General features: G+C 48.3%; 40 protein-coding genes and 2 rRNA genes (1 of these 42 cut by a window edge). 28 read left to right on the top strand and 14 right to left on the bottom strand.

What is annotated here, in order from left to right; all coding sequences use genetic code 11:
* The 4 genes from COV52_00845 to COV52_00830 all read left to right on the top strand — a co-directional run.
* A 23S ribosomal RNA gene (locus COV52_00845) occupies positions 1-96 on the top strand; its annotated part reaches 1,023 nt to the left of the window's first position; the annotation flags it as partial.
* Positions 97-210: 114 nt separating this feature from the next.
* A 5S ribosomal RNA gene (rrf, locus tag COV52_00840) occupies positions 211-326 on the top strand.
* A gap of 370 nt (positions 327-696) precedes the next feature.
* Positions 697-1,182 (top strand): hypothetical protein, encoded by a 486-nt coding sequence (locus COV52_00835; GenBank protein PIR12090.1) that lies wholly within the window; start codon positions 697-699, stop codon positions 1,180-1,182.
* A gap of 28 nt (positions 1,183-1,210) precedes the next feature.
* A complete protein-coding gene (locus COV52_00830; protein ID PIR12089.1) occupies positions 1,211-1,612 on the top strand; it encodes a hypothetical protein in 402 nt (133 codons plus the stop codon).
* Between the two features lie 64 nt (positions 1,613-1,676).
* Here COV52_00830 and COV52_00825 read toward each other — a convergent pair whose 3' ends face one another.
* On the bottom strand, positions 1,677-2,483 hold the full coding sequence (locus COV52_00825) for a phosphoenolpyruvate synthase regulatory protein (protein PIR12088.1): 807 nt from the start codon (positions 2,481-2,483) through the stop codon (positions 1,677-1,679).
* 131 nt (positions 2,484-2,614) lie between these two features.
* On the opposite strand from COV52_00825, the gene COV52_00820 reads away from it, so the two are divergent.
* The 4 genes from COV52_00820 (at position 2,615) to rocD (ending at position 9,372) form a co-directional block, all read left to right on the top strand.
* Positions 2,615-4,690: a hypothetical protein gene (locus tag COV52_00820; protein ID PIR12087.1), complete on the top strand. Its 2,076-nt coding sequence runs from the start codon at positions 2,615-2,617 to the stop codon at positions 4,688-4,690.
* A 66-nt stretch (positions 4,691-4,756) separates the two neighbouring features.
* Positions 4,757-7,120 (top strand): phosphoenolpyruvate synthase, encoded by a 2,364-nt coding sequence (locus COV52_00815; protein ID PIR12086.1) that lies wholly within the window; start codon positions 4,757-4,759, stop codon positions 7,118-7,120.
* A 3-nt stretch (positions 7,121-7,123) separates the two neighbouring features.
* The gene (locus tag COV52_00810; protein PIR12085.1) at positions 7,124-7,999 is read left to right on the top strand and encodes an arginase; all 876 of its coding nucleotides are present in this window, start codon (positions 7,124-7,126) and stop codon (positions 7,997-7,999) included.
* Positions 8,000-8,175: 176 nt separating this feature from the next.
* Positions 8,176-9,372, top strand: coding sequence for an ornithine--oxo-acid transaminase (rocD, locus tag COV52_00805; GenBank protein ID PIR12084.1), 1,197 nt, complete (start codon positions 8,176-8,178; stop codon positions 9,370-9,372).
* 50 nt (positions 9,373-9,422) lie between these two features.
* On the opposite strand, the gene COV52_00800 is transcribed toward rocD, so the two are convergent.
* The 3 genes from COV52_00800 to COV52_00790 all read right to left on the bottom strand — a co-directional run bounded on the left by COV52_00800 (position 9,423) and on the right by COV52_00790 (position 11,853).
* Entirely contained in the window at positions 9,423-9,893 is a 471-nt protein-coding gene (locus COV52_00800; protein ID PIR12083.1) for a hypothetical protein, read from the bottom strand.
* A gap of 173 nt (positions 9,894-10,066) precedes the next feature.
* Positions 10,067-10,918 (bottom strand): 2OG-Fe(II) oxygenase, encoded by an 852-nt coding sequence (locus COV52_00795; protein ID PIR12082.1) that lies wholly within the window; start codon positions 10,916-10,918, stop codon positions 10,067-10,069.
* A gap of 53 nt (positions 10,919-10,971) precedes the next feature.
* Positions 10,972-11,853, bottom strand: coding sequence for a 2OG-Fe(II) oxygenase (locus tag COV52_00790; GenBank protein PIR12081.1), 882 nt, complete (start codon positions 11,851-11,853; stop codon positions 10,972-10,974).
* Between the two features lie 350 nt (positions 11,854-12,203).
* Between COV52_00790 and COV52_00785 the strand changes: the two genes are divergently transcribed.
* Positions 12,204-14,795, top strand: a complete 2,592-nt coding sequence (locus COV52_00785; GenBank protein PIR12080.1) for a hypothetical protein — start codon at positions 12,204-12,206, stop codon at positions 14,793-14,795.
* On the opposite strand, the gene COV52_00780 is transcribed toward COV52_00785, so the two are convergent.
* The 3 genes from COV52_00780 to COV52_00770 are packed head-to-tail and all read right to left on the bottom strand — an operon-like array spanning position 14,738 to position 17,171.
* Positions 14,738-15,697, bottom strand: a complete 960-nt coding sequence (locus COV52_00780; protein PIR12079.1) for a tRNA dihydrouridine(20/20a) synthase DusA — start codon at positions 15,695-15,697, stop codon at positions 14,738-14,740. The genes COV52_00785 and COV52_00780 overlap by 58 nt on opposite strands.
* Positions 15,697-16,878 carry a lipopolysaccharide assembly protein LapB gene (locus COV52_00775; protein ID PIR12078.1) on the bottom strand — a complete coding sequence of 394 codons (1,182 nt, stop codon included), beginning with the start codon at positions 16,876-16,878 and terminating at the stop codon, positions 15,697-15,699. The genes COV52_00780 and COV52_00775 overlap by 1 nt, the downstream gene beginning before the upstream one ends.
* On the bottom strand, positions 16,878-17,171 hold the full coding sequence (locus COV52_00770; GenBank protein ID PIR12077.1) for a hypothetical protein: 294 nt from the start codon (positions 17,169-17,171) through the stop codon (positions 16,878-16,880). Before COV52_00770 ends, COV52_00775 begins: the two co-directional genes overlap by 1 nt.
* On the opposite strand from COV52_00770, the gene COV52_00765 reads away from it, so the two are divergent.
* The 4 genes from COV52_00765 (at position 17,170) to COV52_00750 (ending at position 19,257) form a co-directional block, all read left to right on the top strand.
* On the top strand, positions 17,170-17,478 hold the full coding sequence (locus COV52_00765) for a hypothetical protein (GenBank protein PIR12076.1): 309 nt from the start codon (positions 17,170-17,172) through the stop codon (positions 17,476-17,478). The genes COV52_00770 and COV52_00765 overlap by 2 nt on opposite strands.
* Positions 17,475-18,419 (top strand): adenosine deaminase, encoded by a 945-nt coding sequence (add, locus tag COV52_00760; GenBank protein PIR12075.1) that lies wholly within the window; start codon positions 17,475-17,477, stop codon positions 18,417-18,419. Before COV52_00765 ends, add begins: the two co-directional genes overlap by 4 nt.
* A gap of 251 nt (positions 18,420-18,670) precedes the next feature.
* Positions 18,671-18,925, top strand: a complete 255-nt coding sequence (locus tag COV52_00755) for a hypothetical protein (GenBank protein ID PIR12074.1) — start codon at positions 18,671-18,673, stop codon at positions 18,923-18,925.
* Positions 18,922-19,257: a toxin-antitoxin system HicB family antitoxin gene (locus COV52_00750; protein ID PIR12073.1), complete on the top strand. Its 336-nt coding sequence runs from the start codon at positions 18,922-18,924 to the stop codon at positions 19,255-19,257. The genes COV52_00755 and COV52_00750 overlap by 4 nt, the downstream gene beginning before the upstream one ends.
* A gap of 8 nt (positions 19,258-19,265) precedes the next feature.
* Here the strand turns inward: COV52_00750 and COV52_00745 are convergent, their stop codons facing one another.
* Both COV52_00745 and COV52_00740 read right to left on the bottom strand, forming a co-directional pair.
* Positions 19,266-20,636: an MFS transporter gene (locus COV52_00745; GenBank protein ID PIR12072.1), complete on the bottom strand. Its 1,371-nt coding sequence runs from the start codon at positions 20,634-20,636 to the stop codon at positions 19,266-19,268.
* Between the two features lie 15 nt (positions 20,637-20,651).
* Positions 20,652-21,287 (bottom strand): hypothetical protein, encoded by a 636-nt coding sequence (locus COV52_00740; protein PIR12071.1) that lies wholly within the window; start codon positions 21,285-21,287, stop codon positions 20,652-20,654.
* 429 nt (positions 21,288-21,716) lie between these two features.
* Between COV52_00740 and COV52_00735 the strand changes: the two genes are divergently transcribed.
* The 8 genes from COV52_00735 (at position 21,717) to COV52_00700 (ending at position 30,665) form a co-directional block, all read left to right on the top strand.
* The gene (locus COV52_00735; GenBank protein PIR12070.1) at positions 21,717-24,086 is read left to right on the top strand and encodes a peptidase; all 2,370 of its coding nucleotides are present in this window, start codon (positions 21,717-21,719) and stop codon (positions 24,084-24,086) included.
* A 326-nt stretch (positions 24,087-24,412) separates the two neighbouring features.
* Positions 24,413-25,201 (top strand): hypothetical protein, encoded by a 789-nt coding sequence (locus COV52_00730; GenBank protein PIR12069.1) that lies wholly within the window; start codon positions 24,413-24,415, stop codon positions 25,199-25,201.
* Between the two features lie 28 nt (positions 25,202-25,229).
* Positions 25,230-25,682, top strand: a complete 453-nt coding sequence (locus tag COV52_00725; protein ID PIR12068.1) for a hypothetical protein — start codon at positions 25,230-25,232, stop codon at positions 25,680-25,682.
* Entirely contained in the window at positions 25,648-26,895 is a 1,248-nt protein-coding gene (locus tag COV52_00720) for a hypothetical protein (protein ID PIR12067.1), read from the top strand. Before COV52_00725 ends, COV52_00720 begins: the two co-directional genes overlap by 35 nt.
* Positions 26,892-27,416 carry a shikimate kinase AroK gene (locus COV52_00715; GenBank protein ID PIR12066.1) on the top strand — a complete coding sequence of 175 codons (525 nt, stop codon included), beginning with the start codon at positions 26,892-26,894 and terminating at the stop codon, positions 27,414-27,416. Before COV52_00720 ends, COV52_00715 begins: the two co-directional genes overlap by 4 nt.
* 2 nt (positions 27,417-27,418) lie before the next feature.
* Positions 27,419-28,435, top strand: coding sequence for a uroporphyrinogen decarboxylase (locus COV52_00710; GenBank protein PIR12065.1), 1,017 nt, complete (start codon positions 27,419-27,421; stop codon positions 28,433-28,435).
* Positions 28,436-28,614: 179 nt separating this feature from the next.
* The gene (locus COV52_00705; protein PIR12064.1) at positions 28,615-29,298 is read left to right on the top strand and encodes a tRNA (guanosine(46)-N7)-methyltransferase TrmB; all 684 of its coding nucleotides are present in this window, start codon (positions 28,615-28,617) and stop codon (positions 29,296-29,298) included.
* Positions 29,299-29,588: 290 nt separating this feature from the next.
* Positions 29,589-30,665 carry a hypothetical protein gene (locus COV52_00700; GenBank protein PIR12063.1) on the top strand — a complete coding sequence of 359 codons (1,077 nt, stop codon included), beginning with the start codon at positions 29,589-29,591 and terminating at the stop codon, positions 30,663-30,665.
* Positions 30,666-30,771: 106 nt separating this feature from the next.
* On the opposite strand, the gene COV52_00695 is transcribed toward COV52_00700, so the two are convergent.
* On the bottom strand, positions 30,772-32,169 hold the full coding sequence (locus COV52_00695) for a flavohemoglobin expression-modulating QEGLA motif protein (GenBank protein ID PIR12062.1): 1,398 nt from the start codon (positions 32,167-32,169) through the stop codon (positions 30,772-30,774).
* A gap of 99 nt (positions 32,170-32,268) precedes the next feature.
* Here COV52_00695 and COV52_00690 point away from each other — a divergent pair, with 99 nt between their 5' ends.
* From COV52_00690 to COV52_00680, 3 genes are all read left to right on the top strand, one after another.
* Positions 32,269-33,681, top strand: coding sequence for a deoxyribodipyrimidine photolyase (locus COV52_00690; GenBank protein PIR12061.1), 1,413 nt, complete (start codon positions 32,269-32,271; stop codon positions 33,679-33,681).
* Between the two features lie 67 nt (positions 33,682-33,748).
* Entirely contained in the window at positions 33,749-34,855 is a 1,107-nt protein-coding gene (locus COV52_00685; GenBank protein PIR12060.1) for a hypothetical protein, read from the top strand.
* Between the two features lie 62 nt (positions 34,856-34,917).
* A complete protein-coding gene (locus COV52_00680) occupies positions 34,918-35,682 on the top strand; it encodes a hypothetical protein (protein PIR12059.1) in 765 nt (254 codons plus the stop codon).
* Here COV52_00680 and COV52_00675 read toward each other — a convergent pair.
* From COV52_00675 to COV52_00660, 4 genes are all read right to left on the bottom strand, one after another.
* Positions 35,668-36,903 (bottom strand): sodium:proton antiporter, encoded by a 1,236-nt coding sequence (locus tag COV52_00675; GenBank protein PIR12058.1) that lies wholly within the window; start codon positions 36,901-36,903, stop codon positions 35,668-35,670. The two genes, COV52_00680 and COV52_00675, sit on opposite strands and share 15 nt — an antisense overlap.
* Positions 36,903-38,186: a nitrate ABC transporter ATP-binding protein gene (locus COV52_00670; protein PIR12092.1), complete on the bottom strand. Its 1,284-nt coding sequence runs from the start codon at positions 38,184-38,186 to the stop codon at positions 36,903-36,905. The genes COV52_00675 and COV52_00670 overlap by 1 nt, the downstream gene beginning before the upstream one ends.
* Positions 38,187-38,253: 67 nt before the next feature.
* Positions 38,254-39,993 carry a sulfonate ABC transporter permease gene (locus tag COV52_00665; protein ID PIR12057.1) on the bottom strand — a complete coding sequence of 580 codons (1,740 nt, stop codon included), beginning with the start codon at positions 39,991-39,993 and terminating at the stop codon, positions 38,254-38,256.
* Positions 39,994-40,081: 88 nt separating this feature from the next.
* Positions 40,082-40,735, bottom strand: a complete 654-nt coding sequence (locus COV52_00660) for a carboxylesterase (GenBank protein ID PIR12056.1) — start codon at positions 40,733-40,735, stop codon at positions 40,082-40,084.
* A 256-nt stretch (positions 40,736-40,991) separates the two neighbouring features.
* On the opposite strand from COV52_00660, the gene COV52_00655 reads away from it, so the two are divergent.
* Genes COV52_00655 through COV52_00640 form a run of 4 tightly spaced genes read left to right on the top strand, consistent with a single transcriptional unit; the run spans position 40,992 to position 44,816 of the window.
* Complete coding sequence (locus COV52_00655) at positions 40,992-41,231, top strand: hypothetical protein (protein ID PIR12055.1); 240 nt, start codon at positions 40,992-40,994, stop codon at positions 41,229-41,231.
* Entirely contained in the window at positions 41,191-41,988 is a 798-nt protein-coding gene (dapF, locus tag COV52_00650; protein ID PIR12054.1) for a diaminopimelate epimerase, read from the top strand. The genes COV52_00655 and dapF overlap by 41 nt, the downstream gene beginning before the upstream one ends.
* Complete coding sequence (locus COV52_00645; GenBank protein PIR12053.1) at positions 41,985-43,358, top strand: Trk system potassium transporter TrkA; 1,374 nt, start codon at positions 41,985-41,987, stop codon at positions 43,356-43,358. The genes dapF and COV52_00645 overlap by 4 nt, the downstream gene beginning before the upstream one ends.
* A 6-nt stretch (positions 43,359-43,364) precedes the next feature.
* The gene (locus tag COV52_00640; GenBank protein ID PIR12052.1) at positions 43,365-44,816 is read left to right on the top strand and encodes a potassium transporter; all 1,452 of its coding nucleotides are present in this window, start codon (positions 43,365-43,367) and stop codon (positions 44,814-44,816) included.
* Positions 44,817-45,000 lie beyond the last annotated feature (184 nt).

Here is a 45,000-nt window from a genome sequence, read left to right as displayed (position 1 = left end):
ACGTTGATAGGCTGGGTGTGGAAGTGCAGCAATGCATGGAGCTAACCAGTACTAATTGACCGTGCGGCTTAACCATATATTACCCAAATATTTGGGCTAAGAGAAAATCGAGCTTTATAAGCTTGTGTTGTGAATACGCCAAAGATTTCTTTGGACATATTAAGTTTTGCTTCGGCAAAGCGTTTTAACAATGTGTCTAAAAACCGGTTTCCTGGTGACAATAGCGAACGGGTACCACCTGATCCCATCCCGAACTCAGAAGTGAAAACGTTTAGCGCCAATGGTAGTGTGGGGTCTCCCCATGTGAGAGTAGGACATCGCCAGGTTTTAAATTCTAAAAGCCCGATAGTGCAAACCGCTGTCGGGTTTTTTTTTTGCTCTCACATGGGCAGCCCCGGGCCCACTAAGCTCGGGCATCCGGCCCTCGCTAAGTGCGTCCAGGGTTTCACATCCGTGTGAAACCCGTTCGAGCGGATCAAAGCGTTGCTTTGATAGTGTCCGCTCTTACCCTCCTGTGAGAGTAGGACATCGCCAGGTTTTAAATTCAAAAAGCCCGACAGTGGAAATACTGTCGGGCTTTTTTTTTGTGGCTAGTGTTGCTGCTTTTCACTTCTAATCTCGACGAATTTGAAAGCTGGTGATAAACTGCTCAAGCCGTCACATGACGGTTAATTACAAAAAAAGGGGAAATATCCAATGAAACTATCTAACTGTTTGTTTGTATTGCCGCTGGCAGCGCTATTATCGACCACGACAATGGCGGCTACGAAAACTGTCGTCATACCCGCTTTATCTGGGGGAGAGTTTAAGTACCAGATTCCACTTGATGAATGGATCGGGTTTCATAGTCAAGCTATCGATTTTTTGGATAATAATCCTAATAATGTTTACGAGGTAAATTGTCGCAGTGAAGAGTATAAGCCCACCGACCCTAAAGTTGTTCTTGGATCGGTTAAAGTCATCTTTGGTGGGTCTAAACCGGGTGATGAGAATCATGATCGATACTATTGGGAATCGGCGAATATTATGCCGGGCCAAGCAAGCGGACCACTTAAAGTGTCTCCGCAGGATCATGTAAGCATCGCCGACACTGCGATGATATTGATGGTCAATTTTTCCAATCTTGATTTCAGTATATACCAGCAAGCACATATCGATTGCACGTTTAAGCAAGTCAGTTAATGCGTTTGTCTAACTTAGGAGATTTATCATGAGATTATTTAAAATGACAATAATGGGCTTGATGGCTTTCGGTGCGGTCGGAACCGTATTCGCTAACTCATCGCTTGTTAAAGCTGGGCAGTATATGAATATCCATCTTGCGTCGACGCAGCCTGAAGGCTTTAAATTTTCAACGGCTGCTGAGTCTGGTGAGCACTACAGCTTGACCTGCTCTAATACTAGCTACAGCTATCCTGTTGAGCTTTTCCATTCGGTTAAAGGCAGTGATGACATGGTTGAGCAAACTATCCAGCCTGGCGGCTATAAAACACAGGTTATGATTGATCCTTTTGAACCCAATACCAGTGGAGAGCTAGTCATGCACTTGAAGTTACCTTCAGATCTTCAGTCTGCGACTGCTACAGTTGAGTGCAGGCTTAAATGGTCCTAACACATTGTTTAAAGAGACTATGAAAAAGCCCGCGTAAAGCGGGCTTTTTTGTGCGTAGCGCTAATCAAAACCTTTTCTCAAGCTGCATCGCCGTGATGATGTTCGTCGCGATTTCTTCGATCGACAAGCTGGTGGTATCTAAATAGGGCACGCCGTCTTGCTCAAAATACTGGGCGACTTTGTGCAATTCTTTTCGGCATTGTTGAATGTTGGCATATTGGCTGCCCGGTAGGCGTTCTTGGCGAATTTCACTTAAGCGCTCCGGGTTGATCATCAGGCCAAAGAGTTTTTTACGATGCTTTGAAAGACAAGCTGGTAGGCCTTCGTGCTGTAAATCTTCTTCGGTCAGCGGATAGTTCGCGGCGCGAATACCGTACTGTATGGCTAAGTACAGCGAAGTGGGGGTTTTGCCGGCACGTGAAACGCCGGTGAGAATAACGTCGGCCTTTTCATAGTGCTCGGTTTTTAAGCCATCGTCATGTTGCACGGCAAAGTCAATCGCCTCGATACGGTGCATATAACGGTTAATGTCTTTCATACCGTGCACGCGGCCTGTTTCACGTAGCGCTGTTTGGCCAAAATGCGATTCAAGTCGTTTTAAAAACGTGGCAAACAAATCGATGTATTCAAATGGCTTGTTCAAAAATACTTCGCGCAAGTTAGGGTCCACGATGCTTGAAAACACGATGACTTTGTCTTCTTCGGATTCTTTGGCTAGTTTGTTGCTGAGCGTTTGGGCTTTTTTCAGAGAGTCCACAAACGGGATGGTCTCAAAGCGGTAGCGTAAATCCTTAAACTGGCTTAATAGCGTTTTGGCGAAAGATTCGCTGGTTAAGCCTGTGTGGTCTGAGATGCAGTAGATTTTGTACATGGGCTTAGGATAGCGCTTAAGCCGGAATTTCTCAATTTAATACTGTCTTAATGAAACAAAGCTAACATGGTGTTTGTGAATCACTCGAAAAGCAGTTATTGAGGGCTGTTTCAATACGTAGGAGAACCTTAGTGCCTCATCGTCCTCGTCAGCAGCAGCCTTCATTAGTCAAGGAAAGCCCTGTGCGCCTTGATCAACTAGTGACAATTCAGAACCTCGAAGAGCAGGCAACAAGACTTGGTGTAAATATTCGTGAGTTTTATACGAGTTTAATAGCTTTTACGTTGATATCTTATCTTATTGATTGGGTTTTCATTGACCCGACAAGCCCGCTAAACGATTTGTTTTCTCGTTTTGAATCAACATTACGTTCACGTTGTGAAGGCTTGGCTAATCAGGCAAAGGATCGTATTAAACAGTACGCTGATGGCAGTTTATTGAAGCTCGCACGTCAAAAGTTAGATGATGTGAGGGCTAAACTCACGCCTGCACAGTTAGAAACTGAGAAATTTAGAGTACTGCTAAACCAAGCGGAAGAGCAGTATCGAGAGAGTGAAAAGAAACATGCCAGCATGGCAACCTCGACTTTGCTAAACCGCTTGAATGATGCTAACCCTTCCAAGCTTGAAGCCATTTATCAGCGCTGTACTTATTGGCAAGCCATTGAGTATTTAACCTTGCCAAAAGGTTTGTTTATGCTGCTTGCAAAGCGCGCCATGGATCGATTTTTTCGCCAATACCCGCTCTTTGGCGAAGCCGGCAAGCCTTGTTCAAGCAAAGCTTTAAGTGTGCTTTCTGAGCAAGAGGCTGGTGACTACATTGATCGTCTTAAACGTTTTTGCACTTCGCAAACCCGCAAAGCGGATATGTATTGGTATTTGCGCAATGGCATCTCTGCAGCGTACCTTGCATGGCATGTCTTGTTTCAGTCTGCCAGAGTGAATGTGTCGGATGATGAACATGCTTCAGCGGTGCCTGCGATGTTTTTCACCAGTGCAGTATCGAGCTTGGTCGAAAGTGGGATAAGTTTTGTGGCAAAGCGATATCGGGCTTGGCGCTTACCTTCTACTATCAAAAAACAACAAGCAATACTCTGCGATGTCTGTGATGGCCTGGGGGTGAGGCCTCAACACGTTGAGAGCTTGGTTTTTGAGCGTGATAGGCTAGACCGTGTTTATTTTAGGGTTAGCTTGCCAACATTTATTGAGAATTTTAAAGGAAGGCAGTGGGTAAAAATCTTGCACCGCCTGTTTTTTGAAGCCGGTTTCGAGGTGGTCGCGTCTGGTGGTTCAGAGCTTTTTATTCGCGCAGATTTTAAGTGTTCATTGGATCAACAGGTGCGGTTAAAGCAAAAAATCGCAAGTATCAATGTTACAATCAAAGAGCTTAATTTTATTAAGCAGCAGGTTGTTCGCATTATGAAAGCGACCCGCATCTCTGCGCAATTCATACCCGGGTTTGATCACGACACGGGCTTGCCGGTTGATCACTGGGAGGGTTGTGTGCCCGTTATGCAGAAAGCCGCCTTAAACGACTTGTTGGCAGTATTATTTTTACCAGAAAACATTCGATATACGGAAGAAGATGGCAAGCTCTATTTTGACGTTACGGGTTCCAGGCGTTTGGAGTCAGCTAAAGAGCAAGAGTGCATAAACAACTATCAACCTGCATTACGGGTGATTGAACCAACAAGAGCTGATTCGGCAGCGTCGAGCACTGAAGCAGCCGTACAGCCGGGCGTGTTAGATGAGCGCCTTCCTAAAGCGCGTCGTGTTAGACTGGAACAGCCCTATGAGGCAGATAGTGCTGCACCGGCCAAGCCGATCCGTAAGCAGGCGCACTGGGGAGGGGTTCATTATGATTCAGAACATCCCAGCCCCAATCTTGTCATGTTGCAAAATGGCCATGCCCCCGCGGGGCGGCAGTTTGCTCTGTGGACATTAACGCCTGAGGATTTTCCAAGCCAAGAAGCGTATGAGGCCTGTCATCGAGTGTTTCTTATGGCTACAGTGGTTGGGGCTAAAGGTACGCAGGGCTTTAAGTACTGCGCCAATACGGAAAAAGATGGCTGGTCTAGGTCTGCTTTCTTTTCCGAAATGAAGGTCAAGGTCAAGGGTGAATGTGGCGACTTTCGTGTGCAAATGGATAAGCGGCTTGCTGATGGTGGCGAGTCTTTGTATACAACGCGAGCGGTTACGCGGCATTAATGCACAGGTGCTGGCCACCCAAAGCCAAACTCGTTATACTCCCTGGGTCCAATTCCAGGGGGTTTTATGGCAGCACAGTACATCAAATGGTTCAACGAAGTCGGCATGAGTGATGTCGAATCGGTGGGGGGGAAAAATGCCTCTTTGGGCGAGATGACCCAATCGTTGACCGATTTAGGTGTGCAGGTGCCGTTTGGCTTTGCCACCACTGCACAAGCGTATCGTGATTTTGTGACCCAAAATGATATCGAAGCGAAAATCGACGCCTTGGTGCGCGACTTGGATGTCAGCGATGTGAAAGCCTTGGCCAAAGCCGGCCAGGCCGTTCGCGGGCTCATTCTCGATGCCCCGCTGATGCCAGGCTTTGAAGCTGAGATTGCCGACGCGTTCAAAACCTTAAGCCAAGACAACCCAGAATTTGCCGTGGCCGTGCGCTCATCCGCCACGGCCGAAGATTTGGATAACGCGTCTTTTGCCGGCCAGCAAGAAACGTATTTGAATGTGCGCGGTATCGACAGCGTACTGACCGCCATTAAAAACGTCTTTGCCTCGCTCTACAATGATCGAGCCATCGCTTATCGCGTGCACCACAAGTTTGACCATGCCAGTGTGGCGATTTCTGTCGGCGTTCAACAAATGGTGCGCAGTGATTTATCCGCCAGTGGTGTCATGTTCACTTTGGATACCGAGTCCGGTTTTGATCGAGTCATGTTTATCACGTCGGCGTATGGCTTGGGTGAAGCGGTGGTGCAGGGCAGTGTGAACCCCGATGAATTTTATGTCTATAAACCAAATATCGACACGGATAAACCCGCTATTTTACGCCGTAATTTAGGCTCTAAACTGCATAAGCTGGTCTACGCGAAGGCCGGTAGTGCCGAGCTTATCGAGCAAGAAAGTGTGGATGAAAATGCACAGCATCAATTTTCGATCACTGATGACGATGTAGAAAAGCTTGCGCACTACGCCAAAATCATTGAAGCACATTACAAAAAGCCGATGGATATTGAGTGGGCGAAAGATGGTTTGAGTGGTGAGTTGTTCATCGTGCAGGCGCGACCTGAAACGGTGAACTCGCAACAAAATACGAATGTAAAAATCACGTATAAACTCGAAACCAAAGGTAAAGTCTTAGCCGAAGGTCGTTCTGTGGGTCAAGCCATTGGCCAAGGTCGTGTGTGTTTGATCAACGACTTAAGTGAAATGGATCGCATGAAAAAAGGCGATGTTTTGGTGACTGAAATGACTGATCCGGATTGGGAGCCGATTATGTCGCGTGCTTCAGCCATTGTGACCAATCGAGGTGGTCGTACCTGTCACGCCGCGATTATTGCGCGCGAATTGGGTATTCCGGCTGTAGTGGGCTGTGGTGATGCCACGGATAAATTACAGGCTGTCAACGCGGTGACGGTATCCTGCGCAGAAGGTGACACCGGCTTTATTTATGAGGGTGAATTGGCGTTTGAAAAGCAAGAAACCGCTTTAGATAATTTGCCTGAGTTGCCCGTGAAAATTATGCTCAATGTCGGTAACCCCGATCGTGCCTTTGCCTTTACGAAAGTGCCCAACGAAGGCGTGGGCCTAGCGCGTTTAGAATTTATTGTCGCGCAAATGGCCGGCATTCACCCGCGTGCTTTATTAGAGTTTGATCAACTTCGTAATGAACGTTTGAAACAACAAATCGCGAAAAAAATTGCAGCCTACCGTGATCCGGTTGAATATTATGTGGCGAAACTCACCGAAGGCATGGCCACGATTGCCGCGGCCTTTTATCCGAAGATGGTGATTTTCCGCTTGTCGGATTTTAAATCGAACGAATACGCGAATCTGTTGGGCGGTACCTTGTACGAGCCGCACGAAGAAAATCCGATGCTCGGCTTTCGAGGCGCCTCGCGTTATGTCTCTGATGAATTCAAAGCGTGCTTTGCATTAGAGTGTGAAGCGGTCAAGCGTGTGCGCGAAAAGATGGGCTTGGATAATGCCAATATCATGATTCCTTTTGTGCGCACCTTGGATGAAGCCAAAGCGGTGCACGAAGTACTGGAAGAAAACGGTCTTCGTCGCGGAGAGGGTGGACTGAAAGTCATGATGATGTGTGAAATTCCATCCAACGCCTTATTGGCCGATCAATTTTTAGAATACTTTGACGGTTTTTCTATTGGTTCGAACGATTTAACTCAGCTCACGCTCGGCTTGGATCGTGATTCTAGCATTGTGAGTAAAGCGTTTGATGAGCGAAACCCTGCGGTTAAGTGCCTATTAAAAATGGCGATCGATGCTTGTAAAAAACAAGGCAAATATGTGGGTATTTGCGGCCAAGGCCCATCAGACCATCCAGACTTAGCTGAGTGGTTATGCCAACAAGGTATTGAGAGTTTATCGCTCAACCCGGATTCGGTGATTGATACGATGCTGTTTATGGCGAAGTAAACAATGAAGAAAACACCCTTGCATTTAATTGGTTATGCTTCTGGTTTGGCTGCTGGGCTTTCGGGTACCGGCGATGGTCCGTTGGCGTTATCCCAGTCGCCGTATTTCAGCAGCTTGGCTGAGGCGGGCATCGATGCGACGTGGTTTTCTATGATTAAAGCGAAGCTCGTGGGCGATAAATTTCACAACATCGTTGATGGCTTGCATGAGTTGCGCGATGCGGTGCGTGAGGCTGTGAAAACCGGCGAGTGTTTTGCCACCATCGGTGGCGACCACGCTTCGGGTATCGGTACTTGGACGGGTGTGAAGCGCGAGATCGATGGCCCTTTGGGCTTGATTTGGGTGGATGCACACATGGATGCACACACGCCCGAGACATCGCCTACAGGAAATATTCATGGCATGCCGATCGCATCACTGCTCGGCTATGGCTACCCAGAACTCATCGCAACCCCGCCGGTGCTATTGCCCCAAAATATTTGTCTAATCGGTATTCGGGATTACGAAGACGGTGAGGCTGCGTTATTAGATAAGCTTGGCGTAAAAATCTTCTATGCTGAAGATGTTGCCCGCCTAGGTCTTAAGGCTGTGCTTGCAGAAGCTAAACGCATCGCGCAAGATGGCACGGTAGCGTATGGCTTGAGTGTGGACTTAGACGGCTTGGATCCCAGCCATGCGCCGGGTGTGGGCACACCGGTTTCTGGTGGTTTGGATGCTAACGCTTTTTGCGAACATTTGCCGATGCTGCTCGATGACCCTCGTTTTATTGGGTTTGAAATCACAGAGTTTAATCCGCATTTGGATGTGGAGCATCAGACTGAAAAACTCATGTTTGAGTTGATTATAGCGGTGATGCATAGCAGCTGTTTTAGGTGGTAGCCGTCATTGCGAGAAGCGAAGCGACGTGGCAATCTCCACGTTACTTAACAAGATTGCCGCGCTCACTATCGTTCGCTCGCAATGACGCTAGCGATAAAATGTAGCCTAGGTTGAAGAGCATCGCGACGATAACCCGGGAAAGGTAAACCTGAAAACAACATCAAAGGTAAAACAGAATGAACAACACCATCGAGCTTGAAAAACACTATTGCGCACCGAACTACACCCCCTTGCCGGTCGTGCTCAGCAAGGGCGAGGGTATTTATGTATGGGATGACGCGGGCAAGCGCTACATCGATATGATGAGTGCGTATTCTGCTGTCAGCTGCGGCCATGCGCATCCTGGTATTTTAAAAGCCTTGCATGAGCAAGCTGCTAAGTTATCTTTAGTGTCTCGCGCGTATTACACCGATCAACTCGGCCCGTTTTTAGAAAAAGCGTGTAGCTTGGCTGGTCAAGAAATGGCGATCCCAATGAACACAGGCGCTGAGGCGGTTGAAACGGCCATTAAGGCGGCGCGCAAATGGGCTTATGATGTAAAAGGCGTGGCCAAAGACAAAGCCGAAATCATTGTTTGTAAAAATAATTTTCATGGGCGCACGATCACGATTGTGAGTATGTCATCGGAAGAAAGTTATAAAGCTGGCTTTGGTCCACTCACACCGGGCTTTAAACTGATCGAATACAATGATGTTGATGCGCTAAAAAACGCTATCAATGAAAACACAGCCGCGTTTATTGTCGAGCCCATTCAAGGGGAAGCCGGCATCATAGTGCCGGATGATGGCTACTTGAAAGCTTGCGCCGAAGTCTGTCGCGATAACCATGTTTTGCTCATTTGTGATGAAGTGCAAACTGGCTTGGCGCGCACCGGTAAATTATTTGCTTATGAATATGACGCTATTAAACCGGATGGCTTGATTTTAGGTAAAGCGCTAGGCGGCGGCGTATTGGCGGTGTCTTTGTTTTTATCGCGCCGTGAAGTGTTACATGGCTTAAGCAGTGGCACACACGGCTCAACGTTTGGCGGTAATCCTTTGTCAGCGGCGGTGGGTAGTTGTGCATTGGATGTGATTGTCGATGAAAAGTTGGCGCAAAATGCCTATGAGCTCGGCCAGTATTTTAGAGATCAATTGCGCGCGATGAACTCGCCATACTTTAAAACTATCCGTGGTAAAGGTTTGTTGATCGGTGTGGAGTGTGATCAATCGATTATGCGCACGCGTGACTTTTGTTTGAAGCTGATGAATTTGGGCTTGTTAAGCAAAGAAACCCATGAAACGGTCGCGCGCTTTGCGCCACCTTTGGTGATCACAAAAGCGCAGATCGATGATGCGTTAGGGATGATTCGTGAGGGGTTGGGGTCGCTTTGAGGTTGTTTTGAAAAGCCATGCTGTCATTATCGTAGCATGGCTTTTTTGTTTTAAATGCCGATGTAAGTTGAGTCGAGTTTGTTGCCGATACGCTTATTAGCGTTAAGTGTTACATCAGTGTTCGTCACAACAACGGTATATGTTGTGTTGTCAAGGCCGTCAGTATAGTCTCCGCAAGCAAAATTGTTGCTGTCCATGCTGCCTAGCGTTAGTGCCCATCCACCGGTTTGATAGCCACCACAATGTTGAGTTGAAAACTGAAGGCTGGGGGCGTAAATCTTTGCGGTGTGTGCTTGACCGTTTTGATCTGTGTATTGGATTGTGTCGCCATGCCAATATCCATCATCAGTATATGCGCCAACTAGTCTTGATGTTGTTCCTTGGGGAACAGTCAAGGTTTCCGACGGATTACTAACGGTCAGTGTATAATCTGAGTCATTTGTTACAGTGAAAGCCTGTATACCTGCATATGTTGTTGCAACAGAAGCCACGGCTAAGGCTAAAAAAGCTAATTTTTTCATTTTCATACCCATATTGTTTTTATGTTGGCCACATTGTATGCAATAATTGTCTTTTTTGCAAGTGATTTCTTACAAAAATAATAGCAAAAGCGCGGGTATTTTGTAGGAAATTGGCCGCCTATCCCGATTTCGACGTGAATTCTAAGGTAAATCTGGCTAAAGTCAACACTGACTCACGCCCTGTCCAGCCCCAGCTCTTTTTGTCGCTCAGCCCAATAGCTTGCTGCGCTATGTTGATCAGATAAACGCACTTCAGGGCGGGCGTGTAGAAACAGTGGTGACGATAGGCGCGCTTGTTTGGCGGCTTCGCCTTCTGGGTTGATCACGCGGTGAATGCTTGAGAAGTAATACCCCTTGGCACACTCTTCCAACATATCGCCCACGTTGACGATTAGGTATTTCGGGTCGGTGGGCACAGTGTGCCATTGGCCGTCTTTGCCGAGCGCTTGTAGGCCGTCGGCTGTGGCGGCTGGTAGCAAGGTGAGTAAGTTAATATCACCATGAGCCGCAGCGCGCACCGCGTTAGGCTCTTCATGGCCTGTGAGTGGCGGGTAATACAAAATGCGAAATAAGGTGCGAGGTGAATTTTTAATCATTTCGCTCAAGGGCATGGAGAAGTGTGCACGAATCTCTTTGGGCGTGTTTTCTTCTAGCCAGCCTAATAAGGTGGAAGCGACGTCAATCATTTGTGTCATAAGTGTGCGCGTTTTGTCCGATAGCATCGCCGGGTAACGGCCATGCAAATACAGATGGAAAAATTCTTTCAAATCTTTTTTCGCGGCACCTTTGGCGGTTTCAGACTTATCAAAAGGAATGTAACCATCGTGGCTGACTGGGTCAAAAGCGTAGTCAAAGCGGCGCTCATCGTGAAAAAAGGCTTCCCATTCTGCGTAAACATCGGCAATGAGTTGTGGATTGATCGGGTGATTCGTTAATACACCGAAGCCTGTTTTGTGCACGTAGTCTGAAAAAGATTGTGATGCGTCGTCAGCTTGAAAATCCACTGCGTTTAGTTGCCATGTCATCGTTTGTTCCTTCGTTTGGATGATTGTCAAACGCCCTAAAGCGTTCGCTATTTTTAACTCAGTACGCCGTTCGCACGCAAATACTCGCGGCTAAACTGCCTTGCAGTGTAGCGAGCAGATAATCTTACGTCATCGCGTGGGTGTACAAATAAGGGGGTCGACATGCGCTCTTTACACGCGGCGTCACCTTCGGGGTTGACCACGCGATGCGCCGTGGCGCTTAAGTGCCCATGGGTGCATTCGGTCATCATATCGCCCGTATTAATCACGATATCGCCTGTGGTGTAATCCACATTCAGCCATTGACCCTGACTATTTTTGACTTGCAGACCAGGCATGCTCGGTGCAGGTAATACTGTGAGTAAGTTACTGTCGAAATGTTCGGCAGCACGTACTTCTTCAGGGTGCTCTTCGCCACTCAGTGGCGGGTAGTGAATCACGCGCATCAAATGTTTGGATGAGCCCTCCACCATTTTGGCCAAGGGCATGGAAAGCTTGGTTTTGGTGGCCTCAGGCAGCTGCTCATCGAGCCAGCCCAGCAACGTGGCGGCAATGCGGCCTAGGTTATTGTGCAATTTTAAAGCGTTGCCAGAAAGTTCGTCGGGGTAAAGGCTCCAGGTGTACACATTAAAAAACTCCATCAGGTTTTTGTGGGCGGTGCCTTTGGCATTTTCTCTGCGAAATGGCGCATAGCCTTCTTGTGTGTCATTGATCCAAGGGTAAGCGTGCTGTTTGCCCGAGTGGTAGAACTCGCGCCATTCATCGTGGACTTGCTTGAGCAGATCATTATTCAGCGGGTGATGAGTCAGTACAGCAAAACCTGTATCTTTCAAGGATTGGTAAAAATCGCGATGCGCATTCGGCGACTGGAAATCGATGGTCAAAACGCTCATGTCTAGTTCTCTTTTTGTTTTAACGCGGGCGAAAGATAGCATAATTTAGCGAGTCCAACCACCTAAAACACCGCGATTGTCGGGGCACTTTTTCGGGGTTAGATATCGAAATGTAGCGCAAAGCGCGTAATCCGGGAAAGCCAAAAAAGAAGAGGTCTTTCGGCGCGTTAATAAAAGGTTAATCTTTAGCGAGTATAACGTTAGGGTGTGTTGGCAATGGGTGTTTCCGACTGCAAATCAAGCGAAATCGGTCAAAAACTACAGAAATTTCATGGCATAGGCTCAGCTTGTGTTTCGATTTTTTTCATTTTTGTCTCATATCTTGATTTTCGTTTCGAAAAACCCATGGTTAATACGCCCTAAAAATAAATAAATAATATTGGGTTATAAGCATGCTAGAAACGCCAGAAACGCCAGAAACGCCAGGAAATACCGTCCTCGGAAAAAGAACCGCAGATTCAGCAAACCTGCCGCCGCCACCGGCTTTGCGCGCCACACCCGATTCAGCAGAACTAGATTCAGCAAACCTGCCGCCGCCACCGGCTTTGCGCGCCACACCCGATTCAGCAGAACTAGATTCAGCAAACCTGCCGCCGCCACCGGCTTCGCACGTCACACCAGATCGGATTGACGCCGCTATTGGGGAGCAGATTGATGCGTGTTGCCAGACCATGTTGTGGAATCTCCAAGCGGGTATACACCCATCTACCGGTTGGTTAGCTACCATAGTCAATCATTTATGCATAATACACAGCTTAGAGCTAACACCTTTTCGCTTCGAAAAAGCGTTTATTCAAGGGATCCTAACAGCAACAACATCCGTAGGCTTAAGCCTACGCGTCAGGGCGCTACTAGCGTGTTATCAAGCCTCTCCACCCGATCAAGTTGTCTTATTTCATGAAGTATTGGCCGACTTTAGTTTACATCAGGCTAAGGCGGATCAATTAAAAGAACTTGCTGATGATCCAGATGCGCTAATGGCGGTGAGCGTTGCTATCATACGGCGCAAGGGCTTGAGCTGGGAAGATTTAAAAAAAATATGGTTAGCTGTTTCTTCTATTGATGTCTTAAAAATTATTAAACGTATTTTTGTAAGAGCGCTAAGAGAAGCCGACCCCGAGTTCATTATGGCCTGTATCAATGCTTGCGTTCCTGGCTATACGTTTAACTATCGAGTTCCCGATGGCCCTCTCATTTCAGTCCATATTGCCATTTTCACCGTCACGCATCTTATGGAATACACGCGAGAGGATACGTCAACACGTGATATTGTGTTAAAAAAACTGCTTGAGTGCTCTCTATCTATCCTATCGTGGTTTCCGGCAGTCTTGCCTTTCTACGATAACAATCCTTCATTGCTTGTTTCAAAACTGCGCGATCTCATTCCCGAGAGTCAGCATCGTGTCCTCATCGTGGACAGGTTATTAGGGGGCATAAAAGATCAAGCGAGTCTGGATTTGCAGGCTGATTCTATCCTTTTAGCATTGCTCAACAATATCGACCCCACCATGGTTTTAGCTTCTTTAGTAAGGCATGAAATAAGGTTTAGCCTGTCGACAGGAATAATAAGGTTGCTAGACGATGAAACTCGTTACAAGATCCTAAATAGCGCCGGACGCATAGGGTATCCGCTAATGCCTGTCAGTGACTCGGGCCAAACGGCACCGGCGCCTTCTACCCAACAGCCTATAGCGACGACGAGGCTTCTATTGAGACACAGCGAGCCCTCTCCAAGCCTTTTCGAGGTGATTTATCAACAGTGGGCAAGCAATAAAACAAATGAAAATGAACAACTATTAATAGGCTATTTAAGTAGAGGTAACGGCAGCATTGCGTGTATGTTAAATCTTCAGATAGACACATGCGAAGAAATTTTTCAACTTGCCAGAGCAGCAAGGCGCGGTGTGAGCGATATCATGATATTCGAAGCACTACCAAAAAAAAGTATAAATTCTGCATTGATAGCGCCTTTATTCCGTTACTTTAAAAATATTCATCAAGATATTCTATTTATAAACATTGCAATGAGCAAGTTTCAGGAAGAATCATTTTTTGTCTTATTGAAGACACTGTTAGATACCATTAATGACGATGAAATAGAGCGGGATATTGAACGGTATATCCAAGCTATTTTATTAACAGACTTTTTTTTACACCGCACAGTGCAGACTGGCGCTCTATTTGCTTTTGCATTGCAAAGTATCTGTAATGCCAGCCAATTAACTGAGTTTAGCAAACTATTAGGCGTAGGCGAGGGTGACGGAGCTTGGACACACGAGGCGCTGATTGAGTTTAGCTTGCGTCATTCAAAAAAAGATGTCGTTAAGATGATTAATACTGTCATGCCTAATAAAAATGTTGATGATCCGGCAACCCAGAAAAACTTAATCCTCATCGCACAACGCCTACTAGATTTTCAGATGAATGCCCATATAAAGGCGCTCATTACCTATTTACTCACACTGAGGATCGACAGGAAAACTGTACGAAAAAAACCGGTTTTCTTATTCATGAAGCTGATTAGTCTGGCGGGCAAGGCGCAGCTTCAGTCTATCGCCGGACTTTTTTCTCTGGAGTCAGCTCAGCTTTTTGAGCAGCATGTTTGTCGTTACCCAAAAGAGTGGGTAACGCCTGAGGCAAGCGAGTATTTCTTAAACTGCCTGCGACAAATAGGAAGCCGCTCTGAAGCTGCAGCGGGGGCTTTACCATTGGATTTAAGCGGAAGCTCAGGCTCAAGGGTATGCGCGGGTGGCAATGGCGCGGCTTTTTTCGGCGCGCCAAGCCCAGCAGGCGCTGGTCAGGACTTTCTTTTGGGGCCAGGCAGCCCAGCAGGATTTAGCTTGCTTGGCGGAGACCCCGTATCCCCTCTCTGCGGCGATGAATTAGGGGCGCTTCTTAGCGGGGCTGGTTGTTTGCCTCAGTTGCCTCAGGGTGCTCCTGAAGCGGCAGCGTCTAGCACCTCAAGCCCCGCATCACTTCGGTGAGCTTGCTCGCTTAACGTCCGGCGCCAGTGCCTGGCGCCAGGTAAGCCATTAAAAAGGCCGAGCATATGGCGGGTGATGCTGTGCAGGCGTGTGCCGTGTTTGCGCTCAGCTTCAATGTAGGGTTTCATGCGTTCGATCACGTCATGTCGAGTGAGGATGCTTGTTTCACCGAAATAGCGTTGGTCAATTTCAGCGAGAAAATAGGGGTTTTGGTAAGCTTCTCGCCCGATCATCACACCGTCGATAAAGGGTAGTTCTCTATCAATGTCTTCGTAGGTTTTAATACCGCCGTTGGTCAGTATTTGTAAGTGTGGAAAATCGTTTTTCAGTTGATGCACGCGCTCGTAATGCAAGGGAGGAATTTCACGGTTTTGTTTGGGGCTTAAGCCCGAAAGCCAGGCTTTGCGTGCATGCACAATCAAGCATTGGCAGCCAACTGCATCTAGGTGTTGTACGAAGTTTACAAGGAAAGCATAGTCATCGTGATCATCGATGCCAATGCGCGTTTTAACGCTCACAGGAATCGCGCAAGCTTGTTGCATAGCATCGATGCAATCAGCGACAAGCTTGGGCTTGGCCATGAGGCAAGCGCCAAATTGTCCGTTTTGCACGCGATCGCTGGGGCAACCCACATTTAAATTAATGCCGTTATAACCGTGTTTTTCTGCGAGGTTCGCACAGTGTGCAAGCTCGTGAGGATTGCTGCCGCCGAGCTGTAACACCACGGGTTGTTCTGCAGGGTTGAAGTGCAAAAAGCGCTCGGCATTGCCATGAATCAGTGCGCCTGTGGTGATCATTTCTGTGTAGAGTGTGGTATGTCGCGTCAGTTGCCGATGGAAATAACGACAATGGCGATCCGTCCAGTCCAGCATGGGTGCGATGGTGATGTGAGAGGGCTGCATTATTGTTGCGTTTTCTTATCGTTATTTGAGCCAGCGGGTGAAAGTGTTTCCCAATTTTTACAGCTTGGGCATTGCCAGTAGGCTTGCTTGGAATAAAAACCACACTCACTGCATTGGTAGTCCGGTTGTTCGGCTTGTAAGCGTTGGGCTAATCCGTGAAGTATCATCAAATCCTCTTTGACCTCAGCTTTTGCTGTTTGCAATTGTAGACCAATTAACTCATTTAAACCAGACAGTGACGGGGTTTCGCGTAAAAGCTCACGTAATGTCTTGATTTTAGATTCGGTGTCGATGTCTTTGTCTTGACTAAAGGCTTCAAGTGCTGCGTGCATTTTAGGGTGGTGCTCTAGCATGTCTTGTATGGCTCGTGTTAGTGCAGCCTGGTCTTGTTTTTGCGTATAGATGGTTGCCCGTAGCTTGAAGGCTTCTTCGTTGTTCACGTGTTTGATGATCTCAAGGGCCTTGAGCGCTCCATCAAGCGCGCCCTGAGTAAAATAAATGTTTGCGAGGGTGAGCTGTGCCCGGGCGCACTGAAGGTTGTGCTGGAGCGCGAGTCGACACTGGCGTTCTGCTGTGTCAAAGGCTTTCTTGTGTAAGGCTATTTCGGCAAGCTCGCAATGATACTGGGCAATCCTAACAGACATATCGACTTTGGATTTGTTCATCAATAGCTTTGCCGTATCGATGGCTTTGCCCCATTCTTTTTCCTGTTCGTAAATGGAGAGTAAGGATTTTAAGCTGATATTTAAATGCTGACCTAGGTCAATCAGCTCTAGAAAAAGTTTTTCAGCACGATCGAGTACGCCCGCACTTTGGTAGTCTTGCGCTAGGGCTAAAAGCGCTTCTAAACGGTAAGCGGTTTCAAGCTTGGGGCGTGCGATGAGATTTTGGTGGATGCGAATCGCGCGATCCACTTGGCCGCGTCTGCGAAACAGAGCGCCAAGGGTTAAATGTGTTTCAACCGTGTCTGAATCAACCTCGAGCATTTTGATAAATAAATCGACAGCTTTATCGGGTTCTTCGTTGAATAAGAAATTTAAGCCCTTGATGTAGTCTTTGGGTAGGCGGCGCGGTGTTTTTTTCTTTGGTGAAAAGCGCGTTGGTTTGGCGCCTCGCTTAGCAAGGTACCAGCCCAAGTAGCCTGCGGCTAACAGTAGCAGTAGTAGCGAGACGCCATGCATTAGAGGTGATTATCCTTCACAGGTAGCTGCCTGAGGTTTTCAATTTCTTGTTCGGCGTGTTTCAGTTTTTTGCGAAGGCGTCGACGCTCTAGGCGTAGTCGCCAGACTTTCGGTAGCATCACGAGCACGCCAATGATGATCCCAATCGCGAAACTGATGGCCATGAGTAATGATAGTGGCAGGGCTTGTTCGCCGCTGTAGTAGTGTACGGTCACGGTGTCCGAGTTAAGTACGGCAAAGGTGATGCCGAGCAAAATTAAAATGATGATGATGACATAGCTGAAGTAGCGCATGGTTGAGATTCCTTATACAACAGGGGTTTATCATAGCATAAATCTTTATAAGGTTAAGCTTGACAGGGCTGGCATTAAAACAGGAAACGTCCATTTTTGGTCGATCTTGAACGCAAATTTTCTTCAACGTGCTCATGTACTTGCATGTACACTGCGCTGTTTCATCAAATTTGCGTCCAACCTCCCCTCAAAACTGAACGTTTGTAGTCAATTTAAGCAAAATACTTTTAATGGGACAACCGTGTTAAGCTTGAGCCTGTGCTGCCCAGGCGGTATGATGCGCCCAAAAAATGGTAAGACATCATGACAACGATTCACACGATTCCCAAAGCCGAGCTGCATGTGCACTTAGAGGGTGCGGTGCGGCCGGCGCTCATTCGTGAAATTGCCCAAAAGCGCGGGGTGGATTTGCCTCATGCCATCATGTGCGCTGACACGGATACGGTGAAGTGGTCGGATTTTTCTGAGTTTCATGTGATTTATGACGCTATTGCCAGTGTCTTAAAAACCGATGAGGATTTTTACACTATCGCGCTGGATTATTTCGAAGGCTTGGCCAAAACGAACACACAGTACAGCGAAGTGATTATTTCACCCTATGTGGCGAAAGCCAATGGCGTGGCGTATGAGGTGATGCAGTCAGGCCTTGTTGCAGCGGCAGATGAAGCGAAAAGGCGCTGGGGGTTGACTGCCCGTTATTTGTTGTCTATCCACCGCCATGAAGGGCCGGCTAAAGCCGATCATATTGTGCGGGAGGCCATGAAAGTTTGTCATGAATATGTGGTGGGTGCCAATATTGCAGGCGATACCATCCAGCATCGCTTATCAGTATTTAAAACCCTGTGTCGTGATATTAAATCTCAAGGACTGGGTTTGAGTGTGCATGCCGGTGAAAGTACGCCTGCGTCTGAAATGATCGAGGCTTTAGATGTCTTGAAGGCTGATCGTATTGGTCACGGTGTGCGCTGCGTTGAAGACGAGGCGGTGTTGGCTCGCGTGGTCGACGAGCAAGTCATGTTGGAAGTTTGTCCCAGCAGTAATATCGTGCTCGACTTTTATAAGGATTATGAGCACCACCCTTTGCATCTCTTGAAAAAGCGCGGCGCTAATGTCAGCTTAAACAGTGATGACCCCACATTTTTTGGTGCCTGGTTGGAAGACGAATATCAAGTCGCTATGGATCATTTTGGCTACACGGCGCTCGAGCTTGAAGAGCTCACTCGGCGCACCATGGCCGCCCGTTTTTGAGTTGAGCGTCTAGGGCGTGTCCTCATTTGCTTACCTGAAGCGAAAAGTGTAGGAGCTTTGCGGCCAGGAGAGTCAATGAGGCCCTAGCAACGGTTCGAAGAATGCATTAAGATGCAGCTCTTCGTTTGTCCTTCTTTATTCTTTTTCTTCAGTCTGTGTGTTTTCGCGCAATCTCCTTTTTGGGCTTTAAGGCTTAAGCAACTAAATTTAGTTGCTTATTGTGTTTGCTATTGTAGAATGAGGCGTGTTTTGTGAATAAGCAAAGAAAATTAATTGAGCGATTTTTGGCTGAGCCTACTGACTTTAGTTGGGCAGAGCTCGAGAAACTATTAAAACAGCTCGGCTATGGTGAACTGAGCGCAGGTAAAACCAGTGGTTCACGTGTGAAGTTTGCTCATATTGAGTATCCGCCGATTTCTTTACATAAGCCGCATCCGGCAAATAGTTTGAAACGCTATCAACTGAGGCAATTGATCAAAACGTTGGAGATGAGAGGCCAGTTATGAAAACATTGATTAAACACAAAGGTTATTTTGGCTCGATTGAGTTTGACGCCAAAGACATTATTTTTTATGGCAAGCTAGAGTTTATTAAAGCCTTGGTTTCTTATGAATCAAAAACCGCGCAAGGCATTGTAAAAGCATTTCGTGAGGCGGTGGATGATTATTTGGATACCTGTGCTGAACTTAAGATGGCGCCAGAGCATCCGTTCAAAGGTTCGTTGAATGTTCGTTTGGGGCACGAACTACATAAACAGGTTGCGATTAAAGCGTCACAGCATGATGTCAGCGTGAACAGTTTTATTTGTACTGCGTTGCAAGAGGCTTGCGCAAGTTAAGCTATATTTTAAACCTGTGTTGCACTGCTAGGTGTTTCTTCGCTCATTAAATCATTACGGCAAAACGTTTCACGCACGCGCAGGCTTAAGCCTATTGCAAGGATGAGTGCGACGGGCAAAATAATAATCGCAGAGTTGTAGTCACCTGGTGCGTACTGTGTGATGTGTTGGCTGGCGGGGTAATTCCAGTGCATGATCCACCCGAACAAGGGCTGGGTGATCGCGCTGCCGAGATTCAATGTGATGGCCACAATGCTCAGTGCTGAGCCTGTGAGCTGAACAGGATTACACTCAGCCATGGTGGGGTAAGAGATCACTTGCCCGCAGGCAAAAAATCCGAGCGCGAAAAACAAAGCCATCAAACTGCTCATGGAAAGATAAGGGTCGTACAAGATCCACGCTACAGTGCTGAGTGTGAGCAAGGCGGTGAGGATCATGGGTGATTTTCGTCGTGTGATTTTATCGGAGAACCAGCCAAGCACCGGCGAGCCCAACATCATACCTAAAAAAATCATGCTGGTGATGTTGCTTGCGTGCGTCGTGGTAAAACCGCGGGCTTGTGTTAAGTACATCACACCCCAAAGCTCACCTAAAATGACAATCGGCAAATACATTAGCGTGGTGTAAGCACCGCAGATCCAGTTTTGAGGGTTGCGCGTGACTTTCGCGATTTGCTTAATTAGTGAGAGTGACTGTGTGGATTGTGGCAAGATGGCATTGTCGGGCTTGTCTTTGAGGGCAAGCAGCATGAATACCCAAATCAGCACACCACTGAGACCGTTGATCATGACCGCGTGGCGCCAGCCTACGTGTTGAATCAGCAACGTGAACGGGGTTTGTGCCACCACGCCAGCAATCATGCCGATCGTAATAATTAAGCCCATGCCGAGTGCTAAGCGCTTGTGGCTTAAAAAGCGAGAGGCCAGTGTCATGCTACCTAAAAAGGCAAAGGCGTTGCCAATGCCGGCAATGGCATGCGCAGTTGTGGCCACGCTTAGCGATGTGGTGTAAGCAAAGAATAAGGTGCTGATGGTGCATAAGCCCATCACAATCAGCATCAACCCTTTCGCTGAAAAGCGATCCAGCAATAAACCGGTGGGGATGAGCACGATGGCATCAGCCAAAAAGTAGGCACCGGATAAGTTGCCGAGCTGCGCGGCTTGTAAATGAAACGATACCAGCAAATCCTGGCTTAAGCTGTTGAATATGGCCATTTGGAAAAACGCGTAATAAAAGAAAAGAGCGCCAGCCAGGCAAACAAAAATGGCGCGTTTAGATGGGTTCATAAGGGGTCCTGTCCATGACGTTGCATGGTTTGCGAGTCTAACAGAAAGGAAAGTGCTGGGGTAATAAAAAATGCCCCTGATATGCAGGGGCATAGGCTCTGCTCAACATTAGAACCTGTAAACGAGAGACAGCATCGCTTCGACCATGGACGAGCGAGTTTTGAAGCTTGTGCCATTGAGCGTGTAAGATTCTCTTGGGAAACTTGCGTAGCTGATATCGCCTCTTAATGCGAGGTGTTGCGTGAAGCCAGTGGTGCTACCAATACCGATTACAGGCGCAGTTTTGGTGTAGGTCTTGTTGTAGCCGCCTGTGCTAGATTTAAAGGAAGCGTTTTCCACGCCCAAAATCAGATGGAAAAACGTATTTTGGGTTAGCTGATAACCCGGTAACAAGCGAAGGCCGTACTCGTAACGGTTTTTAAAATGTAATGATGGGTCGTATGATCCATAGGAAGAGGCGCTGGTGTTGGCCAAATTAAAGAAGACTTCGCCACCTAAGTTAAAGCGGCGTGCAAAGTGGTGGTTGTAACCTGCGTAGAGGCCAGCGAGTAGGCCGTGACTGCCAAAGTCATCTTGGCCGCCGTTTTCGAAGCGGTTCTCAGCTTTCAGGCTTTGAACACCGAGGCCCATACCGAGGTAAATGGGAGTGTTGTTGGCCGATGGCCTGATTGTGGATGAGCCTGCCATCGCGAAGCCAGGTAATACGATAGCGGTTAAAAGTAGAGATTTAGAAGCTGTTTTCATGGGTTTTGGGTTCCTTTGGTGTGAAAAAATGAGGGCCAATGATTGAATGTTTGCACTTTAAAGTCAAGCAAGCACACGGCTTAATTTGGGGTTGAATTGAGCGTATAAGATTTAGGTTGCGAGCTTGCGCCATCGACCGGATCCGCGATTAGCCGGCCTCCTTTAATAGTTATACTGTCCTGGTCAGTGGAGATGATGATCCCAATGTTCACTTGGGATCGGACAATGTGGATGACTCAAGCCTTCCTCATGAAAAGCAATTTAATCTGCCGATAGACGGGTAACTTTCCATAAGTCCCAGGCGGCATGGATTTTATGCTGGCCGTGGTTCCGAGTTAGGGGTGCGCCCTAGAGCCTCATTGGCTGTCGGGCATTTAAAAAGCGGCTAAAGCCCGCTATACTGCCCGCTTTGATGTGTTGTGACTGGGCATGAAAAAGTTCTTTAAGCGATTATTTTGGGCATGTGTTGCCTTGGCGTTTATCGTCTGTTTGCTCGCAACGGTGTTGCTGGTGTATTTAGAAGCTGGCTTGCCGAATGTTAAAACCTTAAAAGATGTGCAGTTGCAGCAACCTTTGCGTATCTACACCGCGGATGATCAACTCATCGCCGAATATGGCGCTAAGCGTCGCATCCCTGTGACGCTGGATCAAATCCCGAAAATGATGATTGACGCGAGCTTGGCGACCGAAGATGAGCGCTTTTACTCGCACGGCGGTATTGATATTTGGGGCTTGGGTCGCGCGGCTTTGGTGCTGGTGACCACGGGTCGAAAAGCACAGGGTGGCAGTACCATCACCATGCAAGTTGCGCGAAACTACTTTTTAACGCGCAAAAAAACCTATATCCGCAAGCTGCGCGAGATTTTGTTGTCCATGCGCATTAACCATGAACTCTCTAAAGATAAAGTCTTAGAGCTCTATTTTAATAAAATTTTCTATGGAAACCGCGCCTACGGATTGCAAGCCGCGGCTTTTACGTATTACGGTAAGCCGCTCAAGCAGCTCACTGTGCCGCAAATGGCGATGCTGGCAGGCTTGCCTAAAGCGCCATCCACCTTAAACCCTTTATACAATCCGCAGGCGGCTTTGGATCGGCGAAATCACGTGTTAACACGGATGCGTGATCAGGGCTACATCAGCAAAGCAGACTATCAGCAATATGTAAAAGCTCCGCTCACAGCGAGTTATCACGGCCCGCGTGTTGAGGTGAAAGCTCCGTATGTGGCAGCCATGGTGCAAAAAGCGATGGCGGAGAAATACGGCCAAGATGCCTATGAAAAAGGGTTGGATGTTTACACCACGATCAACTCAGCGGATCAGCTGGCGGCCAATCAAGCCGTATTCACAGGTGAGATGCAGTATGATCGACGCCACGGTTACCGTGGTGTGCTAAAAAGTTTTGGAACAAAAGTGCCCGATGATTTAACGGCCTGGCAGGATGCGCTTCAAAAAATTAAAACAGTCAATCGCCTTCAGCCGGCAGTGGTCATTGGCTTGGCTGATCAGTCGGCGACTATCATGTTGGCTAACGGCAAGCTGGAAACAATCCCCTGGGCGGGGTTGTCTTGGGCGCGTAAGCAATACATGAAAAACGGCCAGGAATATTTGGCGCCTAAGCCTAATGCTGCTAGCGATATTTTAGCGCTGGGCGATGTGATTTTTACGTATAAAACCACGCATGGGTGGCTAGCCGAAGTGCCTGCGGCTGAAGCGGTACTGATTGCCATGCACCCTGAAAATGGTGCCATCAAAGCCTTGGTGGGTGGGTTTTCGTATGCCAGTAGCCAGTTTAATCGCGCGACGCAAGCCAATCGTCAACCCGGCTCAAGTTTTAAGCCGTTTATTTATTCAGCGGCTTTGGATAAGGGCTTCACATTGGCTAGCATGTTGAACGATGCGCCGGTGGTACTTGAAGATAACGATCAACTCTGGCGTCCAGAAAATGACACGCGAAAATTTTACGGCATGACGAGCTTGAAAGAAGCACTGATGCAATCACGCAACTTGGTGTCTATCCGCTTGTTACAGTTGATCGGTATTCCGTATGCGATTGACTACGCCACGCGCTTTGGTTTCCAGCGCGATCAACTGCCCAATAGCTTATCGCTGGCGCTGGGTACGGCCTCGGTTACGCCCATGCAAATGCTCACAGGCTATGCCGTGTTTGCTAACGGGGGTTACAAGGTGGTGCCGCATTTGATCGATCATGTCACCATGAATGATACACAAACGATTTATCAAGCGAATTTACCGCAAGCTTGTGAGGCTTGTTTAACCGATGCGCAAGCCACACCGCCAGATAATGTTGCGCCGCAAGTGATCACACCGCAAAATGCCTACTTGATGACTTTGGCCATGCAAGATGTGATCAAACACGGCACGGCGCAAACCGCGCTTAGCTTAAAGCGCGATGATTTGGCGGGTAAAACGGGTACCACAAACGATAAGCGCGATGCTTGGTTTTCAGGGTATAACCATGATCTGGTTGCTACTGCCTGGATGGGGTTTGACTCGCCAAGACCTCTGTATGAATTTGGCAACCAAGCGGCATTGCCGATTTGGATCGACTTTATGGGTAAAGCACTCGATGGCGCGCCTGAGTCGGTGATGCCGGAGCCCCCCGGCTTGGTGCGGGTAAAAATTAACCCGAAAACGGGTGCGCTGGCGGCACCGGGTGAGGCTGACGCGGTGTTTGAAACATTCAGGCAAAATGACGTGCCTGCGCAAAGCAGCGATAGTGTGGCTCCCAGTGCTGATTCTAATCAGGTCAAAGAAACCCTGGAGCAGCAGGTTTATTGACGACGGTTGCTATATTTTATCGCTAACGTCATTGCGAGCGAACGCCAGTGAGCGCGGCAATCTGGCTCATTAACCTGGAGATTGCTTCGTCGCTGCGCTCCTCGCAAAGACGGTTGCTACAAATACGCAGAAAAAGTAGCCTGGGTTGATCCGCCTTTGCTGCGAAGCAGCTACGGCGAGAGATAACCCGGGGGATTGCAACTCACTTGGCATTTCATACAAAGCGACTCTGGCTATTTCCAGAAAAATTCTCTGTAAAAAACTGTTGTTGAAAACTTGCTTCGTTGCTTCATAGTGAAGCTCTTCTTATCTAAAGATTCATCCTGATGTTAATGATATTTGTCGGCGTGTCGCGCGAGGCATTTTCGGTGTTGCTCGTGCGCGATCAGTGCTGTCTGTTAAAAGAGTGCGTTCAGGGCTTTGGCGCCTTGTCGGAATTGTTTGGGCGCATCAATGCGGCTCATCGTTTGGCGCATAAATGCCTGCAGTTTGTGTTTTCGCCTGAAGATTTTTTGGAAGAGCCGTTTTCGGCTGAGGCTTTAGACGAAGCGGCAGAAAAAGCTTGTGCCACGGATTTTCGTCGACGACATAAAAAAGGTTTTGGGTCTTTGGTCTGCGCCTTGCAAAAAGTGAATGGGCAAGGGGCGTCCTACCTTTTGCAAGCCTTGCCAGAGCGATTGCTTTCACGTCTCCTGCTGTTGACACGAAAGCGCTTTCATCGCTTATTTGAAATTAAGGCGTATGCGTCTTGTGACATCGAGCGTGAGTATTTAATTCAACTGGATGATTGGCTGGGCGATACAGCCTGTGTGGTGTTAGCTGAGGATCGTAGCGTTAAAGTGTATTGCTTAGAGCCGCCTCTTTCGCCCAGGTCCTTGGGTGTGTATGAAGGAGAACAAGCTTTGCACGCCGCTTGGCCCTCGATACTCGAAGGCTTTGTGCAAAAGCCACTCTACGGGGTGTGTTTGGCTAGAGAGTCTAGTTTGTTTCCAGCAGACGGTTGTCAGCAACACGTGTTTTATCATTGTGAGCCTGAATATCTAGGCGTGTATCTTGCATACTGTGTGCACTGCAAAGCCAAGCGCTGGGAGGATGGGTGTCTTCAAAATTTTTGAATGATTGGTTTGAGTTGTGGGCAAGGCAATGTGTAAAAAAATATGGCAGGGTTTATGCGGTAATTGCTGCTGTTTTGACTGCAGTGAATGTGGTTTTGCTATGGCATGTCTGGCGGTGCCTGTGAGTAGCCTCGGTGTCATCAGGCAAGTTCGTGCTTTAAAATATTCGGTCTCGGTGTTAGCGCTGCTGGGCTTTTTGCTGATGGTCGTGGCCGGTTTTTTGCCTTCAAAGCAGGTTGTTATAAGCAGTACCCCAAAGCGCTCAGACTATTTAAAGCAGGCGGTGGCCTCAAAACTTCAGTGTTACGGTGTTGTGAAGGATCATGACAAAACTTTTTTGCTGTTGGGTGAAGGATTGCCTGAATCTGTCCTTGTGCCTATCGGCGCCTATTTGGCCCAGGGTGCGAGGTTGGTGAGTGATCAGCATCGATTTCGCTTAGTGGAAGATGAAAAAACTTGGTTTTTACATTGCTTGTCTTAGTTTTTGTTTTGTTGCCTCGCAAGCTTCTGCGGTCTCTTTAGATTTTCAGGCCATACCGGTGGCCAAACTCTTGGAAACCGTGGCTAAAGCTTCAGGTGAGAACGTCATTTTAGACGATGAAGTTAAAGGCAAATTAAGTTTGCACTTGAATAACACCAGTTGGCCACGTGCGCTGCAGGCAATTTTAGTGGCGGCCAATTTGCAGGCTAAGCGTGTGGGGGATAGTTGGGTGATTTCGCCAAGGATCTCTCCTCAGCTTGAGCCTGGCTCGGCGGCATTGAGCACGCATTATATTGCGCTTCGCTACGCCAATGCGAAAAATATGGCCAAAGCTTTGGCTGGCCAGCACATTCTGGGTGAGGGGACGGTGGCCGCTGATGAGCGTGGCAATGCTTTATTGCTAAGAACTAGCGAGGCCGATTTTTCCCGTCTAAAGCCCGTTATTCAGGCGATGGATAGGCCGGTGCAACAGGTGATGATACGTGCGCGAATCGTGAGCATTGATCAGGAAAAAGAATCTGAAATTGGCCTTCGTTTTGGTTTGTCGGGCAAACGATTAAGCGGCACCTTGGCTGGGAGCAATGAGCTGGCAAAACATACGGCCTTGGCTGATGTGCCGCTTAAAGACAGGCTATGGATGGATTTGCCAGCAGCCAACCCTGATGCCGCGCATGTGGGCCTTGCGATGGTCAAGCTTGCGCCAGGTGTGCATCTCGATGCCGAGCTCTCGGCTTTAGCCTCGGATGGTTTTGCCGAGGTCATTTCAAGCCCGAAGGTGGTCACGGCCGACCGCCAAGAGGCAGTGATAGAGTCAGGTCAAGATATTCCCTATCAAGAAAAAGCCGGCGAGGGCGCGACTAGCGTGGCGTTTAAAAAAGCGGTTTTGCGATTAAAAGTCACACCAGACATTATTCCTGGTGGGAAAATTTTGCTACACTTGCACGTTAATCAGGATAAGCCCAGTGCCAAAGAAGTGCAGGGTGTACCAGCGATCGATACCCGAAGCGTCCAAACTCAAGTGTTGGTCCGCGATGGCCAAACGGTGGTTTTGGGCGGTATCTATGAGCATGTACACAGTGAGCAAATTGAACGAGTGCCGTTTTTGTCCGATATGCCGCTGGTGGGAAAATTATTTCAATATCGTAAGCGGCAAGACACACACCAAGAACTCTTGGTTTTTGTGACACCACAAGAGGTTAAACAAGCGCTATGAGAAACAAAGCGAGTATATTTTTAGTCGGCCCGAGCGGGGCGGGCAAAAGCACGATCGGCCTGGAGCTAGCCGAGGCCTTGAAGATGGAATTTTATGACACCGATCAGGTGATCGAAAGCCGCACTGGTGTGAGTATTAGCTGGATTTATGATGTGGAAGGCGAAGAAGGATTTCACAAGCGCCAGACAGAGGTGCTCAGAGAGCTGGTGGAAAAACCCAATTGCGTATTGGCCACGGGTGGCGATGTGGTCTTGAAAACCGAAAACCGCAATCTCTTGGCGGGCCGTGGTTTGGTGGTGTATTTAACCGCCTCCATCGATCAACAGCTTGAGCGCACTCAGCGCAAAGATCACCGTCCTTTGCTTCAGGTCGACGACGTTGAGGGCAAGCTTGAAGAAATGAAAGCCGATCGTGAGCCTTTATATGAAGAAATTGCTGATGTCACCTTTGATACGGCGGGGCATTCTGTGCGAGCTGTCACGCGAAAAATCATGCAGCACCTTGAAGAACAAGGATATTAATCATGGACTGTCGCTTTATTAATGCGTTGTTACGCAAGTCGGTAGACGTTACGCCAGTGTGGTTGATGCGACAAGCTGGGCGCTATTTGCCCGAGTATCGCAAAACGCGTGAGCAAGCGGGTAACTTCATGGCGCTTTGCCAAAACCCGGAGTTGGCCTGTGAAGTGACCTTGCAGCCTTTGCGCCGTTTTGATTTGGATGCGGCGATTTTATTTTCCGATATTTTAACGATCCCAGATGCCATGGGCTTGGGCTTGTATTTTTCTGAAGGTGAAGGCCCGAAGTTTGAGCGACCTGTCCAAACCGCCAAGGTGATTGAGACTTTGCGGGTGCCTGATCCTCACGAAAGCTTATCGTACGTGATGGAGGCGGTAAAAACCATCCGCCGTGAAATGCCGGCAAACCTGCCATTGATCGGCTTTTCCGGCAGCCCTTGGACCTTGGCGTGCTATATGGTTGAAGGCGGTGCAAGTAAAACGTTTCAAACCATTAAAACCTTAATTTATCGTGAGCCTGAGCTTGCGCATACCTTGTTATCTACGCTGGCTGATGCGGTGACTGCCTATTTACTGGCGCAAATTGAAGCTGGTGTGCAAGTGGTGCAAATTTTCGATACCTGGGGCGGCGTGCTCACCGAGCCTGCGTTCGAAGCCTTTTCTTTGCAATACATTCGAAAGATTGTGCAGGCGATGAGCGTGCCGACCATCGTGTTTACCAAAGGTGGCGGTGCTTGGCTCGAGAAAATTGCGGCGACCGGTTGCCAAGGGGTCGGCGTGGACTGGATGACGGACATTGGGCGCGCGCGTGAGCGCGTGGGCGATCATGTGGCCTTGCAGGGTAATTTAGACCCTGTGATTTTGTTCAGCGATGAAAAAGCCATTCGCGCCGAAGTGAAAAGAATCATGGATGAATTTGGTGATCACCCGGGCCATGTGTTTAATTTGGGCCACGGCATTTTACCAGGCACGCCGCCAGAGCACGTATCCGTTTTGATTGATGCGGTGAAAACCCATCGTTAAAAATTTTTTTCTAGGCTAAATTGTGCTGGACTTGGCGAGGGATTTTCTTTGTCGGGGCTTGCAGAGGCATGGATGCCGTCGCAGAGCGGCCAGGATGGCGAAAATCGTCCCCGACAAAGAAAAGCCGGAGGCAAGTAAAAGCGTCAAGGGGCAGGGTTAAAAATAACAGTGGTAATAGCATGACACAAAAAACCTTTCGCAAAATACAAAGCTTCGTGCGCCGTGAGGGCCGCATGACCCCCTCGCAAACGCGTGCGCTGGATGAGCTTTGGTCAACCTACGGTTTGAATTTAGACGATGGTTTGCTTAATGTTGAATCGCTCTTCGGGGAGAAGAAACCGCTGGTGCTAGAAATTGGTTTTGGCATGGGCGAAGGTTTGTTGCAATATGCGCAGCAAGAGCCCGATAAGCTTTTTATTGGCATAGAGGTGCACAGGCCGGGCGTGGGCTCTTTGCTAAATAATGCTGCGAAAGCCAGCGTTAACAATCTGCGCGTGTTTAAAGAGGATGCCATCGAGGTGTTAACGCGTTGTATTCCCGATGCAAGCTTATCGCGTTTGCAGTTGTTTTTCCCAGATCCTTGGCATAAAAAACGCCATCATAAGCGTCGTATCGTCAGCCCAGCTTTTTTGGCGCTTGTTGCTCAAAAACTGCAGGTGGATGGCGTGTTGCACATGGCCACTGACTGGGCTAATTACGCCGAGCATATGTTAGAAGTCACCAAGGCTTGTGATCAGTTTGAAAATCTTTCGGCCAGTCATGATTATATCGCCCGCCCAGACTCACGTCCTTTGACTAAGTTCGAACAACGCGGTCTTCGTTTGGGGCACAAGGTGTTTGATTTGCAATTCGCGAAAAAATGATTCGCCTGACCCTACACTTCGGCCTGGTTTTCAAGCTAAGCCGTAAGGTCGATCTAGTATTGTTGTTCGTTCGGGATCTCTTTCTTTTTTTCGTGCATTGAGGAGACTAAGGTGGGTTTGAGTGAGCGCTCAAGGGGCTTGGCCGAAGGTTTTTCTTGCGCGGGGCCTCTGGAGGCAAGGATGCCGTAAGGGAGCGGCCATGGATGGCGAAAAGCGTCCCTGCGCAAGAGAAACCTTGAGGCTAAGAAACCGAGGAGCGCGTTTAAGCAGTTGAAGGCGTGCTTTTGTGTATGAGTAGAGTTTTTGCAATCGCTGCCAATGCCCGTTACTATCACTTTTTTCAAAGGAATATGAATCTCATGCGCATCATTGCAGTTATTGTCACTTTGGGGTTTTTCGTGCTGGCTTTTGCGAGTGCAACACCGGCCAAACCGCCGTTCCCCGTGTTTGTTCAATCGCTCAAGCAACGTTTAGAGCACGATGGCTTTTCGGCGCATTTGGTGAATGAAGCCTTTGAGGGGGTGCGTTATTACCACCGCACGGTGTATAAGTCCAAACATCAGCCGGAGGTGAAGCTAACATTGCAAGGGTATTTGAAGCACATGATGGTGCCAGGGCGTATCAGCGCAGGTTATGAATACATGCAACAGCATGCCGCGCTGCTCAAGCAAGTTGAGGCGCGTTACCATGTTCAGGGTAAATACGTGGTGGCTCTATTGGGTTTGGAGTCAAGCTATGGTCGTGTGGAAGGAAAATTCCCCGAGATTTCGACACTAGCCACGTTGATTTACGATTCGCCGCGCTCGACGTATTTTTACAAAGAATTACGCTATGCCTTGAAAATTGTTCAGCGTGGCGATGTGGATTTCAAAGACCTTAAGGGTTCTTGGGCCGGTGCGATGGGTCAGCCGCAGTTTATGCCCACGCATTATTATGACTATGCCGTGGATTTTAATCACGACGGTAAAAAAGATATCTGGCACAGCACGCCGGATGTGTTGGGTTCGATTGCCTATTCTTTGCATCGTTACGGCTGGGAATATAAGAAGCCGATCGTGATGCCGGTGCGCTTTAAATCACACGTGCCGTACTCCTTGCTTGGCACGCGCCATCACTTCCCGCTGGCGTTTTGGTTGCAGCGCGGTCTTGTGGCTGATCAGGATGTGTCGGCTTACAAGCGTGAGCAAGTGTCTGTGGTAAAGCTCGGCGATCAGTTTTTTATGTTGTTTAAAAATTACAAAGTGTTGTATGCCTGGAATCACTCGATTTATTATGTGATCACGGTCAAGCACTTGGCGAATGTGATCAGCTTGCCTAAGGCGCAAGTGAGCGAGTATTTGGAAAGTCATTATCATGAAAAACTTTAGGGTCTGTTTACAATTGGTGCGGGATGACCGCAATGGGCTTCGCTTGTGCCGGTTAGACTATTCGCGTTTCGCTTTATTTAAGAGAGCTGCAGTTGCAGCTCTTTTTTTATTCCCGCAATAAGCTTTTAAAGTCACCTTCCATCTTGCGCATGCTCAAGCTCGATAAGCTGGTTGAATACGCTGCCCAAGCTGCTAAGGCGGCGGGGTCGGTGAATTGTGGTGGTACATAACGCGGTGCAATCACCAAGCCATCTTCGTGCATATCCACAATCGTGTTTAAATTTTCCAGGGTGGTTTTGCCGGCAAACAGCATGGGGATAATATCAAACTGCCCTTTTTGGAAGGCTAATCGCAAAAAATTATAAATCGAGATAAAGCCTTTTGTGTACGCTAAATCTTTAGTGAAGGGTTTGCCGTTAGCTGTACTGCCTCTAAAAATACGGGCTGTATTGTTGTAGGCTTCGTGCTCGTCGTGAGCGTGTTCCATAAAGTAGTTAAATACTTCAATAAAGTCCGCGCCGTTTTGTGCCATGTCAGTGGCGATAACACGGTTGTTGATGCGTGCAACGCGAGACGGGTAGCACGACAATGATAAAACTTCAACAATGATCGCAAGCCCTTCTTGGGTGATAGTCGCAGAGGGCGTGCCTTTACTGAGGAAAGTACAAATCGGTTGCTCCAAGCCGTTTAAGGTGGTGCCCAAATGCACCCAGCCTTCGTGTACTTCCAGTTGGCGAATGTTTCTATCGCTGAATCGTACTTTCGAATTCATTTTAATTTGCTCAGCACCGGCGGCGGCATCGGCGACGATATCTGAGCTCGCGGACACTTTGATACGATGTTCGTGCGCATGAAAATAGTGACGAAGCTTGGTTTGCATAATGGCAGCCGCTTCTTTCGCGCTGTAGCGTTTGTCATCACGCTTGTTTTTCGCCTGTCCGGCGATGTTTTCTAAGGTTTCGGCGATATTGGCCGCAATGTCGCGCAGTTTTGGCGCACCTGCGTATAGCGCATCACTCGTTGAGCCATAAAGGTGTGAAGAATATAAGCCAAAATCCGGCGTGCCGCGGCTTTTTAGCATTTTCAAAACAGAAACGTACTCTTGGCACATGGCTTGCATCATGCGGCTTGCGCTACAAAATTGGCCGAGCTGCGAGCGAATTTTCGCTTCAATGTGTTCAAATTCCCCAATTTTTTCGTCAAAGTTATAAGCGATTTTTTTCTTTTTGTAATAGGCGGCGTTCACTTTTGGCAATTTTTTAAACTTGGACTTAAAGAAGGTGCGTCTAACATCATCTTCCCAGCGAATGGCTTCTAAAATACGGATGGGGCGCTGTGCTCTGACAATGCGATCAGAGAGTTTTCGGATAATTTTTTGCTCTTTGGTGAGCAACTTGCCATTGATGCGCACTCCATCAATTGGGATTTTCTTGATCGGTTTGGGTAGGGACGTTTTTATTTGCTTAATGGTACTTTTAGTCGTCGTTTTAGCTTTTCTGAGCATGATCAATCCCTTCATGATTCGGATACTACGACGTTAGCGGATATTACACGCTTTAACAAGTGTATGTTATAGTTTCAGCGAAAGCGTAAGGAGTGTTTTGTGTCGTCCATCATTGTTTGGTTTCGCAGGGATTTGCGTCTGGTTGATCATGCAGCCTTGCAGTATGCAGCGAGCAGCGGTTTGAGCGTGCTACCACTCTATATTTATGATGAAAGTGATCAGGGTGAGGCGCAAAATTGGTGGTTGCACCATAGCTTAACGACGCTTGAGAACACTTTAGCTAAGCGAGGTGTGCAGCTTATCTTGCGCAGCGGCGACCCCAAAACTATTTTTGCCGAGCTCATAAAGTCTCATAAGGTGAATGCGGTGGTGTGGCACCGCGTGTACGAGCCAGCTTGGCTTGAGAAAGACAAGCGTTTAAAAGATTGGCTTATAGAGCAATCGGTCGAGTGTAAGGTTTTTCAGGGGAATTATTTGCATGCACCCGGGCAAGTGCTCAACGGTCAGGGTGAGTATTTTAAAGTGTTTACCCCGTTTTGGCGTGCTCTGCGTCGGCAGATCGTATTGCACCCAGTCAAACGTTTGGGCTCTTTAGCTCAAGCTAAGCCAGCGGCTTCTGAGCTTTTAGACGATTGGAGATTATTGCCCGAAAAACCCAACTGGGCGAAATCCTTTGAGCCACACTGGCAGCCCGGTGAGATCGGCGCTAAAAAAGCGTTTGAGCGTTTTGTGGAAGAGGGTTTGGCCGATTACGCGACAGGGCGTGACATACCGGCTATCCGAGCCACGTCGCATCTGTCGCCGCATCTGCACTTTGGTGAAATCAGTGTGAACCAACTTTGCATTGAGCTATTAGCGCTTTCAAGCGAATCACCACATTTATCCGCTGCGATTGAAAAGTTTTTGTCAGAGATGGGTTGGCGCGAGTTTTCCATGTCGCTGTTGCATTACAACCCGGACTTGCCGAGCAAAAATTTCAAGCCGCTCTTTAATGGTATGGCTTGGTCGAAAAGTGACAAAGCCTTTGAGCAATGGTGTCGTGGTCAAACGGGTTACCCGATTGTGGATGCGGGGATGCGTGAGCTTTGGGTGACAGGCACTATGCATAATCGCGTGCGCATGGTCGTTGCTTCATTTTTAATAAAGCATTTGTTAATCGACTGGCGCCGTGGTGAGCAATGGTTTTGGGATACCTTGCTCGATGCGGATTTAGCGAACAATAGCGCCAGTTGGCAGTGGGTGGCGGGTTGTGGCGCCGATGCTGCGCCGTATTTTCGAATGTTTAACCCGGTACTTCAAGGCGAAAAGTTCGATGCACAGGGTGAGTATGTTCGCCGTTGGGTGCCTGAAATTGCGGATTTACCGAATAAATACGTGCATCAACCCTGGGCCGCGTCTGAAAAAATTTTGGAAAGTGCCGGTGTTAAACTGGGAAGAAATTACCCAGAGCCCATGGTGGATCATAAGATGGCGCGAGATCGGGCGTTGGCGGCGTATCAGGCTTTAAAATAGTTGTCTTCATAAAAGGTTAAGCTTTTGGGTGTAAGCTGGTTTCCAGCCATCTCTAAGAGTGACCATAATGAGAAGAATAAAAAAAGTGCTGTTGGCTTGGGATGTTGACGGTACACTCTTGAATTTTTTGAAAGAGACAGCCTCAGAGGCTTGGAATAAGAATCCGAAAGATATTATCTTAGCGCTTGATCTCATGCGCGGGATCGCAGGTTTTTTTGGCGTTAAGCTTCAGTTTGCTAGCATCGTGATCACAAACAAGCAAGGTTTTGATGATCTTTGTATGGAAGTGTGCAAGGGGTTAAAAGAAGAGTTTGAGCGCGGTCGCCCCTCTTGGTTTAATCGGCAAGAAAATAGCGTGCAAATCTGGGTTCCTGATCGTGAGCCTAGAGCCCAGCATGTTTATCACAGCCTGGATCAAAAAGTCGAGAGACCGCTCAAGCATCAGAAAAAATGTTTTAGCTTCGTGCTCACTCAGCACAATAAGGCCTTAAGCGCACTGATCGCAGCGAAAAAGCATGGTGTTGATTCTCGTGACATTATTGCCATTGATGATGATCCTGGTGTTTTGGCGGCGTACAAAGAGCGCGGGATCTTAGGAGTATCGGCGAATGTGTTAAGCCATAAACTGTTTGATCGCGATGGCAATGAACTTGGGCTAAAAACTGAGCGAAAAGCAGAGAAATTGCTAGCTGAGCATGCAGAAGGTCTTGCCGCTCAACACTTTGAGACGATTTTAAACAAATTGGCTGAAGCTGTGTTTGCTAAAACGTTTTCTGATCCTGTTTATCAGCGTTTGGCGTACTTTCAGTATCTTTTGGCGCGTTGCCCTGATCTAGATTTGCGTGAGCGGGCGAAAATTCTCTCGCCAGGTTTAATCGGTAAGGGACGAAGACGAGGTTTGATAGACTGCTACGTATTTCAAGCGATCGCTCGCTTGGAAGATTCTGCTCGTTATAATGAGCTCAAGGAGTTGCTGAATGATTCGAATAGCCTACCGGCCCAGCTGTTGGCCCAGGTCAATGCGCTCAGTGAAAAACAGACCTCAAGGTCTGTGGGGTGCTTGTGTCGACGCCGAGCTAGGATTTCACCAGTATTTTTCACAGAAGAGGGCGAGTTATCCCCTGTTGTGCCCGGAATCATGCGGGATCTTTCTGCGCAGACAGTGCCACAATAGTCTTAATAATTCCTTAAGCATTCGGGTCTAGCATTGGCCCAAAATTCATTGAGGTGATCATTATGTCTGAAGAAACCAAATGTTGTGCGGTATTGCCCCGAGCCGAGGTGGCTCAGCGCGGTATTGCCGTGTCGATTCTTTTGCCGTCGTTAGCTGTAACTTTGGGCGTTTTTACTAACCTTGCCTGGGTTAGCAGCACTGCGGCTTTTTGGTTTATCGCAGGGGTGCTGGTTGGCCAGCTTAGCGAGACGGGTTTTGGCTTATTTAATGGTATTCGCTTGGCAAGAAGTTTGCGCCAAAAAACTCCATCAGGAGGCGAAAGTGCGCCGCTAATACCTCAGGCTGTTGAGCCCCCAAAAGCGGCCAAGGTGCTGATGATGTGCTCAAGTTTTCTCAATGCGCTTGCAAACCTTGCTGGGGCTGTTTTTGTCACCGGGTCTATCGTGACTCACTTTGGCTCGACTCAAGAGCAGCAAGAAAATACGACGATTGATGCGAAAGGCTTTACATCGGTGATGATTGGCATCGCATTAGCTGCCAGCTTGCATGCGGCAGCTTCTGTTATTTCAAATGCGAGCAGGCGACACCATGCGATTCCCAATATTTTTACGGCCTTGTTGTTTTCAGGCGTTGCGGCTTGCGTAGGCGGTGCCATGCTAGGCGGTGCGCCCTTGGTTTTCTGGGGGGCGAGTGCCGGTTGTTTTTTGGGTATGCTAACTGTGGGGCTTGATTGGTGGCTTGCTCATGATCGTGCGCAACAGAACGTTGTTGCAGGTTCTGATAAAGCAGCTGCCACTGCCTCGGTTGCTGCTTCAGCGGCGGCTTAATCGCACCAGCGGCTTGATGGTGGTGCCTTGAACGAGTATCGAGAACACCACCACCGCGTAGGTGAGCGCTAAAATCCAAGAGCGGATCTCACCGGCGGGTAGCGCCAGCGCTAATGCTACGGCGAGACCACCGCGTAAACCACCCCAGCTTAAAATACTGATGGCATAAGGGATTTTTTGTCGCCACGGGCGAAGCGCGGTCATCGGTAAGGCCACCACTAAGTAACGCACGAGTAAAGTCAGCGCAATCACGCAGAGTGAGACGATGATTTTCGTCCAGTCATAGTTCACCACTAAAATTTCAAAACCCAGCAGTAAAAATAACACCGTATTTAAAATCTCGTCGATCATCTCCCAAATGTTTTCCATGTAATGGCGTGACAAAGGCAGCAGGGTTTCGTGGCGGCGAAAGTTCGCCACAAAAATACCCGCGGCCACCATGGCCAATGGCCCTGAGATTTCAATGGATTGGGCCAACGCGTAGGCGGCGATCACCATAATGATCGAGAACATGATCTCTAATTTCATATCGCGCAAAGGGCGCAACAATACGCACAAGATATAACCGAACACAATACCGTAAATTAAGCCGCCAATGGCTTCGCGACAAAATAGCCAGATCACATCGCCAGCATGCACATGTCCGCCGCCAAAGGCTACATGATAGGCCGTGATAAACAAGACAACACCCACGCCATCGTTAAACAAAGCTTCGGCAGATACCGCCGTTTCTAGGTTTTTCGGCGCCCCCACTTGTTTAAAGATGGCTAGCACGGCGATGGGGTCGGTGGGGGAAATTAAGCTGCCGAACAATAAACAATACGCGTAGCCCATGGGCACACCAAAAAGCTGCAGTAAATAATATAAAACGGTGGCGATAATAAACGCTGAAGCAATGGTGCTGACAAAGGCCAAGACGCCAATTTCCAAGCGTTGTTGTTTGAGTTGGGTGAGATCAATGGTCAGGCTGCCGGCAAAGAGCAGCAGGCCTAGCATGAAATTCATCACCAGTTTGTGAAAATCAATATGCGCGACAAACTCTCGCACTTCGTGGTGGTATTCGTGCAGGCCGATGTGATTCAGTAAAGAAATGATAATCGAAACAATGAGTGCGGCGGCCATGGTCGCAATCGTTGTATGCAATTTGATAAAGCGATGGTTGATGTAGGTAATCACCATGGCTATGAATAAAATGATCGCAACCGTGTTGAATAGGCTCATTATTCAGGGTCTTCCAAGCTGAGTTTACCGGTGTTGTCATCGTAGGCGAAAAGCTCCGCGTATCGTCCCCATTCGATCACAATACGTAAGACGCGATCGGCATCGTCATCGCTGAAGTATTCTTCAAGTTCTGCTAAGAAGAATTTTTTTGACACGCGGTGGTTGTAACGTCGCTTTAACGTGGTGACGATATGCTTCACGATTGGGATGTGGTTTAGCAAATGCTTGGCAAACAATTCTTTCTGTTCAAGAATTTCAGACTCGGCGAAAGATTCGCCGGCGCGGGTCAGTTCAATGCGGCCATCGTTGGTTTTAATGAACTGCAAAATGTCCAATACTTCGGTCAAGGAAATTAATTCATCCACGTCGAGCTGTGTGAGCTCAGCCAAGTCAGAGTAACTGATCGCACCCGGTAATTCTTCTTCGGCGATGGTTTCAATTAAGCCTGAAAGCTCCGAGACTTTTGCGTCGGGCACGCGGTAACTGAGGTCAATCTCGGTATGCGCAGAGAGTGTGGCATCAGACGTCGTCATAAGCGTATAAATTTGATGCATGAGCTGACGAAAGCCTGGCGTTTCATCGTCACGCGGGCGTTTTAAATTCACTTTCAGCTCGTGCTTCACACGGCCGGGGTTGGCATCAAAAATTAAAATACGATCCGCCATCAAGATGGCTTCTTCGATATTGTGTGTCACGATTAAGATAGAGCCGAGCTGCGCTTGTTGGTCATCCCATAAATCCAGTAAATCACTGCGAAGGTTGTCCGCGGTGAGTACATCCAGCGCTGAAAAGGGCTCATCCATTAATAACAGGTCGGGGTTCACGACTAAGGCGCGAGCCAAGCCGACACGCTGGCGCATACCGCCGGAGAGTTCTTTGGGAAAGGCGGATTCAAAGCCATCGAGACCGACAATATCAATCGCTTTTAAGGCGCGTTTTCGTCGTTCTTGTTTATCGACGCCCTGGGCTTCAAGGCCTAGCTCCACGTTTTGTAAAACGGTAAGCCAAGGCAGTAGCGCAAAATGTTGGAACACCATGGAGATGCCATTTTGTGGCCCGTCAATCGTTTGGCCGCGGTATTTCACATCGCCACTGGTGGCTTCGATTAAACCTGCCATGATGCGCAGCAAGGTGGATTTGCCTGAACCCGAGCGGCCGACGAGCGCGACAATTTCGCCCTCGCGCATGGTGAAGTTGACATCATCCAAGACTAGCAGCTCTTGTGAGGCATCGCTTCGAAAGAGTTTTTTAACGTTTTTAATTTCGAGTAATGTGTTTGCCATGGTTGTGCCAAGCCCTGTCATTGCGAGCCACGTCGTCGCGTTAGCGACGATGGGCGCGGCAATCTATTTAAAACATTCGGTATCGTTTCTCAGCCAAATTATACAAAGGCTGCCAAACGAGTCGGTTAAATAGTAAAACATATACGCACATAATACCAATGCCCAAAGCAATGCGCGGAAAATCCCCGCTGGTGGTGTAGGTGCTGATGTACGCGCCAAGTCCGGTGGCGCGTAACACATGGTGACCCCAGTTCACCACTTCGGCCACAATGCTCGCATTCCATGCGCCGCCGGCGGCCGTGATTGCACCTGTGACGTAGTAGGGGAAAATACCGGGCAAAATAAACTTGCGCCACCACAGCCAACCCTTCACGCCAAAGTTTTGCGTGACCTGGTAAAGATCTTTCGGCAGTGTACTGGCACCGGCGATGATATTAAATAATAAGTACCATTGCGTGCCTAAAATCATTAAGGGGGTGGTCCAGATATTCACGTTCAAGTGGAAGTGAATAATCGCCATAACCACCACGGGGAAAATGAGATTGGCGGGGAAGGCGGCGAGAAATTGCGCGATGGGTTGGGCAATGTGTGTGGCGCGCGGGCGCATGCCGATCCACACACCCACCGGCACCCAAATCAGCGAGCAGATCACAATCAAAATCGCCACACGCAAGGTCGTGTACACGCCGAGCAATAAGACATGAAACACTTCGTGTGCTGAAAGCGAGTGGAAAATGAAACCGAGCAAGGCAACGACAGCAAGCAGCCCTGAAATGATGACTAGGCTATACCACAACCAGATGGAGATGATCGCTTTGTACGTTTTGGGTCGTTCTAAAACTTCGGGGTCTAGAATTCTGCGCTTTTGACCGAGGTTTAGGTTCACAAACAAGGTGAAGGCTGTTGTGAAGAATTGGCCAATCAGGGTGAGTAATCGTGTCCGTTCCAGAATACTGACAAACAGAGAACTTGGTTTCTCTTCGTCGATACTGGCTTCAAATTTAAACCGATCGGACCAGCGAATCAGTGGACGAAAGAGGATTTGATCATACAGCATGATCACCACGAGCATCGTGACGATAGCGGCAATCACGGCATCGGTGTTGGCTTTTTCGATCGCCACGGCAATGTAGGAGCCGACACCGGGCAATAGAATGGTTTGATGATTGACGGAAATGGCCTCGCACACGGTCACGAAAAACCAGCCGGCTGACATGGAGAGCATCATATTCCAAATAAGGCTTGGCAGCGCAAAAGGAATCTCCACACGCCAGTAACGTTGCCACGCCGAGAGGTGAAACATAGACGCGGCTTCTTTGAGCTCGTGCGGCACATTGCGAAGGCTTTGGTACAGGCCTAGTGTAATGTTCCACACTTGCGCGACGAAAATCGCAAAAATTGCGGCGCACTCAGGCCCTAAAATGCTGTTGGGGAAAAATTTAATAAAGCCCACCACGGTGATAGAAAGAAAACCCAATACAGGCACGGATTGTAAAATATCGATCGCGGGGATGATCAAACGCTCGGCGTGTTTGTTTTTGGCCGCGAGCGTGCCGACAATAAAACTAAACAATAGAGAAATCACCATCGCCAGTATCATGCGAAAAATGGTGCGCAGCGCGTAATAAGGAAGTTGGCTGATACCCAGCGAGATGGGGATTTGCTCGCCGATATGATACGGAGCGGCCATTTGTTGGGCGCCGTAGGCTAGGAGGGCAAAAATCGCGCCGACAATAACCAGCGCCACGCCATCCCAGGCGTTGGGCCGCCAAGTTGAGAGCTGATTGTTACGCCATATGCGCTGCATCACGATACCCCACGCAGAGTGAGGCGCTAGTATAGCGGATCAGCCTGCGGTTTGTCGCCGCCTGCTTTGGATAAAGTTATTTTTGCGCCTATATCTGCCAAGCCCTTAAGCGCTCACGAATATCGCGCACTTCTTGATCCGATACGCTGTGTTCCATGGGATAGCGGTTTAGCGTGGGTGAAAAGCCGGCCTGGTTTAAGGTGTCCATGGTCAGCTCGGCAAAATTGGGTGGTACCACGGCATCGTAATCGCCATGAGCGATGAAAATCGGGGTGTTGAGGTTGGCGTGTGATTTTTCCGCCGCGAGCTGATCGCCCAGGGGCAAATAGCCAGAGAGCGCGAGTATGCCGGCAAGCTTGTGTTCAAACCGTGTACCGGTGTAAAGCACCATGGCCGCGCCTTGCGAAAAACCGGCCAGCACGATGCGTTCTGTTTTAATGCCTTTGTCGACTTCGGCTTGGATTAAGGACCCAACGGTCTGGGCCGAGGCTTTGATGCCGGCTTCATCTTGTTTGGAAAAACGATCCAGGCTGAAAATATCGTACCAAGCGGGCATTTCTATGCCCATATTAAGGGTAACTGGGCGAACAGGTGCATTCGGGAAAATAAAGCGCGTGTTTGGCAGGTTTAGAATTGGCACGATGGGTGCAAAGTCGTTCGCGCTCGCGCCCAGGCCGTGTAACCAGATGATGCTGCTGTCGGCGGTTTGGCTGGGTTCTTTGATGAGGGTGTTGTTATTCATGAATATCAATCTCGAGTTCTGTTTTAATGTTGTTGTGCAACTTGCTCGCCTGCCTACTTGTGTTTAAAAACGCTCATTTCAAGGACGCCATCAACCCATCCCTGGGGGCTCTGGGTTCGGCGTCCTGCCTCACACAGCCTTGAAATGAGCGCTTTCAAACACGGCGGTCAGGCTCTGAAGTGTTCTACAGGGTAATGCATTGGATTATCACGGCTGTGACCACACGTAGCAATGACAATACTTGTTCTTTGCGGGGATGACAAGCCGCTTGATGTTGAAAGGCCCAAGCCGTATCATCTGTGTTTTGCAAGGTAAAACGATGCAACGCGGTTTTCAATTTTTCTGTTTAACGCTAGGTGCGCTTTTATTATCAGCCTGTGGGCAAATGGGTCCTTTGTATTTGCCATCTGAAAAAGCTCCGACGAAACCGATTTCAACCAATACTAAGGCACAGCATGAAACTCACGTTCAGCAAGATGCAAGCGCTGGGCAATGACTTCGTCGTTGTCAATGTGTGCGAGGCCGGCAACGTCTTAACCCCTGAGAATGTCCAGTTCATCGCCGATCGCCATTTTGGTGTGGGTTGCGATCAGTTGCTGGCTTTGGCGCCGGCGAGCGTACCTAAAGCGGATTTTGATTATTGGATTTTCAATGCCGATGGCGGGCGTGTTTACCAATGCGGTAATGGCGCGCGGGCTTTGGCGCATTATGTCTTTGATCGGGGTTTGGTTCAGGGTGACACGGTGAGTTTTTACACCGGCCGCGATCGCTTAACACTGCATAATGAAGGCGATGGTCAATACCGTTTGGTTTTACCTTCGGCCAATGAGTGTGTGATTCCTTATCACGTTAACATCGGTGAGCAAACCTTGGAGGGTAGTTTTATTGATATTGGTAACCCTCATTACGTGATGTTTGTCGAGGATATTCATGCTAAGGGTCATGTCGAAATAGCGCGTCTACTTCAAGCGCACCAACAATTCCCTCACAGCGTGAATGTGGGTTTTGCCTGTGTGCGCAATCGCACGCAAATTGATCTTCGTGTGTTTGAGCGCGGTGCGGGCGAAACCTTGGCTTGCGGCAGTGGTGCGATAGCCTGTGCGCTTGCGGCATTTGAGCAAAATCTTGTCGATGAAAGGGTGGATATTCAACAAGCGGGTGGTAGACTAAGTGTGGATTGCTCGCAATCGCAGGATGCTTTGTATTTAACGGGGCCGGCTAGTTTTGTTTTTGAAGGTACATTGTCCTTATGAAAATTGTCATTCTAGGGGGTAACCAGGTCGGCGGCACATTGGCTGAAAACTTGGTGTTTGAAGGCCATGATGTCACCGTGGTTGATCACAATGATCAACGCCTTAAAAACTTACAATCACGCTTGGATTTAAACACCGTATTAGGTAATGCATCGTATCCCACTGTGTTGAAAAAAGCCGGTGCGGATGATGCTGATATGCTCATCGCCGTGACGAATAACGATGAAGTGAATTTAGTTGCTTGCCAGGTCGCGTATTCTTTGTTTAGTTTACCCACCAAGATCGCACGGATTCGTGCAACCGAATATTTTCGTTATCCCAAACTTTATAGCCGAGAAAATCTGCCGGTCGATGTCTTTATTAGCCCCGAGCAATTGGTCACCAGCAATATTCGCCGTTTGGTCGAGCACCCCGGTGCCTTGCAGGTTTTGGATTTTGCTGAAGGCAAAGTGAAGCTTGTGGCCATCAAGCCGTTTTTTGGTGGGCCCCTGGTCGGTAAAAGTGTGGGTGCTTTGCGTCAAGAGTTGAATCTTGAGGCGCGTGTCGTGGCCGTGTTTCGCCAAAATCGTGCGATCACACCCAAAGGCGATACGGTGTTAGAAGTGGGTGATGAGGTCTTTTTTATTGCCGCCAGCGAACACATTCGTAAAGTGATGTCAGCACTGCGCCGATTAGATAATCCGTACAAGCGTATTCTTATTGCAGGTGGTGGTAACGTTGGCTTAAGTGTGGCACGTGCGCTAGAGCTTAAATACGATATTAAAGTGATCGAACAAAATCGTGATCGTGCGGAGTATATTGCTTCTGAGTTGCAGTCTAGTACCGTGTTGCATGGCGATGCCGTTGATCGTGAGCTTTTACACAACGAAGGCATTGAAAACGTTGATGTGTTTTGTGCGTTGATGCAAGACGATGAAAACAATATTATGTCGTGCATGCTCGCGAAAAAACTCGGTGTGCGCACGGTCATGGCCTTGGTTCAGCGTACGGCCTACGTTGAGCTTGTGGAAAGCAGTGTGGTCGATATTGCCATTTCGCCACAACAAGCAACCATTGGATACATTTTGCGCTACATTCGACGCGGTGACATTGAAAACGTCTATTCTTTGCGCCGCGGTGCGGCCGAAGCCTTGGAGATTGTGGCTCACGGTGACGAAGGTTCGTCTCGCGTGATTGGGCGCACGGTTAAAGAACTCCGTTTGCCGTCTGGTGTCACAGTCGGTGCGATTGTGCGTGGCGAGGAAGTGATTATTGCTTATCGTGATATCAAAATTCAGCCGGAAGATAAAGTCATTTTATTCCTGGCGGACAAGAAACGTGTCAAAGAAGTGGAGCAGTTGTTCCAAGTCAGTTTGGGATTTTTTGGGTAGACCGATATGCAATTTCGCTCTGTGTTTCGTGTTCTGGGTCTTTTGCTGATTTTTTTCAGTATCACGATGCTCGTGCCGATTCCTGTGGGGTACTATTTTAACCAACCTGAAGTTTGGCCCTTTCTTCTAGCCTTCTCCATCACTTTTCTGACAGGTTTGCTGTTGTGGGTGCCCACGCGGGGTGACCGCGCTGAGCTTAAAATTCGTGATGGCTTTTTTATTGTTATTCTTTTCTGGACGGTATTGAGTTTTTTCAGTTGCTTGCCGATTTGGTTGGGCATTCATTTTGAAGTGAATTTTACCGATGCCATTTTTGAGTCGGTCTCAGGCTTTACCACCACGGGCGCGACAGCCATTGCTAATTTGGATCAAGTGCCGGCAGCTTTGTTGTACTATCGACAGCAACTCCAGTTTCTGGGTGGTATGGGGATTATCGTTTTAGCTGTGGCTATTTTGCCGATGTTAGGCGTGGGTGGTATGCAGCTTTACCGTGCGGAAACACCCGGTCCGATGAAAGAAGATAAGATCACGCCGCGTATTACCGAAACGGCCAAGGCGATTTGGGTGTTTTATGTGGGGCTTGTAATACTGTGCAGCTTGGCGTACTGGGCAGCCGGCATGCCGATCTTCGATGCGGTGGAAGAATCCTTTGGTACAATTTCTACCGGCGGTTTTTCGATTCACAATGCGAGCTTTGCTTATTATCACAGTAACTTAATTGATGTGGTTTGTATTATCTTCATGCTGCTGGGCGGCACCAATTTCTCGCTGCATTATTTATCGGTGACACGTGGTTCGATTCGCGTGTATTTGCGTGATGTCGAGTTCCGTTATTACATCGCAATTGCTGCGCTGGTATCGTTTATTGGTCTAGTGGTACTGTCGATTTATCATGTTTATCCCGGTATTTGGAATTCTTTGGTGAAATCCACTTTTGCGGTCGTTTCTGTGATGACCACCACAGGTTTTGTGGATGGTGCGTTTGCAACCTGGCCTTTGTTTATTCCGGTGCTCATTATATTGCTTGGCTTGCTGGGTTCATGCGGCGGCTCAACCAGTGGTGGTATGAAAATGTTGCGCTTTGTATTGCTCAAAAAACAATTGGGTCGTGAGTTGAAACGTTTGATTCACCCGCAAGGTGTGTATGCCGTTAAAATCAATAATCGTGTGGTCCCAGAGCATGTTGTCGAAGCCGTTTGGGCTTTTGTCACAGCTTATATTGCTTTGTTGTTAATCGGGGTTTTATTGATCATGGCCACGGGTTTGGATTTTACCACGGCTTTTGGCTCTATGGCCTCAGCGTTGGGTAACGTGGGTGCGGCCATTGGTCAGTATGCGTATAATATGGCAGATTTAAACAGCTTTTCAAAATGGGTGCTGATTGTGGGCATGCTGGCCGGCCGTTTGGAAATCTTCACACTCTTGGTCATTTTTTCGCGAAGTTTTTGGCAGCGTTGATAACACTCTTGCGCGGTTTTTATTTTCCTGGGTTATCGTCGCTGCCGCTTCTCAACCCAGGCTGCTGCTAATGTCATTGCGAGCGAACGTCAGTGAGCGCGGCAATCTGGCTCATTAGGGCTTGTTTGCAATGGGTTTTTCGAAACGAAAATCAAGATAATCGAGCCAAAAATGAAAAAAATCG

The sequence above is a fragment of the Gammaproteobacteria bacterium CG11_big_fil_rev_8_21_14_0_20_46_22 genome (genome assembly GCA_002796245.1).
Classification (GTDB): domain Bacteria; phylum Pseudomonadota; class Gammaproteobacteria; order UBA12402; family UBA12402; genus 1-14-0-20-46-22.
Note: the sequence above shows the minus strand (reverse complement) of the source record. Positions and strands in the feature narration are given on the sequence as shown.

Coding starts and splice junctions, on each gene's coding strand:
- COV52_00835 (PIR12090.1), top strand. CDS start 697: ATGAAACTATCTAACTGTTTGTTTGTATTGCCGCTGGCAGCGCTATTA.
- COV52_00830 (PIR12089.1), top strand. CDS start 1,211: ATGAGATTATTTAAAATGACAATAATGGGCTTGATGGCTTTCGGTGCG.
- COV52_00825 (PIR12088.1), bottom strand. CDS start 2,483: ATGTACAAAATCTACTGCATCTCAGACCACACAGGCTTAACCAGCGAA.
- COV52_00815 (PIR12086.1), top strand. CDS start 4,757: ATGGCAGCACAGTACATCAAATGGTTCAACGAAGTCGGCATGAGTGAT.
- COV52_00810 (PIR12085.1), top strand. CDS start 7,124: ATGAAGAAAACACCCTTGCATTTAATTGGTTATGCTTCTGGTTTGGCT.
- rocD (PIR12084.1), top strand. CDS start 8,176: ATGAACAACACCATCGAGCTTGAAAAACACTATTGCGCACCGAACTAC.
- COV52_00800 (PIR12083.1), bottom strand. CDS start 9,893: ATGAAAAAATTAGCTTTTTTAGCCTTAGCCGTGGCTTCTGTTGCAACA.
- COV52_00795 (PIR12082.1), bottom strand. CDS start 10,918: ATGACATGGCAACTAAACGCAGTGGATTTTCAAGCTGACGACGCATCA.
- COV52_00790 (PIR12081.1), bottom strand. CDS start 11,853: ATGCTATCTTTCGCCCGCGTTAAAACAAAAAGAGAACTAGACATGAGC.
- COV52_00785 (PIR12080.1), top strand. CDS start 12,204: ATGCTAGAAACGCCAGAAACGCCAGAAACGCCAGGAAATACCGTCCTC.
- COV52_00780 (PIR12079.1), bottom strand. CDS start 15,697: ATGCAGCCCTCTCACATCACCATCGCACCCATGCTGGACTGGACGGAT.
- COV52_00775 (PIR12078.1), bottom strand. CDS start 16,878: ATGCATGGCGTCTCGCTACTACTGCTACTGTTAGCCGCAGGCTACTTG.
- COV52_00765 (PIR12076.1), top strand. CDS start 17,170: ATGGTTGAGATTCCTTATACAACAGGGGTTTATCATAGCATAAATCTT.
- COV52_00770 (PIR12077.1), bottom strand. CDS start 17,171: ATGCGCTACTTCAGCTATGTCATCATCATCATTTTAATTTTGCTCGGC.
- add (PIR12075.1), top strand. CDS start 17,475: ATGACAACGATTCACACGATTCCCAAAGCCGAGCTGCATGTGCACTTA.
- COV52_00750 (PIR12073.1), top strand. CDS start 18,922: ATGAAAACATTGATTAAACACAAAGGTTATTTTGGCTCGATTGAGTTT.
- COV52_00745 (PIR12072.1), bottom strand. CDS start 20,636: ATGCCCCTGCATATCAGGGGCATTTTTTATTACCCCAGCACTTTCCTT.
- COV52_00740 (PIR12071.1), bottom strand. CDS start 21,287: ATGAAAACAGCTTCTAAATCTCTACTTTTAACCGCTATCGTATTACCT.
- COV52_00735 (PIR12070.1), top strand. CDS start 21,717: ATGAAAAAGTTCTTTAAGCGATTATTTTGGGCATGTGTTGCCTTGGCG.
- COV52_00730 (PIR12069.1), top strand. CDS start 24,413: ATGTTAATGATATTTGTCGGCGTGTCGCGCGAGGCATTTTCGGTGTTG.
- COV52_00725 (PIR12068.1), top strand. CDS start 25,230: ATGTGTAAAAAAATATGGCAGGGTTTATGCGGTAATTGCTGCTGTTTT.
- COV52_00720 (PIR12067.1), top strand. CDS start 25,648: ATGAAAAAACTTGGTTTTTACATTGCTTGTCTTAGTTTTTGTTTTGTT.
- COV52_00715 (PIR12066.1), top strand. CDS start 26,892: ATGAGAAACAAAGCGAGTATATTTTTAGTCGGCCCGAGCGGGGCGGGC.
- COV52_00710 (PIR12065.1), top strand. CDS start 27,419: ATGGACTGTCGCTTTATTAATGCGTTGTTACGCAAGTCGGTAGACGTT.
- COV52_00705 (PIR12064.1), top strand. CDS start 28,615: ATGACACAAAAAACCTTTCGCAAAATACAAAGCTTCGTGCGCCGTGAG.
- COV52_00700 (PIR12063.1), top strand. CDS start 29,589: ATGAGTAGAGTTTTTGCAATCGCTGCCAATGCCCGTTACTATCACTTT.
- COV52_00695 (PIR12062.1), bottom strand. CDS start 32,169: ATGCTCAGAAAAGCTAAAACGACGACTAAAAGTACCATTAAGCAAATA.
- COV52_00685 (PIR12060.1), top strand. CDS start 33,749: ATGAGAAGAATAAAAAAAGTGCTGTTGGCTTGGGATGTTGACGGTACA.
- COV52_00680 (PIR12059.1), top strand. CDS start 34,918: ATGTCTGAAGAAACCAAATGTTGTGCGGTATTGCCCCGAGCCGAGGTG.
- COV52_00675 (PIR12058.1), bottom strand. CDS start 36,903: ATGAGCCTATTCAACACGGTTGCGATCATTTTATTCATAGCCATGGTG.
- COV52_00670 (PIR12092.1), bottom strand. CDS start 38,186: ATGGCAAACACATTACTCGAAATTAAAAACGTTAAAAAACTCTTTCGA.
- COV52_00665 (PIR12057.1), bottom strand. CDS start 39,993: ATGCAGCGCATATGGCGTAACAATCAGCTCTCAACTTGGCGGCCCAAC.
- COV52_00660 (PIR12056.1), bottom strand. CDS start 40,735: ATGAATAACAACACCCTCATCAAAGAACCCAGCCAAACCGCCGACAGC.
- COV52_00655 (PIR12055.1), top strand. CDS start 40,992: ATGACAAGCCGCTTGATGTTGAAAGGCCCAAGCCGTATCATCTGTGTT.
- dapF (PIR12054.1), top strand. CDS start 41,191: ATGAAACTCACGTTCAGCAAGATGCAAGCGCTGGGCAATGACTTCGTC.
- COV52_00645 (PIR12053.1), top strand. CDS start 41,985: ATGAAAATTGTCATTCTAGGGGGTAACCAGGTCGGCGGCACATTGGCT.
- COV52_00640 (PIR12052.1), top strand. CDS start 43,365: ATGCAATTTCGCTCTGTGTTTCGTGTTCTGGGTCTTTTGCTGATTTTT.